Source organism: bacterium (genome assembly GCA_036382775.1).
Classification (GTDB): domain Bacteria; phylum Hydrothermota; class Tepidihabitantia; order SM23-42; family JAOAFX01; genus DASVHD01.
On the sequence record DASVHD010000026.1, the window covers coordinates 1 to 57,557 of the forward strand.

Below are 57,557 nucleotides of genomic sequence, written 5' to 3' on the forward strand. Positions count from 1 at the left end.
CCATCCCAGCCAGTGCTGAAAGTTTAGAAATAGGTTATAATTACTTTTTCAGCCTATCTTATGGCACTGAATTTTATGACGTAAATATGCGTAAATGTTATGGGGGTAGTTGGGGCGCTCGGATTAATCTGAGAAATTATATGTCAGATACAAGCGGCCGCGACCTTGTTGATTTAAGTTCATTCTTGCCTGCCGATTCAATGCAATTCGACTGGACATATAGGAATATTTGGGGATCCTATCAGTCATTATGCATCGTTGATAGCGTTATTGTAGGGTATTTTGACTTAAATAAGTTGAATGAAGATAATGACAATGATGAGCAGAGTAAACAACAAGCTTTTTTCATAACCCCAAGTTTATTAAAATCCGGTGCAGTGATCACATATACTATTTCACAACCAATTACCGGATCACTTGATCTATTTGATGCCTTGGGAAGAAAGATCATGAGAATCCATAAAGGTAAATTCAGTGTGGGCAGGCATTTGTGTGAAATCAGAAAAGATCTGAAGCCTGGGGTTTATTTCATGATTTTAGATACGCCTGGAATAAAAATGCATCAGAAACTAGTTCTTGAATAAAGAACGAAAACCGACCCTCATATATTTTAAACATTATCTTGACATAAGCGAACGCCTCATTATACTGTCATATATTTAGAAAGGAGTCCATCATGAAATACCTGTTGATTTTAGTTTTTGGTCTGATATCTATCGCCTTTGCGGTCCCTCCCTCGCCCGAAATGCTGGGCCAGCTCAAGGCAAACGGGAATTACGAAGCCGTGATCAACGCTTTGCGCCAGGCGCGGCTCGCCGGCGTGGACCAGCCGAATCCAATGCCGCTGCGGACCAAACCCGGCGACCGGCTCGAGGTCAAAGCCATCGCCATTCTCGTGGATTTCAGCGATAACGTCGGTGTTACGCCGGCGGCTCACTTCGATACCATTCTTTCGTCGCAGGCTGCCTACTCGACCGGCTCAATGCGTGACTTTTACCTGGAGAACAGCTACAGCGCCGTGGATCTGGTCACCACGGTCGTGGGCTGGCTGCGCATGCCCCAGACTTACGCGTACTATGTCGATGGCAATTACGGCTGGAGCAGTTACCCGCACAACTGCCAGCGACTGACCGAGGACGCGGTATGGGCGGCCGATCCGTCGGTCGATTTTTCCCAGTTCGATAACGACAACGACGGTTACATCGACGCCCTGTTCATCATTCACGCGGGTCCGGGCGCCGAAGAGACCGGCGATCCCAATGACATCTGGTCGCATGCCTGGTGCACCGTGAACGTCCCTTATGTCGACGGGGTATACGCTTACAGTTATTCGACCGAACCCGAGAACGGCAGGATCGGCGTGTTCTGCCACGAAGCCGGTCACGCGGTCTTCGGCCTGCCCGACCTGTACGATTACGGTTATGACTCGTACGGCGTGGGCTACTGGTCGGTTATGGCATACGGTTCCTGGGGCAATAACGGACGCAGACCGACCCACCTCGATGCCTGGTCAAAGTGCGACTGCGGTTTTGCCGTACCCCACATCGTGACGGCCAACACGGATAGTGTCATGTTCCCGCGCGTGGAATATACCCCGGTGATCGAAAAACTCTGGTCTTACGGCGCCCCGACCAATGAATTCGTCATGGTCGAAAACCGCCAAAAGGTCGGGTTCGATAATTACCTGCCGTCAAGCGGCATGCTCGTGTGGCACGTGGACGAAAACCAGAGCGGCAACGATAACCAGTGGTACCCGGGTCATACGGACTACGGCCATTACAAAGTAGCCCTGGAGCAGGCGGACGGACTATGGCAGATGGAACAGAATATCAACGCCGGTAACACTGGTGATCCGTATCCGGGCAGCACGGGCAGCCGTTTCTATAACGACAGTACGACGCCGGATTCCAAGGATTACAACTTTAACGTCACCTATGTCGCCGTGGAGAACGTCACGAATTCGGATGACACCATGTGGGCGGACCTCAAGGTTTGGCCGGTCGGAGTTTCCGAATCCAGACAGTTTGTATCCATACCCCTTGCCCTGGAGTTCTTGCCGGGTAACCCGGTCCGCAACGGTTCAAGCATCGTTTTCAAGCTCCCCGGACAAGGACCGTCCGTACTCTCCGTTTATGATCGTTCCGGAGCCGTTGTTTACCGGCACGAAAACAATGCCGGCGGTCCGGTAACCTGGGACCTTAAGGTTCAACGCGTCCGCGCCGGTATCTATTTCGCCCGGCTCGAACAGGTATCCGGTGTGGGTACGGCCAAGATCGTGATCATCCAATAGGCGATCTTGCCCGCGACGTCAACAGAACAAGACCGGCAACCGCATTGAGCGCGGTATAAACCGCGAGCGTAAAAAAGATCCCTTGTCCAGGGATCAAGATCACGGTCGTTACGATCGCGGCAACGCTTGCGCCAACAAGATCAAAGCCGTAAACGAACCCCGCCCTGCCCTCGCCCGCGATATCGATTGCCAGAGGGAAAAAAATACCTGCGGCGATCCCGGTCAAAACCAACAACAATGGAAGCATGATCCAGGTTCCATCACTGAATCGAGCCGTCATAAGGATGGCGGTTAAACCAAGGAGTACGAATACGGCATGACCGGCGGCCAGACCGCGGGGAATTGCCCTGCCGTGCAAGAACCGCTCACTTACGCGGCACAAGTACGTCCCTGCTCCCAGACCGGCCATGAAAGCAGCCGTCATCGCGCCGATCCAGCCGTATAGATAACCCTGCATCGACTGGAAGATCATGATCAGTACGATCTCCATGGAGATCGCGGTGGCCCCGGCGCAGGCAACCGAGCAGTAAACGACGCGGCGGCGCGACCGGATGAAAAAAAGAATCAGCAGCAGGGGCAGCAAAAAGAATCCGCGATGGAGCTTCGCGCTGGATTCAAGGACATTCCTGAGCAGGGTCGAAGCCCGGCCGCTCCACAGGACCAGCGAATAATAATAGCATGACGGGTTCGAGTCGGTATTGGTGCGGGCGGTCGCCCGTTCGAGCGTTTGCCGGACACAGCTGATCCGCTCGTCGGTAAGGTTGAATTTTAAAAAATGATCATTGACATACCGTAGATCCAAACCGCGTTGAATAATGCGTTCGCTGAGCAATCGGCTGATGCTGACCGGAGCTGCTGCCGTTCCATTTTCAGACAGACTGATATGATCGCCCGCGAGAAAAGTCAGTTTACCGTCCGGCAATACTGCGATCTCGCCGAACGAACACGCCAGCGCTTTATCGACGGACTTAAGATACTGTGCGTGCAATGGGCTAATGATATCCGGGGCCGCTGATAGCCGCACCGCGAGCACGCCTTTTTCTTTAAGGATCTTTTTGGCCTCGGCAAAAAATTCTTTAGTATAATAGCGATTGATAAGACCATTTACCGGGTCGGGAAGGTTGACGATGACCACATCAAATGAATCGACCGCATGTTTCACGTAGTAACGGCCGTCGCCGAGCACGACCCTGATCTTGTTGTTCTTTATAACATTACCGTCCGCGAACTGCCCGCCCAGCCGGAAAAGCACCGGGTCGAGCTCGGCATACACTATCTCTCCCACGCCCGGATGCTTCAGGATCTGGTCCAGGCCACCGCCGGCCCCGCCGCCGATGAGCAATATTTTCTCAGGACGCGGATGGTAAAGCATCGCATATTGCACGGCTTCTTCAGCAGAATAATCGTCCGGGAAAGAGAAATCGTATACACCGGTCGTGTAGAAATTCACCTGAGTACCGGTCCTGGTCACATTGATGACGCCGTATTTTGACTCGCTAAAAGCGACCAACGCCTGACCCGGCATCTGGATCCTGCGCAGCGCTGTATCCGCTTCCCAGGCTTTGAACAGACCGAGCAGGAAAATGAGCGCAATCGGGCTCATTTTGGGTGACCGGATAAAGAGACCGCATCCGGCCAGTAATGACGAAGCGATGAGCACAGTAACCAAAGCGGGAACAGTTCCAATAAGCACGAACGATATCAAAAGGCCGCCCAGGCACGCACCCGCCGCTTCGAGAATATAAACCTTTTTAGCGTCGTACACGCGGCACGCGGTCGTGAACAACCCGCCGAAAGACACGCCCATTCCGCAGAGCAGGATCAGCGATATCAATAAGAAATTGCCGAAACCGATCGTCTCCCCCCAGGGTATGGAAAAAATCCTTGGGACCAGCCGGAACGCGACGACCGTTGCCGGGCACAAAAGGCTCAGGACGACAAGGATAAATGCAAACTCGAACGCCGGAGTCCGGCTGATCCTCGCTCGCGCGAACAATATGCTGCCCAGACCGCTCCAGATCAGCCAGATCGCAAGCATAATACCGGCAGTAAGCTCATTGCCTGCGAACACGACCATGCCCTCACGGATAACAAGGGTTTGGGCAATGATGGATACGGCTCCGGAAACAAAAACCGCAAATGCGGTTTTTTTGGTCATGATTTGATTTTAGATATTCATAAAAGAAAATCAAGAGGCAGTTACTTGACTTAAATGCTTATTTTGCTATAATCACCGGAGGCAGCCTAAAAGCAATGATATTGCATTGAAATGTCATCTTTGATCATATGCAAAATATCACTGTCATCATTCCGGTCGCGGCCTCAGGGCTGCGGCCGGAGGGGATTTTTTAAAAACCAGCTAGCGGGAGGAACTGATGAAAAAATTCAAGGAATTAAAGCCGTCAGAATTAAGATGGCAGTGCGAACCTAAATTACTTAAATTCAAGACGACCAAGGACCTTGCGGTCCGTGAAGGGATCATCGGGCAACCCCGTGCCATACAGGCAATAAAACTGGGGCTTAACGTCAAGTATCCTGGATATAACATTTTTATCACCGGACCCGTTGGCACTGGTCGTTCGACCGCCGTGACCAAGCTATTGGACGAACTCAAAGTAAGGAAGGGTGTTTTAAAAGATATTATTTACGTCAATAATTTCAAAAATCCCGACATGCCCAGGCTGATCGAACTGGCGGCCGGCAATGGCCGGGAGTTCCGGGATAGCATTGTCAGCCTGGTCGAACAACTGAAGACCAATATCCCCCAGGTTTTCAGCAGCGAGCAGTATCAGAAACAAAGACAGAAGATCATCAATAAATACGAGGAAAAACACAAATCCCTACTCGGCGAATTCGAGCGGGTCGTCGAATCGCAGGGGTTCAAGATGGTCCAGGTCCAGATGGGACCGTTTTTCCGGCCCGCCATCCTGCCCGTGATCAACCAAAAACCAACGAACCTCGAAGATGTAGATGACCTCGTAAAACAGGGCAAGATGAACGCGGATGACTACCGGCTGATGAAGGAGAACATCCAAAAACTTGAAGAACAAATGACCGTGCTATACACGAAGGCGCGGGAATACCAGGACGCAGCGAACGAAGAGATCGCGGAGCTCAACAGCAGCACGGTCAAGCCCATTGTCATCAACATGATCAACGAGATCAGACAAAAATTCAACAACGACAAGGTGAACGAATACCTCGATGAGATCATCCACGCGATGCTGGCAGACCTGGAGCGGTTCATTAGAAAAGAAGTGAAAGAAGATCCGTTCCGTGAATTCCAGGTCAATCTGCTCGTTGATAACGCCGAGACCAAGACCGTCCCCATCATCTTTGAAACAACGCCGTCTTTTAAGAACCTGTTCGGCACAATCGAGCGCTTTTCGCCCGCGCCCGGTGTCATGATCAGCGATTTTCTCAATATCAAAGCCGGCTCACTGCTGCAGGCTAACGGCGGGTACCTGGTCATCAACGCCTTCGACTCGCTGGTCGAAGCGGGCGTATGGCAGACGCTGAAACGCGCGCTGCGCAACAACCTGGTCGACATCCAGGTCTTTGATCCCTTTTACATATTCTCGGTGTCGGCGCTCAAACCCGAACCGATATCCATCGACGTCAAGATCGTGATGATCGGGAACGAAGAACTGTACTACCTGCTGTTCTACCAGGACGAAGATTTCAAGAAGATCTTCAAGGTTAAAGCGGAATTCGATACGGTCATGGAAAAGAACGTTTCCAATGTCAATGAGTACGCATCCTTCATCAAGTCTGTCTGTCACATGGAAGGCCTGCTCCCGTTCAGCAAGGAAGCGGTCGCCGACATCATTGAGTACGGCGTCCGGATCGCCGGCCGGAAAGACAAGATCTCCACGCGCTTCCATATCGTCGCCGACACGATCCGGGAAGCCGATTACTGGGCAAAACAGGCGCACAAGACCGACGTCGGTGCCGGGGAGGTTGAACAGGCGATCCAGGGCTGGCGCAAACGCGTGAACATGTACGAAGACAAGATCCAGGAAATGATCCAGAAAGACATCCTGATGATCGAGACGAAGAAAAAAGCCGTCGGCCAGATCAACGGCCTGTCGGTCTACCAGCTGGGCGACTACGCTTTTGGCCGGCCGGCCAAGATCACGGCAAAAACATCGATCGGCAGGACCGGTATCATAAACATCGAGCGCGAGGCGAACCTTGCCGGCCGCACGTTCAACAAGGGAGTCCTCATTATCACCGGTTTCCTCCGGAGCCGCTACGCGCAGCAGCAGCCGCTTTCGGTCGATGCGACGCTGGGTTTTGAACAATCCTACAGCGAGATCGACGGTGACTCGGCTTCATGCGCCGAAATTTACGCCATCCTCTCGGCCCTGTCCGGCGTGCCCCTTGCCCAGGAGATCGCGGTAACCGGTTCGGTGAACCAGAATGGCATAGTCCAGCCGATCGGCGGCGTCAACGAAAAGATCGAAGGATTCTACGAGGTGTGCAAGGCAAAAGGCTTTACCGGCAAACAGGGCGTCTGCATACCCCATTCCAATGTCGGCGACCTCATGCTCAAACAGGAGGTCGTGGATGCGGTCAAGTCGCGGAAATTCCACGTTTATGCGGTAAAGACCATTGACGAGGGGATCGAATTGCTGACGGGTATGAAAGCCGGTAAAAAAAGAAAGACCAGCTTTGAGAAGAACAGCGTGAACTACCTGGTCGCCAAACGGTTGGATGAATACGCTATCCGGCTCAAGGGATTCTCAAAAGAAAAAGATACGGATACAAAAGAAAAAGATAAAAATAAAAAAATAGTAAGTAAACGCCGGGTTTAAACGACGATATTCAGGATCTTCAGCGGCACGTAAATGATCTTTTTCACCGGCTTGTCGCCGATGTGACGCCGTACTTTTTCGTCGGCCAGTACGCGTTCCTTAATGTCTTCCTCAGACAGACCCGGATCCACTTCCAGGTGACCCCGCACTTTCCCGTTTATCTGGATCACGATCGTAGCCGTGTCCCCCTTGGTGAACCGCTCATCGAACGAGGGCCAGGGGTCATTCATCAGGCAATCATTGCTGCCGGTAAGAGACCACAACTCCTCGGCCAGGTGCGGCGCGAATGGCGACAACAGGCGGATAAACACCTGCAAGCCATAACCGAAAACCGGTCCCCGGTCTTTTTCTGAAACCGTATACAGTTCGTTCAGGAGCTCCCATAAGGCCGCGATCGCAGTATTGAACTTGAACTGCTCCACATCGGCCGTGACCTTGGCGACGGTCTGGTTGACCTTGATATACAATTTCTTCCCCGGCGCATCGAGCGCGGCCGCCTCAGGTTTTAGCGCGGTGATAAACTTCAGGTTCTCGGTGACGATCCGGTAGACGCGGTCCAGGAAACGCTCCGCGCCAACGACGCCCTCATCGCTCCATTCCACGTCACGCTCGGGTGGTGCCGCGAACAAGATGGTAAGCCGGGCGACATCCGCGCCGTGCTGCTGGACAAAGGGGCCGACCGGAATGGTGTTGCCTTTGGATTTTGACATGACCTCGCCGTTCCGGAGCACCATGCCCTGGGTAAAGAGGTTCTGGGCAGGTTCATCGACCGCGATATAGCCGGCGTCGAACAGAATCTTGGTAAACAACCGGAAATAGATCAGATGCCCGGTCGCGTGCTCGATGCCGCCCGTGTACTGGTCGATCGGCAGCCATTGCCGCGCCCGGTCCTGGCTGCAAAATTCCTGGTCATTATGCGGATCCAGATACCGCAGGAAATACCAGGACGAACAGACAAACGTATCCATGGTGTCGGGATCACGCTGTGCCGGACCGCCGCAGGTCGGGCACGAGGTGTTTATAAATTCACTCACGCCGGCCAGGGGCGATTTGCCGCGGGGCACAAAATCCAGGATGATTTCCGGCAAAAGGACCGGCAGGTCTTTCTCCGGGACCGGCAAGATACCGCATACAGGACAGTAAATGATCGGGATCGGAGCTCCCCAATAGCGCTGCCGCGAGATCAACCAGTCCTTGATGTGGTAATTGACCGCAGTCCCGCCACCGCCCTTTTTAGCGATAGCATCGGTCACCGCCTTGATCCCGGCCTCTGATGCCATGCCGTTGTAAGGACCGGAATTCACCATCGTGCCGTGATCCACGTAGGCATCCGTCATCTGACCGGCATCAAGCACCTGGCCCGGCGGATTGATAACGATTTTGATGTCCAGATCATATTTCTTAGCGAACTGGAAATCCCTCGTGTCATGGGCCGGTACGCCCATGACCACGCCGCTGCCGTACTCGGCAAGCACATAGTCGGCCACGAATATCGGGATATTATCGCCGCTCAAAGGGTTGACCGCCATGACACCCGTATTAACGCCGTCCTTCTCGCGCTCCACCCTTTCGATCACGGTCCGCTTGGTGGCGTCCTTGATGTATTCGCGGACCTGCTTTTCGTTGGGGCATCCTTTGACCACGGACTCGATCAGCGGGCTCTCCGGAGCGATGCTGATGAAGGTCACACCGAAGATCGTGTCCGGCCTCGTGGTGAATACCTCCAGCTTGACATCCCTGTTCTTCACCCCAAAGACGATATTCGTCCCCTCGCTCCGGCCGATCCAGTTCCGCTGCATGGCTTTTACTTTTTCGGGCCATCCGGGCAACGTATCGAGACCCTGCAGCAACCGCTCGGCATACTGGGTGATCTTAAAGAACCACTGGTTCAAGCGGCGTTTTTCGATCGGTGAACGGCAGTTCGATCGATAACAGTATCCGTTATCCACCTGTTCGTTCGCCAGCACGGTCTGGCAGCCGGGGCACCAGTTCACAAAGGCCTCTTTTTTATAAGCCAGGCCCCGCCGGTGCAGCAACAGGAACATCCACTGGGTCCAACGGTAGTAATCCGGCATGCAGGTAATCACTTCGCGCTGCCAGTCAAAACTGATACCCAGCATTTTCAACGATTCGTCCGAAACCTTGATATTATCAAGCGACCATTTTTTCGGCGGTACGCCGATCTCGATGGCGCGGTTCTCCGCCGGCAGGCCGAACGCGTCCCACCCGAAAGGATGCAAGACATCGAATCCCTGCCGCCGCTTGAACCTGCTGATAACATCGCCGATCACGTAGTTCTTGCAGTGACCCATATGGATGTCGCCGGATGGATATGCGAACATCACAAGGTCGTAGAATTTTTTACTTGGGATTTCGGCCGTGCGGAAAAACCCGTTCGCTTCCCAGTACTGCTGCCACTTTTTCTCAATTTCAAAATGATCGTAGACCATGGACTGATAATGTTGTTTTACTGTGGTGTTACTGCAGCGGTGACTCGAGTATCTCTGCCCCGCATTTTTCACAATACCAGGAATCCGGGGTATTCACATACCCGCACTTTGGACAAGGAACGCCCTTCTCGCCCTTTTTCAGCTTGGCGGATTCATTGGCCTTGGGGGGTTCTGGTTTTGCCGCTTCTTTCACCGGTTCCGGCTCGCCTTCGACCAGCAGTTCATCCAGCTTCTTTACCTGCTCCGGGATCGCCGTTTCAAGAATATGCTCGTCGATCTCCAGCCCGGAATTATCAACGTTCTTTTTGACGGGCTCTTTATCAACGGCTTTCAGCTCCTCGATGATCTCCTTCATTTCAATGATCGGCTCCTCGATCTGCACCTCGGCCGGTTCCTCGGTTTTTACCTCGACCGGCGCTTTTGGCATTTCCAATTCTGGCGGCTCGGCCGGTTTCACCACCTCTTCCATGGCTGCACCAGTGCCGATACTATCAACCCATTTCAAACGGTCGGCGATCATCGCCAGCTCTTTATCGAGCTCCTGCAACCGGCTCTTGTTATCGCCGGTAACCTTATTGTAATCACCGTCATTATATTCGCCGATGGAATAACGCAGGTCGGCCTCTTCGATCAGCAATTCAATGTCCTTACGCTGCTGCTGCAGATCTCCCTTTTCATTCATCAGCCGGCCTGATTCTGCCTTGACCAGCTCGACATTGGAAGTAAGCTTCTTCTCGATCTCTTTTAGTTTTCTTTCGTATTCCCGCTTCACCTTCTCGTACACCTCGAAACTGACAGTTGATCTCTTCTCGTCGATCTTTGCCAGTTTGGCAATCAGATCGTTCCGCTCCGCATCAATCTGTTCTAAAGTCTTCATTTTATCTTCCATATACGCCCCCTTTCCGAGTCAGGGTTATGTTCTGTACAAAAAAAAGCTCCATGTGCAGGTCCTCGAAGTAGGTATTGGTTTTCATTTTCCGGTCGATGTTCTGGATCTGTCCCAGTATTGTCCGCAGGGTCCCAGGTTCAGTACTCTTTAGATCTTCGTGGGCATACAGCGTACCACGGACCAGCGCATCCACGATCTCGGCATAATGTTTGACATAAGGTTTCAATTCCTCGAATAAACTCAGGGCCTCGGGCTTTCCCTGTAAAAACGCTCTAACCAGATGGTATTTGTCATAGTCGCATAACCCGACCGCGAGATCCCTGATCTCGCTGACGCCCAGCTGTTTGGCTTCACTAAGATAATTTTTTATCTTTTCGAACTCGTTTTTCAAACCGGTGATGTCATGCTTGAATTCGCTTTCCAGATACTCGATCACGACGGGCGAAATATCCAGCTTTTCGCGTTTGATCTTGGTCATTATCCAACGCCGGACCTGTCCTTTTTCTTCCTTGTACGTGACCAGCCGCGCTTGTTTAAAATATGCCGATACTTTCTTGTATAGTGCTTCGTACCTTGACGGTTTGAGATCTTTCCTGATCGTGTAGATCATGACCAGACAGTTCATTGCCCGTGCGCCGTTCACGGCATCGGCGAATTCTTTCAGTTCACCGTTTTTTTCTAACTTTTCAATGTCTTTGACGACGATCAACCGCCGTGCCGAGGCGAAAGGCGAAAGACAGAAACGCTCCGTGATCGCCTCGATCTCCGTGTCATCGGCATAGAAGCTGTCAAGATCGAACGACGGGTCGACCTTCAGCGCATCCCGGATCGCTGCGATCGAATTCTCGGTCAAGAGGGGTTCATTGCCCATCAATAGATACTGGTTGTGGATCGTGCCCTTCTTTAGCAGGTCGCGCATTTCCTCGTCGATCATGGCACTATTGTATATAAATATTTTAAACTGTCAAGGCATACAGAAAGACTAAGGAGGGTTAGTAACGGGTCGTCCGGATCTATTGCCAGCGGCCGGCGATGTCATTTTTACAGTATATGCACTTTCCCTGCCTGATATGGTCGCTCAGCACCTGATAACCCGCTCTTTCAATGATGAGCTTCCGGCATTTTGGGCAGTATGTATTCACCTCGGGCACACCCGGAACATTGCCTATGTAAACATAGTGCAGTCCCGCGGCCCGGGCGATGTCACAGGTGTGGCTCATAGTTTCCAGCGGCGTTGGTGAAATATTATCAAGCTTATACTGGGGATAGAACCGCGAAAAGTGCAGCGGTGTATCGGCCCCGAGTTCGCTGACGACCCATTCGCACAGACCGGTAAGCATCTCGTCTGAGTCGTTCTTCGCCGGAATGACCAGGTTTGTGATCTCCAACCAGACGCCGTTTTCTTTCAGCTGTTTGAGCGTATCCAGTACGGGCGGCAATGTGCCGCCGGTGATATCGCGATAGAAATCGTCGCTGAAACCCTTCAGGTCGACGTTAGCACCGTCGAGATACTTGCAAAGTTCATCGAGCGGCTCTTTTTTTATGTATCCGTTGGAGTGGTAGACGTTCAGGATCCCTTGCTCGCGCGCGCTCTTTGCGGTCGCCAGCATGTATTCAAAGAACACCGTGGGTTCGGTATAGGTATAAGCGATGGCCGGGGTACGGTACTCCAGCGCGAGCTTCACAATATCTTCCGGCGCGAGCTTCAGATTATCGGTGTCATCGGTCCGGGCCTGCGATATGTTCCAGTTCTGGCAGTTCTTGCAGGTAAAATTGCACCCTGCCGTCGCCAGCGACAGGACCGCCGAACCGGGCAGAAAATGGAACAAAGGTTTTTTCTCCATGGGATCGATATGCACGGCGCAGGGATTGGCATAAGCCAGGGTGTAATACGAACCGGACCGGTTTTCCCGCACGCGGCAGAAACCGCGCTTGCCGTCTCCGACGACGCATTCCCTTGGGCACAGCTGGCACTTGACCTTTCGTTTCCCCAATTTCGCATAATGTTGCGCTTCTTTCAGCTCGTAGTAGCCCCGCTGCACGTCAAGCGCCTGCGCCTGGCAGACCTTGAGCAGCTCATGACCCAGCGCACCCGTAGCACACGCGGCGATGCATGTTTTCAGAAACCCGCGGCGGCTGACCAGCCGTTCAAAAAGTAACATAGGATTTAGTATACCGCAGTAGATGCGCGCTGTCAATATTGACCGGACCGCCACGCTCGCTATAATATGCTTAGGATATCCAAGACATGCTGTTCACAATTCCTTCATCGATCCAGTATGCCCTTCTGGCGTTGATACTTATTGGTATCGGCGATGCCATCAATAAAAAAGCAAGGCTCGATGGCATCCCGATCAGCTCTTATCTACTGGTCCAGACGCCCTGTTTCGGCCTGACGATCCTCGTCATCACGCTCGCCCGGGGCGGGATCAGGATCGCTCCATCCGAGATCATGCTCGCTATCATCGGCACCGCTTTATCATTTGCCGCTTTCACGCTGATGCTGCACAGCCTGAGCCGGGGCCAGGCCAGTATAAACTACGCCATTTTCAGACTGAGTTTCGTTTTCTCGTCCATCGCCGCAATCGTCCTCCTCAACGAAGCATGCCACGCGACCAAGGTGATCGGTGTCGCATGCGCCTTCGCAGCCATCGTGCTCTTCTCCCTGAAATCCGGCGCGCAGTCACCCGTCATCACTGCGGTCGCCGCGATGTTCCTGAACTCCGGTTATCAGGTCGTTCTCAAGATCGCGACCCGGACAATGATACTCCTGCCCGCGTTCCTGCTGGCAATGTCTTTGATGTTCTTCGTGGCGGTCATCGCCTATTACCTGTGGTCAGGGCATCCGCCGGTGCCAAAAAGAACGTTCCTTTATGCTCCGGCTAATGGCCTGATCATGTCCCTGGGCACCCTGAGCACACTTTTCAGCCTTTCCCGGGGCGACCTGAGCACGGTCACGCCCCTGACACAGCTCAGTTTTATTGTCACTGCCGCGGTATCGGTCCTGTTCCTGAAAGAACGGCTGACCTTACTGAACTGGATCGGCATCGCCATCGCGGTAATCGCCATTGCTATCCTGGGTCTTGCCTGAAATCCAACGAAGCCGGGCGGGTTATGATTGACTTCGTGGCCGTTTGGGCTATACTTACCTGACCAACCATGGACGCCATCATTCACAAGATCGGACGTGAACAGCTGGAAATGCTTTTCCAGATGGTCAGTTCCTTATCGTCAACTCTTGAATTCCCGAGGATCATGGAGATCATAATGGACAGCGCGCGCGCGCTGTTGGGTGCCGAAGCGAGCTCGCTGTTACTGCTTGATGAAACGACCAATGAACTCTATTTTGCCAGCGCCACGGGCGCGGTCTCCGAGCGTTTAAAGAACCTGACCGTGCCATTGGATAAAGGCATCGCCGGCGCCTGCGTCCGAGATGGTCGGCTCAAGGTCGTAAACGACACCGCGGCGGCCCCTGAGTTCTACCCGCAGATCGATATGAAAACCGGATTTGTCACGCGCTCGATCATCGCGGCGCCGCTCGTGCTCACGGGCAAGACCATCGGCGTCATCGAGGTGCTCAACAAGAAGGATGGGACGCCTTGGGCCGATGAAGACAAGGAGCTCTTGATCATCATCGCCTTCCAGGCCGCGCACGTGATCCAGAACGCCCAGCTGCACATGGAAGTATCCGAGTATAAGGACCTGCTCCGCAACGAGCTTGACGCCCGCTACGCGATCGTCGCCAACGACGAACTGTTCATGGAAGTATTGCAGCTTTCTGAAAAGGTGGCGGCGAGCGCCACAACCGTGCTCCTGCTGGGGGAACACGGCACCGGAAAGGAATTGATCGCCCGGTACATTCACCGTATAAGCCCGCGCAAGGACCAGCCTTTTATCGCGGTCAGCTGTGCGGCCCTGCCCACGACCCTGCTGGAAAGCGAGCTGTTCGGTTACGAAAAAGGGGCATTTACCGGCGCTTCGGCACAGCACCGGGGACGGTTCGAGCTGGCGAACCACGGGACCATTTTCTTAGACGAGATCGGCGACCTGCCGATCGAGACCCAGGTCAAATTGCTCAGGGTCCTGCAGGAACGTGAATTCGAACGGCTGGGCGGCGTCAAAACGGTGAAAGTCGACGTCCGCGTGATCGCGGCGACGAACCAGGACCTTGAAGAAAAAATAAAGCAGAAGCTTTTCCGCGAGGACCTTTTTTACCGGCTCAACGTGTTCCCGGTCCACATCCCGCCCCTGCGCGATCGCAGGAACGATATCCCGGCGCTGGCCATGCATTTTCTTTCCGTCTTCGCGAAACAGATGAACAAACCGGTCAAAAAACTCAGCGATGACGCCCAGGCGGCGCTCGTCAATTATCCGTGGCCCGGTAACGTCAGGGAACTTCAGAACGTGATCGAACGGGCGGTCGTGCTGGCCAACTCCGAAATTATCGGCATCGATTCCCTCATCCTTCCGCTCAGACCCGTCCTGGCGATACCCCAATCCGGCAATAGCCTGAGGCGCGCCGTCGAAGAATTCAAAATGGATTACATCCTGGCGGTGCTAAAACAGTGCGGCGGTAACCAGCGTAAAGCCAGCGAGATCCTCAAGATCCAGCCCACTTACCTGTCAAGATTACTGCATAGAAACAAAAAAAATACCTGATTTGGATCAGATCCCCTTGACATTCCCTTTATAATCAGGATAATAGTTAAGGCTTAATAATTAAGCCATTAACTAATAGGAGAAAGCAACTGAAAAGACCGCGAAAGGCGAGTCGGTGCCGGGATAACCAAGAAGACTGCAACCGGATCGATTCATTGATTGTCCATCTGAGTCGAATCATCTACTCACAATGGACCGCAGTTACTGCTGACTGGGATCTGACCCCGCCACAGAATAAAATCTTAAGAATCCTAGGAGAAAAAAACAGCCAGCCGATCACTGATCTAGGCAATGCCATGTCCTGCACTAAAAGCAACTTGACCGGCGTGATTGACAGCATGGCTCGTCGGGGATTGGTCCGGAGGGTAAGAAATCCCAAAGACCGGCGAATACTGCAGATAAACCTTACTGAAAAATCCAAAAGAATATTATCTTCAATCCCCGGGTGGGCAGAAATATATCGTGACTCGTTGACCCATACATTAAAAGAAAAAGAAGTGAGTGTTTTAAAGGCGATCCTTTCGAAATTATATGCCTTATATTCAAAATCGCAAAAACGAACAAGGAGGAAAAATGTTTAGGATACCGGTAACAATAATTTCATGGGTTTTTTTTATATATGCCAGTGATTGGCCGATGCTATACCATGACCCGGCGCACACATCTTTTACCCAGGACTCGGGGCCATTAACCAAAACACTTGCCTGGAGCTACCAGACCGGAGGTGCAATCGCCAGCTACTATCTGCATATTTCTTCACCCGCCGTAGTTGGCACGAGGCTTTATGTGGGCTCCAACAGCCGTTATGTATACTGCTTTGACGCGGTCAACGGGGGCGCGCCGATTTGGTCCAGGCAATTGTCCGACACGGTCTATTCCTCGCCCGCCGTAGTCAATGGTCGTGTCTATGTCGGAACCTGGGATGGCTACATGTACTGTCTCAATGCCAATAACGGTGATTCCCTGTGGCGGTATTACAGTGGTGGTTTGATTGAGATGGGCGCGGTCGTTACTGACGATCGTGTCTTCTTCGGTTCCTGGTATCAGAATTATCTCTGGTGTCTGGATGCAGTGACCGGCAGTCTTATCTGGCGAGGTCAGCCCGAGACCAATTTCATGTTCAGCCACAGCATGCCGGCCGTTGATGACAGTCTTGTCCTAATGGGGTCATCGCGATTCATGGCTTCACCCACAAAATTCTACGCCTTCAAGGAATATCCTGCCAGCCCGCCTAACGGTGAAATCGCCTGGCGTTGTTCCTTGGGAACGGGCGTGCAGCACCAACCTCTTTCGGTGGGTAATGGTCGGGTGTATGGTTCGGTGGATGACGGCTACCTTTACTGCATGAATGAGTATCCGCCAACCAACCAAGGTCAAGTTTTCTGGAGCATCATATCTTCGCCGGGCGGCGGCGGCGATCCGTCATGCGTGTCAATAAAAGGCGACACGATATACTATGGGCATGAACGAGGGTTTGTATATGCGCGGAGGGCAAGCGATGGCGGACTTATCTGGGAGCGGTCTTCGCTGGGCGGCCACAGTGGGGTCGGCGCAGTTACGATTACGCCGTCGCGGCTTTATGTCGGCACGGGCGTCGAAACCGCGAGCAAAAAAGTCATATGCTATGACCGCGCCTCCGGTGACACCATCTGGACATACCTGACGGGCGGCTATGTCACTTCTACCCCGGCGGTTGTCAATGGCATGCTATTTATAACTTCACAGGATGGCTACCTCTACGCATTTGGTAACTGGATAGATATCAAAGAGGAATCAAAACAGAACGACCCGGTTTATCTCTTAATAAATCCTAATATCTCGCGAACGAGCACTAAAATAAAATATCAAATAGACAATCCAGGGTATGTGTCGGTCAAAATATTCAATACACTCGGTAATGAGATAAGGACTCTGGTAGATGAATACGTTAATGCTGGAAGGCACATAATTCATTGGGACCTTAAAGATAATCAGAAAAGACGCGTTGGTTCGGGCATCTACTTATGCAGATTCCACAATAAAAGCAGGAATATTCAATCGAAAATAGTCGTTTTAGACTAAGGACGGCTGCGTTTTTTAGTGCCAATGCAAATAAAAAAAATAACCGACGAGTCGCTGTTCAGTATTATCGATTAGTGATTCTACAGGACTTTTGAAAGCGAGTCAACAAACTGGTTTAATTCCTGCTTGCTTCTTTTTTCGGTGACCGCGATCAGAAGATGGTTCTCGTGATGGCTATCGCCGAATACCGAAAGGGGTACGCCGCCGAAAATTTTATGTTCCAGCAGCCGGTCAACGATCGCACGGGCCGGTTTATTGGTTTCCAGCGTGAATTCTTTGAAAAATTCCCGGCCTTCAAAAGCCGGTTTGATACCCTTTAGTTCGCGCAACCGCGAGAACAAGTAATGGCTCTTGGAAAAACAAAGGTTGCCCACGTCGACGATGCCCTGCCTGCCAAGCGCGCACAGGTAAACCAGTGCGCTCAGCGCGCACAGCGCTTCGTTGGTGCAAATATTGGAGGTCGCCTTTTCGCGCCGGATATGCTGTTCGCGGGTTTGCAGGGTCAGCACAAAACCCCGCTTGCCGTCCAAGTCCGTCGTCTGCCCTACGACCCGGCCGGGCATGGTGCGCACATGCTCCATCCTGGTCGCGAAAACGCCGAGCAAAGGACCGCCAAAACCCTGCGCGATCCCCATTGCCTGTCCTTCACCGACCGCGATGTCTGCCTGATACTCTGCCGGCGGTGCGACCACCCCGAGAGACAGCGGGTCGATCACCGAAATGAACAATGCTCCATGCCGGTGAACGATCTTCTCGATCTCGCGCATGTTCTCAAAATTACCGAAGAAATTGGGATGCTGAACAGCCACGCAGTTCGCTTCATCCTTCAGGAGCCCTTCCAGCGCCTCAAGATCAAGGGTGCCGTTCTGCGCCGGACACGTGACAGACTCAATACAGCATTCCTTGGTGTACGTGCGTACGGTTCGCCGGTAAAAGGGATGGATCGAATCAGCCATGACAATACGGCCCTTACCCCGTATCGAATTTGCCATGTGACAGGCTTCGGCCAGCGCTGAACCGCCGTCATACATGGAAGCATTTGCAGCGTCCATGCCGGTAAGCTCGCAGATCATGCTCTGGTACTCAAATATCGTCTGCAGCGTGCCCTGCGAAACCTCGGCCTGGTACGGCGTATACGCCGTATAAAATTCGCTGCGCGACGTAATGGCATTGATGATCGCTGGTATATAATGGTCATAGACACCGGCGCCCAGGAACGAAACGAAATCGTCCGTGTCGCGGTTTTCCCCGGCCAAATTCTTAAGCACTGAACGGATCTCGATCTCGGACAACGCCGGGGGTAGGCCGACCTTACCTTTGAACTGCATGGGGGCCGGGATTAGCGAGTCAAGAAGTTCCTGATACGATGATACGCCGATCCTCTTTAGGATCTCCTTCTCGTCCTGAGGTGTCAGGGGTAAATAGTGCATACGGATCAGTGGCTGGCTATCAGCTCCTTATATTCCTTCGCGTCGAGCAACGCCTCGTATTCTTTTTTGTTGTCGATCTTTATCTTTATGATCCAGCCGTCATTATATGGATCCTTGTTTATGATCGCCGGGTCCTTTACGACTTTTTCGTTCACCGCGATCACTTCGCCGCTGACGCAGGCATAGAGATCGCTTACCGCTTTCACGGCTTCGATCGTACCGATCGAATCGCCGGCTTTCACCTTTGTTCCGACCTTGGGCGGTTCGATCATGACGATGTCGGACAGTTCTGATTGCGCGTAATCGGAGATACCCTCAACCGCAATATCACCATCAAGTTTTATCCACTCATGTTCTTTCGAGTATTTAATTCCGTCAATTATGTTCGCCATTAAACCTCCTTGAACAGACGGTCATTGGTCAATGGGTTTAGAAGCCCGATTTTAACAATATTTGTTTTTTCCAGCTTCACAACCTCAACCCAATAACTATTTCATTTTCACTTACGCGTGCCATGTTTGTAAAATGGTCCTTTAATGATCTCGACCTCGATCGGATCCTTTCCGGGGACAATAACCTGCAGTTTCTTTCCAATATCGCCAAACCCGATCTCGACATATCCCATACCGATGCCTTTTTTCAACGACGGAGAGAACGTTCCGGACGTGACATGTCCAATGACCTGGCCCTCGGCGGCGATATCAAGATGGGGACGTGGTATACCCCGGCCCGTCACTTCAAATCCAACGAGTTTGCGCTTGAGGCCGGCTTCCTTGATCTTTAGCAGGGCTTCACGGCCGATAAACTCGCCCTTGTCCATTTTCACGATCCAGCCCAAGCCCGCATCCAACGGATTCGTGGTCTTATCGATATCATTGCCATACAGGCAGTAACGCACTTCGAAACGAAGCGTATCGCGAGCGCCCAGACCAATGGGTCTGATGTTGAATTCCCGTCCCGCTTCGAATATCAGGTCCCAGACCTTTGAGGCATACTTGTTCTCCATATAGACCTCGAACCCATCTTCGCCCGTATATCCGGTGCGTGACAAGAGGACAGGCATGCCGGCCATTTTGGTCTCGATCGCCCAATAGAATTTAATTGCCGCGAGGTCAAGATCGAACAATTTCTGCGTCACCGGTTCGGATTTCGGTCCCTGGATCGCAAGCTGGGCGATAGAATCGCTGATGTTGGTGATCGACACGTCGAATTTTCTGGCGTCAATGATCCACTTGTAATCTTTGTCCGTATTCGCCGCATTGATAACGAGGAACGCCCGGTCGGCCAGATTGTATACCAGCAGGTCGTCGACAATGCCGGCATCCGGATACAGCATCGCCGAATACTGGACCTGGTTTGGTGCAAGTTTCACGGCATCGTTCGTTGTGATATAATTGACGAACCGCAGGCGGTCCTTGCCGCGTACCTCCACTTCGCCCATATGGGAAACGTCAAAAACGCCGACGCCGGTCCGCACGGCTTCGTGTTCCGGAATGATCCCTTCGTACTGGACCGGCATGAGAAATCCGGCGAATTCGACTATCTTCGCCTTGTATTTTAAGTGCATTTCATAAAATGGAGTCTTTTTTACCTCTTTTTGCATGCGCAATTATATGCAAAATATAGCGCAAGTCAACAAGTCGCTATCTCGCCAATACGGTTGTCGTCTTCGCTCGATTGATCTTGTTGTGGCAGACGTACTCAAGGTACACGACATACATCCCGGTCGGCATGCCGCCGCCGTTCCAGTACAGCGTCCCCCGGGTAGTACTGGCAACCGCCTTGCGGCACAAGTCGCACACCCGCTTGCCGCGGCTGTCGAAAATGGTCACGGTCAGATCGCCGTACGGCTCGGGCAAACGGTAATCGATCTGCGCGCGGTCGTTGATCCCGTCGTTATTGGGCGTAAAAACAGCCGGCGTTACGGCCAGCTCGCCGACATCGCCGACAACGATCATGGTCTTGAACACAAGGTTGTTCTCGCACTTTGTATCGCCGACTGCTTCGAGTTCAAAACCGAGCAGGTGCTCGCCCTGAACCGGCCGTTCATACGTGCAGAACACCGAGACGCTGTCGAAAGCTCCGGCCGGTTCACCAGGAAGGTTTGCCACGATCTCATTCGACTGCTTTGTGCTATCGCGGTTGATATCATCATAGACTATTAGCGTATAATCGTTAGTGGCGTGCAGGCCGTTGTTGATCACTACCACCTCGATCATCGCGTCTTCACCGCTTTTGATCGTCGCAGGCGCGATAAATATGCATGCTTCGTCCAGTGCGAGATCGCAAGCCGTGACCGTGCTGTTCGCGCGGCCCGGCGTGCAGCCGGCTGCGTCTATGCATGGATACCAGTTGCTTGATGAATCAGGTTTTGCCAAGTCGATCCTCTCCCACGAAATGCCGTCGCCAGGGTCATAAGGAAAACCGTCGGTGTCGTCCAAAGGCGTACCGAATGTCGTGGTGCACGCCACCGCGTCCGACGTGTAGATAAGCAAAGGATCGGTCGTGGTCAGACCGTCGCAGATCGAGTGGTCATCGGTCGTGATGATCAGTACCGAATCCGGGAGATCGTAAGGCTGGACATTACCGCCTGATGTGTCAGTGCCGGAATAGTCCCGGTCGAGGATGAGCGCGTAGGACAGCGGATACAGCAGTGTCGACCTAATCCGGACTTTTGGATATTTGACGAGTATTGTGCTGTCGTCCCAGCTGAACAGTTCATCGGGGATGGCATCCGGTCCAATACTCTTGTTATCGAAGTCAAAGATCTTGTACGCGGCGAGATCTATTGTATCGCTTGACTGGTTATATACTTCAACGAATTCATTGCGCTTGCCGCAGGTGCTTTCAGAGCCTTTGACATTGGACATCACTTCGGTGATGACAAGCGCGGAATCGGTCAGGGTAAAGATCGAACATAAATACAGGGTAAACATGGTACGCATTATATTGATTTTTCATATCCGGTCAAGGGTTATTTCGCACGATTTTTCGATACTTAAGGCTATATTCTCTCCCTGTCATTGCGAGTCCCACGCTGCTTATGCGGGACGAAGCAATCTCAGACGTACCTTCTCGTTTTCTCGAGAAATAGAAAAAAATTTAATACCTATTAACTTTTTGTAATCAGCTGCGCTTTCTTTGACCGCGGCAGGCATTTGATCTGGATCTCCCGTTTCATCGCGGATTTGATATTTTTTGCCGGTTCATAATAAACCAGTTTTACCGGCAGGCGGCCTTTCAGATATTTCGCGCCGCGGCCCGAGTTATGCAGTTCCAGGCGTTTCTTTAGATCTTTTGTGAGACCGGTGTAATATGTATGGTCAGCAGCTTCAAGGATGTAGACCGAGTACGTTTGATTTTTCTTTTTTGGCATTTGATTAACTACCCCCTCACCTTTTTCCTCTCCCCCAGGTTGGGGGCGAGGGATAGAAGATAAAGGGACTCTCAATTTTGCTGCGACCATAAATGATATTTTGGAGCCCCGCAACTATATTGCGGGACTCTCAATTTTGCTGCGCATCACATAAGATGCACGCAAAATTGGAGGCGGCGGGAATCGAACCCGCGTCCGAAATGTTTCGATGGTGAGGACTACATACTTATTCCCTTTTTGGTTCTCCTCAATTGGTAACCAAGGGACAGGTCCAAAAGAGCGAGCCTGTTAGGATCAAATGCCGGCCCTGCAGGCACAAGCCGGCAAGTTCCAGCCCTTATTACGCCTGACCCCAGGCCGGGCTGAGCTTCCCGGGCAGACGTAGCTGCTCAATTAGGCAGCTAGAGCGTATCCGTTTTCAGGATGTTTTTTTAATTCCAGTCGGATTTACGAGGTGGCTAGAACCCTCGGCATGCCCTCAGTCATGTCATCCACTCCGTCAAGACCGATCGCCCCCGTTTTAAGAATTTGGAAATGGTAATTGGAAATTGGTTAAATAGAAAGAATAATCTCTTTATACCATCTCCGAATTCCAGTAGCAATTACTGCTATATTATAGGAAATAAAAATGGATTGTCAAGGGATGGGTAAAGATCAACCCTGTTTCAAATGCTCAAAGCCGCTGGGTCTGATAGGCCGGAGACCGCGGTTGGTCTGGATAAAAAGCCCTCTTCCCTTTTCGATCCTGCCGACCCGGTTAACGGAGAAACCGATATTCACCGGTACTTTATCCGCTGTGAATAGCAGTTCAAAATCTTCGCCCGCGGATAAAATGAACTTCACCGGGTCGATCTTTCTCCATCGGCAGTATAGCGCGACTTCCGGATGTACCGGCAACATGCAAGGTTCGATCACGACCTTAACCTTACTTTCTTCGCTGATGTGAAAGGCGTCGGTCGATAGCCCGTCGGATGTGTCGATGCAGGCGGTCGCGAATCTTTTTAATTTGAGGCTTTCACTGATCCTGGGCCGCGGATACAGATGTTTTTCAACGGCTTTTGGGAATTCCCTTTTGTTCAAGTGGTTTAACAACGCGAGGCGTCCAACCTCTGCCAGTCCCAGAAAGTTTGTGGCAGACAGCACCTGTCCCGGTTTTGCCCCGCTGCGGAGCAAAGGCTTTTTTGTTATTCCAATGACCGTGATCGTCACGCCCCAGAAAGGGCTTTCGATAATATCACCGCCTGAGATCTCAAGCCGGAAATTTCTTCCTGCTGCGTAAAAACCTTTATACAATTCTGCGATCTCGCCCCGCGTAGTATTTTTGGGAAGATAAAGCGACACCAGGGCGCACACCGGTTTAGCTGCCATGGCCGCGAGATCAGACAGGCTCCCGGCCATTGTTCTGTACCCCAGGTCATATTTTGTGAAGTACCGAAGATCGAAGTGCACGCCCTCGGCAAACGAATCGGTCGACACGACCGTGCCGTTTTTCATCACCATCGCGTCATCACCGATACTGATCCTGACTTCGTGCCTTTTATGAGGAAATCTTTTTCTGATATAATCGATCAGCTGCAGTTCGCTGGCGCGTTGCTTAGGAATCATAAGTAACTAGTAATTGGTTGTTAGCTATTTGGGATTTTGGATTTCGAATTTGTTTATGTCTCATGCTGAGTATTCGACACGAAGCGGGATTTAGATATTCGGATTTAGGATTTGATGAATTAGACATGAAATTCTATTATGTCTCCATCATGCAGAATATAGTTCTTCTCGACCCGCTGCCCCGTGTATCCCGCATCGTTCCACAGCCGCGTGTACTGAAGGTTCTGCTTGAAGTCCTTGTGGATATACTCCGCGGCATCGATTACTGTTGTCCCGGACCTTAGCACGACCGGATCTTTCCGGGCCGGTGCCTGGCCTGCTTTCTTCGTGTATACACGGATGATCCCCAGTCTTTTGAAAATCTCATGTTTCAACACCGCAAGGCTGTCATGGTTCACAGCTGAAACAGGGATGAACGGTACCGCGTATTTTTTGCTCTGGCTAAAAGCTTTTAAGTTCTCTTCAACCGCTTTCGCGTCGGTCTTGTTGACGCAGAGTACTGCTTTGATCACGTTCCCTCCTGCTGCCGCAGCATCGCTGCCAAGATCACACGCGATGTTATGACCGGCAAGCATCTCCTGGATCAATTCGTACTGGGTCTCGAGGTCTTCGGTAGCGTCGAGCACGATCAGCACAAAAGCTGCCGAGCGGTATATCGAATACATCCACGGCTGCGTATCATCGGACAGCGGCGGCGTGTCAATGATCTGAATGAGGACGTCCTCGTAGGGCATCATGCCGACCTGCGGCGAGGTCGTCGTGTAGGGGTATTCGGCGACCGGCACGTTCGCATTGGTCAGGGCGTTCAAAAGCGCCGATTTCCCGGCGTTCGGAAGACCCAGCATCGCGACCTGACCCGCACCCTGCTTGTCGACCTGATACCACGCGGTAGACGGTCCGCCGCCGCTCTTGCGGCCGTGTTCCAACGCCTCCTTGATCTTGCTGATCTTGCTCTTCAGGTCACCCTGGATCTTCTCGGTCCCCTTGTGTTTCGGCATGATCGCCAGCATTTCCTGCAAATACGCGAGTTTTTCCTGAGGCGTTTTTGCCTCCCGGTATTTTTTCTCCGCTTCGTAATATTGGGGTGTCAGGTTAGCCGGCATCGCTATCGATCCATCGCTGTCTTCATTTTAATGAAATTATCATGTAAGTCAATATTTATCCTGCTCATTGACCGGTTTGAAAGCGCTGCAGCAGGCTGGTCACGCGAATCACCCATCCTGCCGCTTCGATCCGTTTGAATATGGCAAGAGCTTCCAGCAAATCGCCCTGAGCTTTTTCACTTTTACCTTCATCGGCCTCGACCCGCCCCAGGTAATAAAGAACGCGGCCCTGGTTATATACGTCCTTCAGTTTTTTGAATAATTCCAGCGCGCTTACCAGCACTTCACTGGCCTCAGCATATCTTTTTTTCTGTAAATAGGATCTTCCCAGGATCACCTTGAGCGATCCGACACGAACCTGAAGATTGTTTTTCTCAGCCAGCGAGATCTCACAGGAAATGCACCGCTGAAAATCAGCGTCAACCGGCAACCCCTGCTCCAGTCGAAACATCATTTTTGTTTCGTTGACCCGCGCAGTGATCTCGGGATTTTGAAGTTTTTCATTGATCCGTTCCACCTCAGCCAATACCTGCTCGCCTTCCTCGAATTTACCAGCTTCAATTGCGGCAAGCACAAAATGGGCATCGGTGATCGCCAGCGAATAATCATCACCCATTCGTTTTTTAAGGATCCGGGCCTCGTTGTACAACTGGCTGGCTTTCGAGTTGTTACCGAGCTTTGAATGCGCGTTCGCCAGATTACTGGTGATAATGCCGATCTCCATTATTTCACCGGTTGCTTCGCGGATGCGCAATGCTTCCGCAAACCGTGCAAGCGCCTGCCGGAAATTACCCAGCAGCATATCGTTCATCCCGAGATTGTTCATGCAGGTCGCAATACCCCGCTTATCACCCGCGGCGCGCCTGATGTGCAGAGCTTTATTGAGATACCGGGCGGCTTGCTCGTACTCACCGGTCCTCTGGAATACGGTGCCGATGTTGTTCAGTGCCAGCGCCATCTGAAGCTTCATACCCAGTTTTTCAAAAATCTCAAGGGCTTTTTCATAGTGTTCTTGTGCGCTGACAACATCCCCGCCACGCCAGTATTTGATCGCCAGATTATTGTAGGTATAGGCAAGACCCTCCAGGTTATTGCTCTTTTCAAATAATTTCCCTGCTTGCTTGTGCTTTTCACCGGCGAGCCCGAGATCACCCAGATAGCCGTACGCCCGGGCTAGTTGGTTCAGGGACCATGCCTGTCCATTGACATCACCGATGTTCTGGAACAAGCCAAGCGCTTGCATCGAAGCCCGCTTTACCGCATCGAAATCGCCGACATCGGAATTTATCTCGGCTACCGAAAGAAAGGAATCGGCCATCAACTTCTTTATGCCCGATCGTTCAGCCATGCGCAGACATTGGTTAGCAATGGTCGTGGCGATGTCAAAATTGCCGATCATGCCGAGTATGCCTGTCTTTCGTAACAGAATGCTCCATCTGACCGCGGTCGCGAACTGACCGGCAGAATCGAATACCGCCGGATCATCGATCTTATCAAAATTGCCTTGCAGGATATCGGTCAGGTGTTTGCGCTTCATAAGCTTTGCCGCCGTAACCAGTATATATGAAAGGGCTACAATAGCAAGCTGAAAGTGATGAAAAACTAACGAAATATCAATGTCATCTATCTGTTGTCGCGGTAATCATCGCAGCGACGGGTTTTTCTGTCGCTCGCTAAAAATCTTGACTTTCTTACGAATATCGATACAATATTGGAGTGATCGCTAAAATTGAAGAAGGGATCCGCGAGATCAGAAAAGGGAAGCCTGTGATCGTGGTCGACGATGAAGCCCGCGAGAATGAAGGTGACTTTATTGCGGCCGCCGAAAAAGTTAGCCCGCGTCTAATCAACTTCATGGCCGAGCACGGCCGGGGATTGATCTGCGTTCCGCTTACCCAGGACCGGCTGGAACAGCTTGACATACCGGTCATGGTCCAGGATAACACGGCGCTCCACGGAACGACCTTTACGGTCAGCGTGGACGCCATCAAGGGAACCACGACCGGGATCTCTGCATATGACCGCGCGAAAACGGTCAAGGCGCTGATCGACAAAAAAACAAAACCGTCAGACCTGGCCCGGCCCGGGCATATCTTCCCTCTGCGCGCAGCCCAGGGTGGTGTCCTGCGCAGGGCGGGTCATACCGAGGCCAGTATCGACCTTGCAAGGCTTGCCGGTTTTTACCCGGCGGGCGTGCTCTGTGAAATAATGGATGCCAGCGGCCACATGGCGCGGCTGCCACAGCTGGCACGGATCGCAAAGAAGCTGCGCCTGAAGATCATTACCGTGAAAAATCTCATTGAATACCGCCGCCGGAATGAAAAACTCGTCACGCGCGTACTTGCGACGCGTTTGCCAACAAAGTACGGCGATTTCTCCCTGATCCTTTATGAGGATACCCTGAACCACGACCACCATGTCGCCCTGGTATGCGGCGAGGTCGCGGGCAAGAAAGACGTGCTCGTACGCGTGCATTCCCAATGTCTGACCGGTGATGTCTTCCATTCGCTGAGGTGCGACTGCGGAGACCAGCTGGATATGGCGCTGAAGCTCATAGCAAAGAACAAAAACGGCGTTTTCTTGTATATGAGGCAGGAAGGACGGGGCATCGGTCTGGCCAATAAGCTTAAAGCATACCAGCTGCAGGACCAGGGAATGGACACGGTCGAGGCGAATATCGCATTGGGCTTTGCGCCGGACCTGCGCGACTACGGGATCGGCGCCCAGATCCTGGCCGATCTGGGTCTTTCGACCGTACGATTGTTGACGAATAACCCCAAAAAGATCATCGGTCTCGAGGGTTACGGGCTGAAAGTGACGGAACAGGTCCTGATCTTTGCTCCTCATAAGCAAAATCTGAGATACCTGAGAACTAAAAAGGAAAAACTGGGTCATCTCATACCGGAGGCCGTTTTCGACAATAAGGATTATTAGGAAACAGTTAGTAGCGAACTTTGTGCATAAACACGGGAGGCAACGAATGAAGGAAATTAAAGGAAGTCTGATCGGCAAAGGCAAACATTTCGCGGTCATCGTCTCCAGGTTCAACGAATTCATATCCAGGAAGCTGCTGGAAGGCGCCATTGATTGCCTGTTGCGGCACGGTGTCAAGGACAGCGAAATCGAGGTGTTCTGGACGCCGGGCGGATTTGAAATACCCGGACTCGCTAAAAGGCTCAAGAGTACGAAATTCGATGGCCTTATATGCCTGGGAGCGGTTGTCCGGGGCGATACGCCCCATTTTGACTACATCGCCAACGAGGTCACCAAGGGCATCGCCACACTGAACCTGGAACCCGGGCCTCCGGTCATATACGGCATAATAACGGCAGACACGACTGAACAGGCCATCGAGCGGGCCGGCACCAAGAAAGGCAACAAGGGATGGGACGCGGCAATGACCGCACTGGAAATGGCCGACCTCTATACCAAGATAAACGTAAAACCAAAAACCAAACGATGAACGCGGTCACGACAGGGGATCATCAGCAGCGTGATCTGGCGGACATGGCGCAATGAGCAGGCGGCGGGCGAGGGAACTGGCGCTCAGGATCCTGTACTGGCATGAACAGGGAAACGGGAAAATCGAGGACATCATGGAGCAGGTGCTGAGCAGCCGGAAATATTCGGCGGATAATAAAATCTTCACCACCACCCTGGTCAAGACGACCATTGATAACCTGGCCAGCATTGACCTTGCGATCGTCAAGGTATTAAAGAACTGGCAGCTTGACCGGGTATCGCTTATTGACAAGCTGATCCTCCGTATCGGCGTATGCGAGATCCAATACATTCCCGAAATCCCGTACGAGGTCGCGATCAATGAAGCCATCGAGATCAGCAAAAAATACGGTGACGAGGATTCGCCGAAGTTCGTGAACGGCATCCTGGACGCGATCGCCAGCGCAGCAAAGGGTGACCGCAAGGCAAAGGACCATTGAAAGCAGCGATCATAAGCGATATCCACTCCAATCTGGAAGCCCTGCAGGCAGTGTTGAAGGACATCAAGAAAAGGCGCATAAAGAGCATTTATTGCCTGGGTGATCTCGTCGGTTACGGCGCGAATCCCAACGAATGCATCGCGATCGTCAGTCAGGAATCCGACGCCACGATCGCGGGCAACCACGACTACGCGGCAGTCAATAAAACCGATATTTCCACCTTCAACCCGGTGGCGGCTGAGGCTATCAGATGGACGCAAAAAAAACTGACCGAAGATTCAAAAAAGATATTAAGCAAATTGCCACTCACTCACTCCACCGGCGATCTGCTGCTGGTGCATGGTTCACCCAACAAACCGGAGCAGTGGCACTACCTTTTTGCCCTGGATGATTTCCATCATCAGTTCAGTGCGTTTATGGAACAACTCTGCTTTGTCGGTCATTCTCACATCCCGAGCGCGGTTTTTCAGGATACGAACAGTTACACGGATTTCCTGAGGGAAAATCCTTTCCCGCTCCTGAAAAAAAGACGATATATCATCAATGTCGGGAGCGTTGGGCAACCCAGGGACCTTGATCCAAGAGCCTCCTACGCGATCTATGATGGCAATAATGATTCACTTGAGATCATCAGGGTGGAATATAACATTCCCCTGGCCGAGCAGAAGATCGTCAAGGCCGGCCTGCCCGAAGTGCTGGCTGAAAGGCTATCGGCCGGGAAATGAAAAGCTATCGGGTAAACCTTATTCTTCAGAAGTTGTCTAAAGTAATGGAAAATAATGTGTTTTTGCTGTTTTTACTGTTTTTACCATTTTTACCATTTTTACCATTTTTGCCATTTTTGCAGGAGTGGGCATGAAACATAAGGGTCCAGTATCAAAAATGAAAGAGGATCTATTGGAAAAAACAACGGAACTCAAGCAGACAAAGGATAAATACCTGCGGTCGGTCGCGGACATGGACAACTACCGCAAGCGCATGGACAAGGAAATGGATGAACATAAAAAATATTCGAAGGTCGATTTTTTTCTGAAAATCATTCCCGTGCTCGAGAATTTCGACCGGGCGCTCTGCGGTGCGGAGATGAACGAGGATTTCGAAAGTTTCCGAAAGGGTTTGGAGATCATAGATCGACAATTCAAGGAAACACTTAAAAGTCTGGGCTTGAAAGAATTCTCCGGCCTCGGTGAGACCTTTGATCCGGCAAAACATGAGGCAATCGCGGTCGTTACCGTAAACGACAAACCGGAAAATACCATCGTTGAGGAAATCAGCAAGGGGTATGTAGTCGGCGACCGCGTGATCAAACCTGCAAAAGTAATGGTTTCCAAACAAGTTGAAGGAGGACAAGAAAATGCCGAAAATAATAGGGATTGATTTAGGAACAACAAATTCGTGCGTTGCGGTCATGGAAGGCGGGCAGCCGGTCGTTATACCGAACCCCGAAGGAGGAAGAACCACGCCATCGGTCGTCGGTTTTACAAAATCGGGTGAACGCCTGGTCGGTCCGCTCGCGAAAAGGCAAGCGATCACCAACCCGACCAACACGGTGTACTCGATCAAACGGTTCATGGGCCGGAAGTTCAATGAAGTGCCGAAGGAAGCGAACCGCGTGCCTTTCAAGGTCGTCGAGCATCAAAACGGCGACGCCTGGGTCGAGGTCATGGACAAGAGCTATTCACCGCCCGAAGTTTCGGCCATGATACTTCAGTATCTTAAACAATCGGCCGAATCCTACCTGGGTGAGAAAATAACAAAGGCCGTCATCACAGTGCCGGCTTATTTCAACGACTCGCAGCGGCAGGCGACCAAGGACGCGGGTAAAATCGCCGGGCTTGAAGTTTTGAGGATCATAAACGAACCGACGGCTTCATCCCTGGCCTACGGGCTGGACAAGAAAAAAGCCCAGAAGATAGCGGTCTACGATTTCGGCGGCGGGACCTTTGATATATCCATCCTGGAAATCGGAGAAGGGGTTTTCGAGGTCAAGTCGACGAACGGAGACACACATCTCGGCGGTGACGACCTTGATGAACGCATCATGAACATCCTGGCCGATGAATTCATGAAAGAGCACAATAATATTGATCTGCGCAAGGATCTGACCGCTCTGCAGCGGTTAAAAGAAGCCTCGGAAAAAGCCAAATGCGAGCTTTCGACCGTCATGGAAACCACGATCAGCTTGCCGTTCATCGGTTCGGACGTCGACCGCACGCCCCTGCACCTTGAGATGAAAATAACCAGGGCCAAGCTCGAAGCGATCGTCGATGACCTGGTCCAGCGGTCCCTGCCGCCGTGCAAACAGGCGCTTCTGGACGCTAAGCTGACGCCGCAGGAGATCGATGAGGTCATCATGGTGGGCGGGCAAACGCGCATGCCCAAGATCCAGTCAATAGTCCGCGAGTACTTCGGCCGCGAACCTCACAAGGGCATCAACCCTGATGAGGTCGTTGCCGTCGGCGCCGCGATCCAGGCGGCAGTGCTGGGCGGCGATGTGAAAGATATTCTCCTGCTCGACGTCACGCCGCTAACGCTGGGCATTGAGACCCTTGGTGGGGTAATGACATCGATCATCCCGCGTAACACCACGATCCCGACAAAGAAATCGCAGATCTTCACGACCGCCGACGACAATCAGACCGCGGTCACGGTCACCGTACTTCAGGGCGAACGCACCCTGTCGCATCAGAACCGGGTATTGGGGCGGTTCGACCTGTACGGGATCCCGCCGGCGCCCCGTGGCATCCCCCAGATCGAGGTCTCTTTCGACATCGACGCGGACGGCATCTTGCATGTCTCGGCGAAAGACCTCGGTACCGGGAAAGAGCAGAAGATCCGGATCACGGCTTCGAGTGGCCTGTCCAAAGACGAAGTGGATAATATGGTCCATGAAGCCGAGGAGCATGCCTCCGAAGACCGCAAGCAAAAAGAACTGATCGATGCGAGGAACCAGGCGGATAGCATCATCTATTCCGTGGAAAAAACCCTGCGTGAGTACGGCGAAAAGATCTCGGTCGACGAACGCGGTGAGATCAGTAAAAAACTGGAGGTCCTGAAGAATAAGAAGGATTCGGCGGATATCAACGGCATCAAGCAGGCGATGGACGACCTCCAGCAGTCAGTGTACAAACTTTCGGAAGCCGTCTACAAAGGCTCAGCACAGGCCACGCCGGAGGCACCTACGGAACCTCCAAAAACCGAACCCAAACCGGAACCGCCGGGAGCGGGTGCGGACGGAGCAGATTATCGCATCGTCGACGAAGAGGGCAAAAATGATAAATCCTAAGCACAAAATGCTAATCTCCGCTTCGTGTCGAATACTCAGCATGAGACATAAACAAATTCAAAATACAAAATCATGCCGTTGTTTTGGATTTGGGTGATTGGGGTTTCGGTATTGTTTAGGATTTAGATATTCGAGTTTAGAATTTCATCTTCGCATAACGAAGATATGAAGAAGGATTATTACCAGACCCTGGGCATCAGCCGTAGCGCCTCGCCTGAGGAGATCAAGAAATCATACCGGGATCTGGCAAAAAAATGGCATCCCGATATGAACCCCGACAATAAAAAAGAGTCGGAAGAAAGATTCAAGGAAATATCCGAAGCCTACGAAGTGCTTATGGACTCCAAGAAAAAGGAACTATATGACCAGTACGGGCATGAAGGCGTCTCTCAAACGTTCGGTGGCGGCGGGTTCAAATGGGAAGACTTCACGCACTTCGATGACCTGCAAGGTATTTTCGGCAACTTGGGCGATATCCTCGGCGGATCGATGTTCGAAGATCTTCTTAGCGGCGGCTCACGGGCCTCTCAAACCCGCAGGAAACGGGGCGGCGACCTCCACGTGATACTGAGCGTCACGCTGGAAGAGATCTTTGCCTCCGCGCACAAGGAATTCAAATTCAACCGGTTTGAAGCCTGTCAGCCGTGCCATGGCAAAGGCGGGTTCGATTTTATGACTTGTCCCCGGTGCAAGGGAACGGGGCAGGTAAAGACCCAGGGCCGCAGCGTCTTCGGCATGATTTCCATGATGGTCTCGACCTGCCCACAGTGCCAGGGTAAAGGTGAGACTATCAAGAACCCATGCGTCAAATGCGGCGGGCAGGGCCGCATCCGGGCGTCCCGCACCATCGAGATCAAGGTACCGCTGGGTATCGCCACCGGTCAATACATCGTTCTGAAAGGTGAAGGTCATTATGCAACCGGCGGCAAAGGCGACATCATCGTCGAGTTTGAGGAAAAACCGCATGATTATTTTGAACGGCGCGGCGATCACCTTTATATCAGGATTCTGACGCCGTATTCGAAACTCATCGCGGGCGGCACCATCGATGTCCCCGGGCTCAACGGCGGCAAGGACACGATCAAGATCCCCAAAGGCACGAGCGCACCCGAGATCATCAGGGTCCGGGGCAAGGGCATGCCGCGCATACGCGGAGGTTTTGGCGACCTGTACGTGGAAATCGACCTGAAACCGCTGGAAACCACCGACAAAAACTTGAACAGCGTAATTGAGCAGTTAAAAAAATACGAAGGAGAACCAGCACCCAAAAGAAGGGCGTCGGAATAGACGATCCGATCGTTCATGATCCACCCCCACAATCTTCTTTACGCTCCGCCATCATGCATCACCAGCACTTCGATACTTTTCAGCGGCACGTACTGCCACTACATCACCGATGTGCTGCGGCTGCAGCCCGGCGACAGCATCCAGGTCACCGACGGCCGCGGTAAAGTCTTTGCCGCGTGCATTTCCTCAACGACGAGATCAAAGGTCCTGGCGAGCATAACCGCGCAGTCGGTCATTGGACCACCAGCATCGGTCCGCGTCGACATTGCCTTCGCGCCGATCAAAGGCAGCCGCAACGACCTTATCATCGAAAAAGGCACCGAGCTTGGGGTACGGAGATTTATGCTTTTCCCCACCCGGTTCTCCGTCGTTAAAAACCCGGGGGCTGCAAAAGTCAAACATCTGGAGCGGATCGCGGTCTCGGCCATGATCCAATCCCAACGGTTTTACCTGCCATCCGTGGAATTAATAAAAAAAACAAAATCCCTGGTACAGGAATTTTCGCAGTATGACCTCGCGCTCCTCGGCGACCCCTCCGGATCCCGGGAGATCCCCGGCGGCAAAAGGTCGCTTTTATGGATCGTCGGGCCCGAAGGCGGGCTGGCGCCTGAGGAAATAAACCTGTTCCAGGATCACGGCGCCGTACCTGTTTCCCTGGGGTCTGCCCGATTGCGCAGCGAGACCGCGGCACTGAGCGGCCTGGTTAAGATCCTGGTCGCATACCAGAGCCTATAACTATATCGGGTGAGGGACCGGCACGCTCCCGGAGTTATGCTACCCGGGCACAACACATTATTGACTTTTCACCGAATATCAATATCATATATTTAAACAGGAGGACGTTCAGTGGCATTTACAATTGGATCATTTTTTCGATCGATAAAGGGTTATTTTATGAGTGATATCGCCATCGATCTGGGTACCTGCACGACTTTGATCTATATCAACGACCGCGGCATCGTGCTCAATGAACCGACCGTGGTCGCGATCGACACACGGAGCAAAAAGTATCTAGCCGTCGGCGATGAAGCAAAAAAGATGCTGGGCAAAACGCCCGAGAACATCAAGGCGATCAGGCCCATGAAGGACGGGGTAATCGCCGATTTCGAAATGGTGGAACTGCTCTTGCGCGTATTCATAGAGAAGGTCCAGAAAAAAAGACTGCTCACGAGGCCACGGATCATCATCTGCGTTCCCTCAGGCATTACCGAAGTGGAAAAACGCGCTGTTCGCGATTCTGCCGAAGCCGCCGGCGCCCGGGAAGTATACCTGGTCTCGGAACCAATTGCTGCGGCCATCGGCATTAACCTGCCGGTCCACCTCCCCACCGGCAACATGGTAATCGACATCGGCGGCGGAACCACGGAGATCGCTGTTATAGCGCTCTCCGGCATCGTCACCAACAACTCGATCCGGGTGGCCGGCGATGAAATGGACGATGCCATCGTTCAATTCATAAAAAAGAATTATAACCTCATCATCGGCGAACAAACCGCGGAAGAGATCAAGATCGCGATCGGCAACGCGTTCCCGACCGAGGAAGATAAGACCATCGAGGTCCGGGGCCGCGATCTCGTAGTGGGGATCCCCAAGACCATAAAATTCACCAGCCATGAAGTCCGGGAAGCCATCCAGGAACCGCTTTCCATGATCATTGAAGCGATCCGCTTGACCCTGGAACGGACCCCGCCGGAACTGGCGGCCGATATCGTGAACGCGGGCATTTATATGACCGGCGGCAGTTCCATGCTCCGCGGGTTTGACGCGCTGATCAGAGAAGAAACCAACCTGCCGGTCACCGTGGCGGAAGAACCGAACAAGGCGGTCGTGCTGGGCGCGGGCCGGATTCTGGAGGACATGCCTAAATTTGAAAAGGTGATCCTGAGTTTGAAACGAGAGTAGTTATTTGTTACGCAATCAACTCGTACTTTCCATCTGCCTTGCCTTCATAGCGATCATTCTCATGCTGGTCAATGATCAGGCGAGCCTGAATATCTCGGCCGAGCTGTCGCCGTTCCTGCTTTTTCCGCTAAGAACTGCGGGCAGCTATATCCAATTCCTGTCCGTATCCCGCAGTCGCATCAATGACCTCGAGATCCAGATCAGCGAACTGGGCCTGGAAAACACCCGGCTTAGGAAAAAGCTGCAGACCGACAGCGTTGAGCTGGTCCCATCGGCGTACCGTTTCATTACGGCGCACATCATAGGTCGGGATCCGTCGGATTTCAACGGTTTTTTGTATATCGACAAAGGCAAAAAAGACAGCCTTTACGCCAATCAACCGGTGGTCATCGCGGGCCGGCTGGTCGGCAAGATCAAACAAGTCGGCGGCAACTACAGCATCATCGAGACGATCGAAAATAGGAATATTGCGATCAGCGCATTTGACGGACGGTCCGGTATCAACGGCATCGTCAGATACCACGACGGGCTGAGCCTTGATTACGTGAAGATCAGCGATGACATAACTGCGGGAGACTCGATATACACGTCGGGGATGAGCGAGACCTTTCCCCCCGGGATACTGATTGGGAGCGTGGCGAGCACATATGAAACCGGCAACCTTCTTTTCAAAAGTGTGGAATTGACGCCCGGCATCCAGATCAACCGGCTATACTACGTCCACATCCTGGTCCAGTCAGAAAGTACAAGCATGCCGGATCAGGTCATCATTGATATCAGACCAACCAGAGCTCCCGAGCCGAACTCGAACCCATGAGATATATCGCTTATATCGCGCTACTGTACCTGTTCTTGCCGTTAAACCACCTGCTTGACCTGGTAACGGTCATGCTTTTTTTCATCATCTTCAACGAAAATGATTGGTTCGCCATTCTATTTTCATTCTTTGCCGGCCTGCTCATCGACCTTTACAATCCGACATTCCTCGGTCTCAATGCGCTCACCTATACCATTCTGGCGCAGGTCCTCCTGTATGTCAAACGATTCGTGGCCCGGGATCTGATCACGGTCCTCCTTGCTTTTGCCGTATTTTTCCTGCTGAAGGTGATCCTGGTCACGGTCGTTACCGGAAGTAAGATCACGCCGGCTCCGCTGATCCTCACGGTTGCAGCCTGCGTGCCTTTGTATCTTACGGCGAATAAACTCGTGTTTCGCACATGGCTGAGGCACTGAAAAGGTTCCGGCTGGTCAGATTTGCGCTTTTCTTTTTTTTTGGACTGATCCTCGTTTTCAGCATCCGCCTTCAGGTCATCGATGGTAGAAAATATTACCGGCTGTCAGAAGAAAACCGCATAAAGAAAAAGTTCGTGCCGGCGCCGCGCGGTATTATCTATGACCGCGAGGGCCGCGTGATCGCCAATTCACGACCGGGTTTTTATGTATCGGTCATACCGGCGCTGGTGGATGACCAATCGCTGAGCGCACTCGCTCGGATCCTGAAAATCGAGCTGACGGCGATTAAGGACAAGATGGCAATGGAAAAAAATCCCTATATTTCGGTCAAGATCGCACATGACATCGAGTTTGGACAGCTTTCGATCATTGAAGAGTTACACGAAAACCTGACTGGCGTAGAGGTCGGGGTTGAACCAGTGCGCAACTACCCGTATAAGGCCGCGCTCGCGCATCTGATCGGGTATGTCGGCGAAGCCACTTCAAAAGAATTGAGATCGACGGACGATTACATCATCGGTGATTACATCGGCCGCATGGGCATTGAAGCGCAGTATGAAAGTAAACTTAAAGGCACCAATGGCATTGAATATATTGAGGTCGACGCCCGAGGCCGGGAGGTCGGCGATGTGCTTGACAAACGGCCAGTCCCGGTCATTCCCGGGAACGATCTTTATACCACGATCGACCTGGCGCTTACCGAGTCCACCGCCACTTACCTGAGCGATTATGAGCGCGCGGCCGCAGTAGTCATCGTCCCATCGACGGGCGAAGTGCTGGTATTGTATTCCAAACCGGGATTCGATCCAAACGGCTTCATCCATGGCTTGCGATACGATGAATGGCAGTTGTTGTATAACTCCCCGGACGCGTGCATGTACAACCGCGCGATCATGAGCTGCTACCCGCCCGGTTCCACGTTCAAGCCTTTTGTCGCCCTGTCGGCGCTCGATGCCGGCATGGTGACAGAAAACCGGTACTTCGAATCTTGTGCCGGTTCATACCGGCTGGGGAACCGAAGGTTCGGCTGCTGGAAAAAACATGGCCGCCTGCCCCTGGTAGACGCCATCATCCAGTCGTGCGATGTTTATTTTTACCAGCTGGGCAGGTTCACGGGCGTGGACACGATCGCTTCCCGGTCGGCAGCCGCCGGTTTCGGAAAAAAGACCGGCATCGATCTGCCCCAGGAGAAAGCCGGGATCATGCCGGACCGCGCGTGGTTTGTTTCGCGCTATACGAAATACTGGACCGAAGGTCACGTGCTGAATCTGAGTATCGGGCAGGGTGACCTCCTTGTCACACCCTTACAATTGGCCTGTTCTTATCTGGTCTTTGCCAATGACGGCACGATACCGATACCGCATCTTGTTCTGGGGGCAAAATCGATGTTTCGCAAGACCGGTTTATCCCGCGAGGCCATAGAGGTGGTGAAAAAAGGATTGTTCGGCGTCGTAGCCGCAGGCACCGGTGTCCTGGCCCGCGTCGAAAATATCGAGGTGGGAGGGAAAACCGGAACCGCCGAGAATCCACACGGGGACGACCATTCACTGTTTGTCGGTTATGCTCCGGTCGAGCATCCCGATATTCTGGTCTGCATAGTCGTCGAGAATGCCGGACACGGCGGCAGCGTCGCAGCGCCGATCGCCGGACGGATCATGAAAGTATATTTCGCTAACAAGGACAGCGTTCATGGGTCGAACTGACACGCGGATCATATTCGCCGCCGTCATCCTGTCGATCATTGGACTGGTCATGATCTTCTCGACCGGCGGTCTCAACGCGCTGCTCAAGCAGAGTATCTGGCTGGGCATATCGCTGGCAGTCTGCATTGCCTTCGCGCGGATCTCGCCCCGCTTCTGGATCGCCCTGTCACCGTACGTCTATTTCGTGGTTGTGGTTCTGCTGCTGCTAATATTCTTTGCTTCCAGTGGTTATCCCCGGCGCTGGTTCCATTTGGGAGAAATATCGATACAGCCGTCGGAGTTCGCGAAGCTGGGCACTATTATCTTCCTCGCGGCATATCTGGCAAGGCAGAAAAAATTCGAAAAGTTCACTCATATGCTCATACCACTGGTCATCATCAGCCTGCCGGCGGCACTGGTTTTCGTCGAACCGGATCTGGGCGCAGCCCAGATATTCTTCCCCATTTTAGTGGTCATGTTTTTCTGGGCGGGGATGCCTGGCGCCAAGATCTTCATTTTCTTCTCGCCCTTGCTGTCGGCCATCGCCAGCTTTTCCATCTACCTATGGGTCGTCTACATCGCCGGCTTCGTAGTGTTTTTAGCGCTGAGGAAAAAACTGAGTGACCTGGTGTACGGCCTGATCACCAATCCTCTTGCCGGCCTCATGATGCCCGTCATATGGAACTCTCTGAAGGTATACCAGCAGAAAAGGATCATCTCTTTTCTCGCGCCCTGGCTCGATCCGCGCGGCATGTCATGGCAGGTGATCCAGTCCAAGATCGCGATCGGTTCAGGACGCATCCTGGGCAAAGGATTCCTGGCGGGCACGCAGAAAAAATTCGAATTCCTGCCGGAACGGCACACGGATTTCATATTCAGCTGCATCGGCGAGGAATTCGGCCTGATCGGCATCATCGTGGTACTCGCGCTATACACTTTCATGCTGTACCGGATCCTGGATCTCGCCCAGGAGGCGAGAAACAGATTCGCGAGCATATTCACCATCGGCGTTTTCACGTGGTTCGCTTACCAGACCGTCATCAATACCGGCATGACCATGGGGCTCCTGCCCATCACCGGCGTACCCCTGCCGTTCATCAGTTACGGAGGGTCCTCGCTCCTGGCGTGTTTCCTGGCGGTCGGCATGCTGCTCTCCATATCTCGCACCAGACTGGAGTATTAGGATTCGGTTCCGCTGCCCACCCATTGACGAACCACCATTTACGGATATAATGCTTCCACGTCTATACCATTCGTTTTATTCGTATTCTTTCATTCGGTTAATTCGTAATGAAAAGGAGTTTAAATGAAAATTAAGGTCGTCAATAAATCCATTCTTGATTTTGACGGGGATCTAGTGATCGTGAATCTTTTTGAAGGCGTGAAAAAACCGGGCGGTGCCACCGGCGCCGTCGACCGGGCAATGGGCGGTGCCATTTCCAGGGCAATAAACAATGGCGAGATCACCGGGAAACGGGGCGAAACGCTCATCATCCACACGCTGGACAAGATCAAGGCGCGACGGGTCATGGTCGTCGGTCTGGGTAAACCGAACGCCTTTGGGCTCGAAAGCATCAGGAAAGCGGCCGGCGCTGCTGCGCTTGCGGCGAAAAAGGCACACCTGAAAACGATCGCCATGATCGTTCACGGTGCCGGCATCGGCGGTATCGATCCGGAGCAAGGCGCACGCGCCGCGGTCGAAGGCACGATCCTTGCTCTGTATGAATTCACCGAATACAAAAAACCGGAAATGACCGGTATCGGATCGATATCCATCTTCGAAAGCGACCGGGGAAAGTATCCAGCGATAAAGCACGGCGTCGAGACCGGCCGGATCATCGCGGAAGCTCAGAACACAAGCCGTGACCTGAGCAACGAACCGGCGAATAACCTGACGCCCGTCCTCCTGGGGCGACGGATCAAAGCCTTTTTAAAAGAGCAGCGCCTGGATAAAAAGATCGCCTGCACGATCCTCGGACCCAGGGAACTGGCGCTCAAACGTTTGGGCGCGCTGCTTTCGGTCAGCCAGGGCAGCGATCATGAACCCCAATTCATCACTCTGCGATACAAAAAATCCGACCGCCCCTTGATCTGCCTGATCGGTAAGACCGTAACGTTCGATTCCGGCGGGATCTCGCTTAAGGATCCGGAAGGCATGCAGCGCATGAAGGGCGACATGTCAGGCGGTGGCGTGGTCTTCGCGGTCATGGCGGCACTGGCCAGGACCGGTTCAAAGGTCAATGTTATGGCGTTGATCCCGGCGGTCGAGAATATGCCTTCCGGAAGCGCGTCGCGGCCCGGTGACGTGGTGCGGGCGATGAACGGCAAGACCATCGAGATCATCTCGACCGACGCCGAAGGCAGGATGACGCTGGCCGACGCGATCTGCTATGCAGAATCCCGGGGGGCAAAGGTCATCGTTGATATCGCCACCCTGACCGGCGGTTCAATGATCGCTTTTGGCGATATCACCGCTGCGGTCATGGGCAATGACGCGCGGCTAATTGAGAAACTGCTTACGATCACCCATGAGACCGGCGAAAGGATGTGGGAACTGCCGCTCTTCGAGGAATACGAAGAAAAAATAAAAAGCGACGTCGCCGACCTGAAGAACTCAGGCGGTCGTGGCGGAGCGCCGATCACCGCTGGCATCTTTCTCAAGGCATTTGTCAAGGACGCACGCTGGGTGCACATCGATATCGCCGGCAAGGAATTCGCCGATTCCGAAAGATTTTATCAGCCAAAGACCGCGACCGGCTTTGGTGTCAGGACCCTCTTCGAGTTCTGCCGCCAGATTTAACGAACGGTTATTTGGTCTTTTCCCCGCTTTTTGCCTGTTTGTATTTCTGCAGCTGTTTCTTCAAATACTCGCTCGTTGGTTCAAGCTTAAGCGCCTGCTGTTCCCATTTTACAGCGTTCGAATAATCACCGGCTGAGTAGTACGCTTCAGCGACCGTGTCCATGATGTTCGTGTCTTCGGGTGCCAGCGCGTTGGCATCAAGCGCCAGACTGATGGCCTTCTCGGGCATGACCTTGCGAGTGGCCAGTGCCCAGGCCAGCGAATTATAGACTTCCGCGTTGTCGACTTTTTCCTGCGTCATGCGGTCGATGATCATAAGCGCGTATTCGGTCTCCGCGGCACCGCCGTTGTCGAGGTAACTTTCAACCACGAAATTACTTTCCCACAGGTTATACAGCCGGTCCAGTTCACTGACCGCGGCGGTATCGTCGTCCACGTGAAGATCGACCAGCCGGTCGTATTTTCCTTGATACCCGCCTTTTTCCTTGACCACCAGGATCGCGGCCGACTGCCGGCCCCGCTTATCCCCGCCGGCATTATCGCCCGCTTTCAAAGCGCTCATTATCCGGCGCGCCAGCGGACCCGGCGTTTCCAGGAAAGCTTTTTCCATGGACAAAACCACATCCTCGGAAACAAGGATATTTCCCTGGACCGAATAGTACTCGCCGGTCCGGTGACCGGCCCAGGCATTGGCGCCCTTTCCTGTATAAGCCGCGACCTGACCGTCTTTATCGATGATCGCCACCTGCCGGTCATCCCTGCCCGAATCTGCTTTTAACAGCGAATCAAGAGCGGCCTGCGCCGTAAAACCACTGGCCAGCAATTCTAAGCCATTAACTCCGTAATCGATATTCGCCAGCGCCTGGGTGGCGATCGCGCCGACGTTGATTTTTGCCCACGGCACGATGTACCCGACCGCGAAAACCCGGGAAGCGACACCCACCCCCGATTCCTTCGTATCCGGGTCATACGCGACTATCGAGAATGTGGCAAAAGCGAAATTTGCAACGAACAAAACAGCCGTCAGTGCTGCTGTCGTCCTGCGATCCATGGATCCTCCTTTGCTATGTTTTTAGCGGTTTCAATATTTTTTCAAGTTCATCCACGTCTGCGCATGCCAGCTTTTGGGCATCAGGATATTTCGCGAAAAGCACTGGCGTCACAGAATTGACCTTCTTGTCCGTGGTCTGTGCCGAGAGGATTACGGCGATCAAGAGTTCGAAATTGCTTGTATGGTCAAGTTCGATCTTCGGTTGGGGAAAATGTTTTACCAAACCGGAAAGCATGAAAGTGGCAGTCAAGTTTATTTTTTTGATCATACCCTGTGGAGCGTAATAGAAGGTTATCTTAGAATCTGCTGGGTTATGTTAGCGATCATGTCGACCGGGTAGCGGAGCAATCCGACGGTCAAAAGCGAGAGGATTCCGAGGATGACCACCACCAGCGACATCAGGTCAAATTTTCTGCCTGCCTTAAGATCAATGGGCACCCCCATAAAAACGATTGTCCAGAGACGCATCATGTACAAAATACTTAAGACAGCGGCAAGCCCAATGCCCAGCGCGACAAAAAGATTATGCTGCTGGAGGGCGCCAAGGATGATCAATACTTTGGCAAAAAATCCGCCAAAGGGCGGAATGCCCATTATGGATAGCGCACAAAGCAGAAAACCAAAACCATCAGCGGGGAAGAGTCTTGCCATTCCGCGTAATTTCCTGATATCGCGTTCCTTCGCATAATGATCAATAACGCCGACGCCAAGGAACAATCCTGCCTTGGCGATACCATGTGCTAAAATGTAAAAAAGAGCGCCCGCGACCGCGGCCGGATTGCCTAATGTAAAACCGATCAGGATCAATCCGATCTGGCTGATGGTGGAATAAGCGAGGATGCGCTTCATATCGTTTTCCACGAGCGCAGCGCAGGCCGTCACTATCACGCCGATCAGAAGCAGCACCAGGAAAAACCCGTTGAACCCTGGCGGCAAGACCAGGGCGGTGAGAAAGATCCGGGCGAACGCGAACGCCCCGATCTTGACAAGGACTGCGGCATGCAGCAGGGCGGTGACCGGTGTCGGTGCGACGCCGGCGTCCGGCAGCCAGGTTTGTAAAGGCACCTGAGCGGATTTAGCGATTATGCCGATGACTATCAGTAAAGCCACGCCGAATGTCGGGACCACGCCCTGCAATTGGGTAAGGTTTAAAGTATGTGTCTTTTGAAAGAGAAGTTCGAAACCGATGAGCATGCATGCGGAACCAGCGATCGTGATGATAAAAGCCTTATCAGCGTTCACTAAATGCTGCGGTTCGTTGCGATGATGCCCGATCAAACGCCAGGAGCAGATGGCGGTCATTTCCCAGAATATGTACATGAGTATCAGGTTGCATGAGTAGACCAGCCCCATCATGGAACCGATAAAGAGCAAAACAAAGTAGTAGTACTCGCTTTGATGCTCATCGTCCCTCATATACCCGATCGAATAGATCACGATCAGCGCTCCGACCAAAGAAGAAACAAAAGCCATGAAAGACGACAGCGCGTCGGCCCTGAGGAAGAGGTCGAATCCGGGGATAAAAGGCACATGCCATGTATAGACATTGCCAAGCAGGTTTTGGGCAAGACGCAAAACCGAAAGAAGACACGTAAAGGCAGTGATCGCCACCGCCAGCGCCCTTTGGACACTACGCCAGCGGCCGAAGCAAAGGACAATGAAAGCGCCCAGGATCGGAATAAGTATCGTCGCGATCATCAACCCGGACCTCCGATCGATCCGAAATACCCGATCACATTACCGGCCTGAAAAGCCAGCAGCACGCTGACGATGATAAGGACAACGACCAAGAACTCTTCTATACCATACCGTTTCCGCGACTGGAGCACCGCGGGGCCCAAGAAGACCTTCCGGATCACGCGCAAGAACGCGACAAGGTTCAATAGGCTGCTTAAACCGATCATGCAGACAATGGACCCGTTGCCTTCGAAGAGCGACGTGGTCATATATTTGCCGAGGAAATTGGAACTGGGAGGAAGCGACGATAACATCAAACCACCGACAATGAACCCAACCGACATCACACCCGCGTTGTTAACCAGTCCGGTTATCTCCTGGACCTTGCTTTTGCCTGTCAATCTGAACGCCGTCTTGATGCCCATGGCGACCAGTAAAATCGCGACGACTGAATTGCACGTTTGCAGAAGACCGACCGCCAGGCTATGGCTGTAACCCAGCATGACAAAGCCGCATTGTCCGGCCGCGATCGCGAACAGGAACTTGTTAAGATTGTTTTCAGTGACCGCGATAAGCGGCCCGCCGACCAGAAGCAGCAGGGCGAAGACCTGCAGATCGAATATAGAACCCGTGGTTATGTAACCCAGCAAGGGCACAACCAAAACGATCAAACCCCATAAGACCAGCGACTTCAAAGTCGAGCTCAGGAGCCTGACCGTTTCCGCGATAACATAATTGAGCTGGTCGACAACGCGGTCGACGTACTTGAATACTATCGCCGCGGTTCCTTCGGCAAATTTCAAGAGCAAATTAAAGAGATCGTATACGCCGGCGGCGCCCTTTTCGTAAAGCATAGGCAGGTACTTTATATGCTTTATCGAAGAATAAAATTCGGTACCCGGAATCCGGGCTTCTTCACCTTCCATGATCTCGCCGCCGACAAAGATCCGGCTTTGCCTTGGTTTCAGGGCAGTGCCGGACAGGAAGATGATAAAACCGATAACGAGGGCTATAATTATGAGCATAACGGCGATCACCGGCGACCAATACCCGGAGCTCTGTATCGCGAAGGGCAGTGACGGCGCGATCAGGAACTTCATGGGGATCTGTGCCGCGAATATGCCAAAGACGATGCAGAAAAAAGCCAGAATCAGAGATGGTGCGACCAATTCGAAGCGGTTTTCTTTCACGCCATCGAATTCCTTGGGACGGCTACCCAGGAAAACCGAATGGATCATCTTCAGAAAAGAAGCGAGGGTCAAGACGCTGCCGAACATCGCGGCGATCAAGAATATCGGCCAGATAACAGTTTCCCGCGATAACTGGACTACGCCCTGATAAACCATCCATTTTGAATAGAAACCATTCAAGGGCGGGACACCGGAAATAGCCAGCGCGGCCACTATGAACGACAAAAAAGTCAGCGGCATTTTATTTCCCAGTCCGCCAAGTCGCTCCAGATCCGTGGTCTTTGTTCGATATTCAACACTCCCAGTTGATAGAAACAAGCAGGCTTTGTAAATCGTGTGATTGATCATATGGAATAATCCGCCGGCGATCCCGATGGGGATGCCCGTGCCGATCCCCAGGACCATATAACCAACCTGGGAAACCGCGTGGAACGACAATAATCGTATTGCTTCCTTCTGGATCATCGCCATCATCACGGCGGCGACGATCGTCACCGAACCGATGATCATCAATAGCAGCCTTAAAGGCATTGAACCGTGCAGGTCAAAAACAAAATAGGAAACCCTGATCAACATGTAGATGCCGAGCAGTTTATCAAGGCTCGCGGGGATGAAAGCCATCGTTGGCGCAGGGGCGACCTTGGCAGCTTCAGGAATCCAGCTGTGCAAAGGCATAGCGCCCGCCTTAGCAAGGATGCCGATAAGTATCAGGATATAGGCAAAGACCGCGAGGGGCTGATCAAGGCGCAAGGGATGATTTAAGGTCATCGTGGCAACGCCAAATTTTACGAATATCAAAATAAACCCAAGGATCAAGAAAACATCAGAGATGCCGATGATAAGAAACGCCTTTTGAGCGGCTCCTGAAGGGTCCTTGCGGGCAACCATCATCATCGCATAAAGCACCACTACCAGGAAACCCCAGAAAAAAACCAGCATGAATGGACTGTGGGAAAGCGCCGCGCCGTTGGCCGCCGCCAGCGTCAAAAGAATGTAAAAAACGTAGAAACGGCTCCCCGGATATCCGTGAAGGAATGATGGCGAATAAAGCGCCAGCAAGGCGGCAAAGGCTGAACAGCCCATGATGATGAAACTGCTCAAGGCATCCGCGTAGAGAGCCAGCGATAAACCGTAGAGGTTCATGATTTCGAACGAGAAGGGCGCCAGCCGAGCGGCGAGAAAGATCCTTATGGTCAGATAAAATACAAAAAGCGCAGCGCCAAGTCCCACCGCTCTCCTGATCGGCTTGATCAGAGCGAAGAAAGAGCATATTGCCGGAACGAGGATGGTCAGGATAAGGAGGGAACCGTTCGGGTCATTCATGCATCCACCTCGATCTTTGGAAACAGAGGCGTTCAGTCTTCATGAACGAATCGATTATATTCATATGCCGTGAGCTGTCAAACATATTCAGTATCCCCAGATCTCGTGAAGGTAGACGCTGCGCCGGCATGCCGGGCAAAGGAATCTGAGATGCTCGCTTCGGTACGGCGCAGCATCCTTGTTTCTGGGCAGATTCTCCTCGCCGTATTCCTGCGATAAAACCAGGAACAAGGTCGGGTTCGCGTAAGCAAGCTCGCCAACCCGGTGCGCGATCCACAGCAACTGCGCGCGCGTTGTGATCACGGTCCCGCAGCGCTCGCAGAGGATCAGCTCTTTCTCGATCGAGTTGGTGTAGCCATCCTTTGTTATCTGTACCAGGTCATATTCCTGGGTGTGCCGTATCCCATCTTTGGTCGTGCAGTACGCGACGCACTGGCCGCAGTACACGCACCGCTCCTGGTAATGGATCTCGCGTCTTATTTTTTTCGTTCTATTGTCTTCCTGAGCCCGGGCATTGGCCGGGCAAACTTCAACGCAGGCACCGCAGAGAATGCATTTATCAAGATCGAATTCTATCTTTCCCCTGAACCTTTTCTGCGCGGGCGATGGCTTTCCGGGGAATTGGCTCGTATAAGGTCCTTTGAATATCGCTTTGATCGCCTCGATCAGTTCTCTTATCTTAGGCTTGCGCATTTTTCCCCCAGATCATTTCTCTTGTTTTTTTCATAAGATATCCGTGTTCATCTAAGCCAATCCGGACTGTCGTTTGATCGTTTTGCCGAAAATCAGAATGACCAGGCCAACGATAAAACCGGCCATGACCAGTACCGTCGCCAGGACCGATGACCCGAAGCTAAATGCCGGGATCTTGAACGGCAGAGATGGATATACCAGTTTGCTGAGCGGGATCTGATGCACCAAAACGCCGAACACGATGCATGCAAGCGCAAAAACAAGGGTCGTCGCCATCATTTCGAACCGGATCTCGCACACTCTGTCCGATCCCTCCGGTCTCTTGCTTAGAAAAAATATGTAGACCATCTTCATCAGGGACATTACCGCCAGAACACTGCCCGATATCATTACCAGCAGGAATACCGGCCACAGGATCGTCTGCCCTGACAATTCCATTATGCCCTGATAGAGCATCCACTTCGAATAAAACCCGTTCAAAGGCGGCACGTCCGAAATCGCCAATGCCGTGATAATAAAAGCGATCGCTGTGAAAGGCATCCTTGGGATTATTCCGCGAAAATCGCTTAGCCGCGTTGTTTTTGTTCGGAATTCCACCGAGCCCGCCGACAGGATCAAACCGGCTTTAGAGATCACGCTGTTTATCATATGGAACAACCCGCCCGCAACGCCGACCGGACTGCCCGTCCCTATCCCCAGCACCACGAAGCCGACCTGGGCGACAGTGTGAAACGAAAGTATCCTCATGGCGTCATCCTGCGCGATCGTTTTTATCAAAGCTACCAATACGGTCATTGAGCCGATCGCCATAATGACCAGCCTGAGCAACAGTGAATTTGAAAGGTTAAAAATGTAATAGCATGACCTGATGAGCAAATATATCCCCAACAGATTGTTCAGACTCGCGGGTATGAATGCCATCGTGGACGCGGGTACAACCGTTGCGGCTTCTGCGGACCAGATCTCCGAAGGGATCGCCCCAGCCAGAACAAGCGCGCCGATCGACATCAGAATAAATGAGATTACCGGAAGGGGGCCGTCAAATCCTATCCTGGGTTCAACTGGAAAGCTCAGCCCATCGCTGTGTTTCATTAACAACATACCAATACCCACGATGATCAAGAAAACCGCGAGGCCATTTATCACTGCCGCCCTTCGGGCGGCAAGCGTACTGTCTTTTTTACCGATAAGCAGGAATTTGTAGATCAAAAACACCATGACTGCCAACGCCAGGCTCAGCATGAACGGACTGCCGCTGACAACAATGATATTTGCCACTGACAGAGCAACGGCAACGTACAGGTAGTAAATTCGCTCCCTGGGTGTTTTCAGCATCGCTCTCAGCGCATAAAACCAGATCAGAAATGCGATCGCTGAGATGAAGAGAAGTACCAGTCCCGAGAGGCTGTCAAGATAAAACCGGAAACCGACACCGGGGATCACGCTTATGGTATAGGCTATCGTGCTGGTCCTGGTGATGATGAACAATTGTATCGAGAAGAACAAGGTGAGAAAAAACCCCATAAAATTGAGTTCGTTCCTCAATAATTTGACAAAATACGCAAGGAGACCGGCCAGCACGGGAAAGAAAATGATATATAATATCTGGTTCATGTTCCCGACAAAGTCCTGTACAGCTGGTTTCCGTATCGCTTTTTGATCTTCTCGGTTTTCTGCCAGGAAAGTTTCAGCAGGTCAAGGCCGGAAAATTTCTTTTTGCCATCCACATATACCGCAGTTCTTTCAGTACAGCAGTAGCAGGGATCGACCGCCGCCAGGACCAACGCTGCGTCAGCGATGGAATAACCTTTGACCGCCACGACATTGGAGGGAATATTCATATAGCTGGGCGCGCGTATCTTATGCCGGACCGGCATATTAGAACCATCGCTACGGACATAGTGGAATACTTCGCCCCTCGGCGCTTCGTGCCGGCCGATCCCTTCGCCGACCGGTATTTCCGCTATTCTTTCCTCGATCGGGCCATCCGGCATCTGCTTGAGACACTGACGGATGATCTTGATGGATTCGAAGCATTCCAGCAGCCTTACTTTGGCCTTGGCCAGCACGTCACCCTCGTTGAAAACGATCGTGTTCCAGTCGATCTTGTCATAAGCGTCATAGGGATCGTCTTTACGCACGTCGATCGCACAACCGGACGCCCGGGCCGTGGGACCGAGCACGCCGTAAGCGATGGCATCGGCCTTCGGCAGAATACCAACCCCCTCTAACCGCGCCCTGATCACCGGGTCGTCGAGCACGGCTTTAGTGAACAGTTCTGCTTTCTTTTCCACTTCGTTCAGTACTTTTTCGATCCGGGGAAAATCTTCGGGCAGGATATCACGCCGTGCGCCTGCCACCTTGTTCACTGCGTAGTGGTTGCGGTTGCCCATGATCAGCTCGAAGAGATCAAGGATCGGTTCCCGGTACCGCCACACCCACATCCAGACCGTATTGTAACCGATAAAATGCCCGGCAAGACCGACCCAGAGAAAATGCGAGTGGAGCCGCTCCAGCTCGGCGACGATGGTCCGGATGTATTGCGCTCGAGGAGGCGCTTTGATCTTCCAGGCATCTTCCACGGCCATGACATAAGCGTATGGATGAGAATCCGAGCATATGCCGCATATCCTTTCAACGAGAAAAGGAACCTGGTCATAGGTCATCGTGGTTGCCAGGTATTCATGACCGCGGTGATTGTAGCCGAGATTGATCTCCATATCGATGACTTTTTCGCCCTCGACAATCAGCTTGAAGAACTCCGGCTCCTCCTGTAACGGGTGATAGGGCCCGATCGGTATGATCCGCTTCATGATCTACCTTTGCTTATCCTCGTAATCCCGGCGCAGTGGATACGCTGTATCAGGCCAATCATCAGGCGTCAGCAGGGGTGCCAGATTCGGATGCCCGATAAAATCCACGCCCAGAAGCTCATGGATCTCCCGCTCGATCCAGTTCGCCGCGGGCAGGAAATCAGTCAGGCTTTTGATGCTCAGATCATCCTTGGGCGCGACGGTCTTCACGTTATAATACGTGCCTGACGCGTCATGCGAGAAATTGTATATGATCTCGATACCGCGTCTTGTATCGATACCGGTAGCGATCGAAAAACGGCATTTTTTTATTTCGAAAAGGTACTGCGCCAGGTCATGGGCTAAAGCTCGGTCGATCGTGAGGTAGACCCGGCGGGGTGCGTGGACCTTGACCTCCAGACCCGGGTATTTCTTTTCCAGATCAGCGATCAGATCCGGTGAATACTCTTTGCGCATACCGCCGTCCTTTTTTGCTGCGGTCATTGTCTCATAACCTCTTAAGAGCCTTGACCACGCCCATAATTATCGCTTCGGGTTTGGGCGGGCAGCCCGGGATGTACACGTCGACCGGGATATGCTTGTCATAAGTTCCGACCGCAGTGTAAGAGTGTTCGAACATATGGCAATTGCAGGCGCACGTGCCCACGCCGATGACCAGACAGGGTTTGGGCGTCTGCTCGTACACCCGGAGCACCCGGGGCAGGCTCTTTTTGTTCAGAACCCCGGTAACCAGCAACGCATCCGCGTGGCGCGGCGAACCCACCAGAACGATCCCAAACCGCTCAACATCCCAGCGCGGCGTCAGCACGTCGAGTATCTCAATATCACAGTTGTTGCATGATGCCGCCGCTACATGGAACACCCACGGCGATTTTTTCAAACCCCACAACTTGACGTTACCCACCTTTGACTCCCTTAAAAGCCCAAAAAAGCCAGTATCAAACCAATGACCGCTACCGGCCCAAGGACGAACCAGAAAAATTTAAGCGCCTGGTCTATCCTCAAACGCGGGTTCGTGTTTTTGATCAGGACCATAAGAACGATGATCAACAGGAATTTCAGCAGCGCAGTCCAGCTGGTGAGCCCGCCCCAGAGCATAGTGATAATGTACACCGGCAGAACGACCAGCATCATCGCGCGCGTGAGCCGGTACACAGCCAGCGCGACACCCGAATATTCGATATACGGACCGCTCATGATCTCCTGCTCCGCCTCTGGCGTATCGAAAGGAACATAACCAACCTTTGCCTGAGCCGAAAGCAGCATGACGACACATGCGATCACGCCTGAAACCGAATAAAGATGGGGGTGCGCGGCTTGAGACGCCAAGATCTTCGAGACATAGATACTGCCGCCTGATTTAAGGATGACCGTGGCCGTGGCGAGCAGGAACGGCAGTTCATAGGCAAAGTACAGCGTCATCTCCCTCGAAGCGCCGATGCTGGCAAGGGGGTTTTTCGACGCCGAGCCACCGATGATTATCGACAGCGGCAGCAGCGCAAAAAGATATATTATCACAATAAGATCGCCAATAAAAGATGACCCGGGCCGAAAATTCATGATGAAGAGCATCACCGACAGCGTGGTGACCGCTATCAGACCGATCAGCGGCGCGAGGAAGAAAAGAAATTTTGAGGCTCCCTCGGGAACCATCGTTTCTTTCAACAACAGTTTAAGAAAATCAGCGTATGGCTGGTACCATGGCGGGCCTACTCTCCACTGAACGCGCGCGGTCACCTTGCGTTCAACCCACGTGAGAAATAACCCGGCGAACGCGGTGAAGATAAAACCCGGAAAGACCACGTACGCGAAGATGGTCGTCAACACGTTCATTATTTTCTCCTCACGAACGCGTCCTTTGAAACAAAGCGCACGCCGAGCTCCAGTTTGTCGATCTCCTCATCGCTCAGATACTTCAACGCGCCCGATGAACAAGCGGCCACGCAGCGCGGACCCGCTTCGCGGTCGCGGCAGAGGTTGCATTTCTGCGATATGCGGCGCACCAGCGGCATGTCGATGACCCCGAAAGGACAGGCCAGCGCGCAACTGTGGCAGCCCGTGCATATGTAAGCGGACCGCTGCACGATGCCGGTCGCCTCATCGCGGGTAATGGCTGACACGGGGCAGGCTGCGGCGCAGAGAGGCTCGGTGCAGTGCTTGCAGGCCAGAGGCAGATAGGCAGTTACCTCAAGATCGGCATGGCGGATGCGTGCCTCGCCTTTAAAGGCAGCGCGGCAGGCAGCCTCGCAGGACCGGCACCCGCAGCATACGTCAAGATCGAGCACTATTCTTTGCGCCATATCTTAACTGCGGTCGGCATGAAGCGGACCGTTTGTTCATCGATCCAGTAATCAAAAAGACCCCTGGTCAGGCTGGTCTCGGCCGGCACCGCGATCACGCCCGGGTCTGTATCATGAGAGATCTTTGCCGGCAGGCTCTGCCGGGATTGCGCCGATTCGACAACGACCGTTTCGCCATCCTTGACGCGCAGAGCCGCGGCATCCTCGGGATTGATCTTGAGCATCTCCGGTTCGAAAAACGCGCCAAAACAAAAAGCTAGTTTTTCGCCTACCAGCCGGTAACTCTTTTTCTTCCGCTGCCGGGACCGCTCTACGGCCTGTCCGACCCGGGCTTTAAGGTTTGCGGCAAGCCTTGGCGCTGCCGCTGATTTTTTTTCAGCCGGACTGGTATTTCCAGGCAGCGGCAGCAGTTCTAAGATCGTCCGCACACCGCTGGGCGCCAGGACCGCCCCGCTGATCGTCTTTTCACCAAAGATTGTCGTCACGGTCCCCGCCTTTTCGATGTTCAAAGCCAAAGGCATGGCCGTGCAAGATCCCACCCGCCATGGCGTGGCAGCGACCAGGTGGACGCCTTTCAACTCCTTTGCCAGTTGAGGATAATGGTGCGGAAAGAGCTCGCCCAGGCATAACAGGTTCTTTATCCGCTTTTCCCTGATGCGGTCCATGATCATGGCAAAATCAACGCCGCCGGGATAACCGGCAAACTCGTAAAGCGGTACCAATTTCATGCCCGAGTGATCACGCAAAAGCCTGAGTCCTTCGGTCCAGAGCGAGTCATCATACGAGCGTCCAAAAGGCACGGAAGCGAACATGAGCCCGCCCGAGCCCGCGTTCTTAATAAGCTGCGATATGCCGTTGATGGTTGCGGCCGCCACGCCAGTTGTCTCCTCGATCCCCTGGTCCTCGAGATCGACCAAGGCCAGTAATAGCAAGACCAGCGGTTCGGTGCCGGCCTTTGCTTTAAGAAAATCCGTGGCAAAAGCGGCGGTGTGCGTTTTCATCGAATCGATAACGACCAGACGGTTCTTCCGGTCGCGCAAACGCCAGGCGATGATTTCTTTTGAGATCATCGGACTTTGATTGAATACATCCCCTACAAGGCAGATGACCTGCGCTTTATCGATCTGCTCCGGTGAAAAGGATGCCTGCTCATGGATCAAAGACGACAGCGCCGACTCTGATTCCAGGTATGCCGAGGCGTACTGATCAATAGAATTAGCGTGGCAGAACGCAACCAGCCGGCTGTATTCCTCATGCGTGATGTTCCGGTCGAATACAACCGCCAGTTTCTCCGGCTCAGCGACCATCTTCTGCAGATCCTTGCTGATCCTGTCCCAGGTAACGGGACGGTCGTTCTTGAGGGGCTGTGTCAGCCGGCGCGGATGGTCCAGGTAAATGGCCGACGCGCTGCCGCGCGGGCACAGGCGTCCGCTATTCGGCGAGCCTTTTGGGTATTCGACACCCCTGACTCCAAGATCGTCAAAGACAACCTCCAGTTCGCAACCATATCCGCAGAGCGGACACAGCGTTCGTTTGTTTGCTGCCATGGTCATAGGAACGGCTCCCGGATGTCCTTGACATCACGCCAGGTCAGAACCGGACCGTCCTTGCACACGTAGAAATGACCCAGGCGGCAGTGGTTGCATTTGCCAATACCGCAGGACATGTTCTTTTCCATCGACAGGAAGATATTTTCATCCTTAAAGCCGGCCTCAAGTAAACGCTGGGTCGAGAACTTCATCATGAGTGGCGGGCCGCAGACGATCGTCGGGGCGGCTTTTACGTCCACGGGGATCTTGTCCAGGATGGTTGTCACAACACCGACGCGACCGGTCCAGGTCTGATCGCCAACATCGACCGTGGTCAGGAGATCGACGTTCTTCAATTCCTGCCATTGAGGGATCAAATATTTATAGACAATATCCGCCGGCGTGCGGGCACCATACCGGATGTATATCTTTTTGAAATCGCGAGCCTGGCTGAGCAATGCCAGAAACAGGGCGCGCAATGGGGCAAAACCGACCCCGCCGCCGACGATGAATATGTCCTTGCCCTTGAACGCGTCCAGGGGGTAAGGCTTGCCGAAAGGCCCGCGCACGCCGACCGTATCGCCCTCGCTCAGTTTAAAAAGCTCGCGCGTCACCTTACCGACCCGCATTATGGTAAACTCCATGTCATCGGCATGCGGTGATGAAGAAGGTGTGAACGGCGCTTCGCCGACGCCCGGTATAGTCAGCTCGGCAAACTGACCGGCGAGGAAATCGATCGGCCGCTGGTCAAGGATAAAGGTCGTGATCGCGGGGGTTTCCGATATGATCTTCTTGATCTTGACCGCGATCGGATAATATGGGTTCATAGCGATTGCATGACCTCCCTGATGTCGATCTTTGCTGAACAGCCGCTGAAACAACGGCCGCATCCGGAGCAGGCCCGTTTCTTTTCGTATTGCGGGAAGTAATTGAACTTGCACTGGAAGCGGTTCCAGAACCGCTCATCGATCGCGCTTCGCGGGTTGGCGCCGCCGCCTACCCGCGCGTATGCCGCATAGTAACACGCATCCCAGCTCCGCACGCGCTCCATGTCCGTCCCTTTCTGATAATCGCTGAGGAGGAAACAATAACAGGTCGGACATGCATGCAGGCAGGCAAAGCACTCCACACACGCGTCACGGGCCTTGCGGATCGCCGCTTTAGGCGCCTTTTCGATCAGCCAAGCCAGGTTCTCTTTCAAACCCTTGGGATTGATCTCCTCCAGCCGCTGCATAGCATGGCGCCGCACCGCGTCGCGCTCTTCCTCATGCTCGCGCTGTGCATCACTGAACAATCTTTGATTGTCGCTGACGATAGCCTCGCCTCGGTCGGTCCTGGCATCAAAAAACAATCCGTTCTTTAATCGGGTGACGTTTATATCGCACATTTCTTCGCCATAGGGTTTCCCGCCGACGAGGTTGCAGAAACAGGTCGGTTCGGGTTCGGGGCAGTCCGCCGAGATAATCACGGTGTTGGACCGCTTGTCCTTGTAAAAGGGATCTGCTGGTTCCCATTTCTCGAATACCCGGTCATGCACATCAAGACCGTGGAGGTCGCAGCCCTTCAGACCGATAAGGTATAAGGTCTCACGCTTGCGTCGATCGATATCGACCGGGAACCGCGCGACCGTATCGCGCGACGGCAAAAAGAAATGCTTCATGTTCTCAGCCGTCCGGATCCCCGAGAAATCAGGTACGAGCAGCGGTTCCTGACCATAACGTACAAAATGTCTTTTTTTGTCTATTACCGCCGAATAGTAAACGGTCCCTTGGTGTGAAAGGGCTTCGATGAACTCTAAAATATTTTTTTCCGGGAGTAAGCGATGGCTCATGTTAATAGATAAAAATATGATAATTCATCATAAAATCGGAATAATTCAATATCATGAACCGTATTATAATAAAAAAAAGGGCGTTGTCAAGAATGCACAAGTGCGGATGAACCGGTCTGTCCTTGACTTGTCTATTTTTTGGTGTAGAATTGACCAATGACGTCACTTTTGATCAAAAAAGCCTCCGAGATCCTCACCATGACCGACGGCATCGGACTGATCAAGGACAGCTCGATCATGATCGATGACGGGGTCGTCAAACATGTCGGGAAGATCGACGGGCACGTCAAAGGAGAAACGATCGATGCCCGGGGATGCCTTGTCATACCCGGTTTTGTCGACGCGCATACCCATCTTGTCTTTGCCGGATCGCGCGAGCACGAGTTCGAGCTGAGGAATTCAGGCATTAAATACGAAAAGATCGCGAAACAGGGCGGCGGTATTTTCAGCACGGTTCTGGAAACCCGCAAGGCCAGCGAAGACGACCTGTTCAGTCTGGGGATGAAAAGGATCGAAAAGATCATGCAAAGCGGGACCACGACCGTGGAAATAAAGAGCGGTTACGGGCTTTCAAAAAGCGAAGAGATCAAGATGCTACGGGTGATAAAGCGCCTTAAGGAGCACGCGCCGATCGATGTTGTACCAACTTACCTGGTTCATGCGATACCGCCGCAGATGAAGGCGCGCGATTACATCGACATGGTCAACGAAGAGATCATCCCCGAGGTGGCAAGGGATAAGCTCGCTGCGTTCTGCGATATTTTCTGCGACAAGACCGCCTTTACCCGGAAGCAAAGCGAACTGGTGCTCATCCGCGCCCGGGAATTCAACTTGAAATTGAAGATCCATGCCGACGAACTAACCAATTCAGGGGGCGCCACTCTCGCCGCCAAACTGGGTTGCACGTCGGCCGATCATCTGATTTTTACGACCAGGTCCGGTATCAAGGACATGAAGAAATCGGGCGTGATACCCGTCCTCCTGCCGGGGACATCCCTGTTCCTGAAATCAAAGGTAAAACCCAAAATCCATCTGTTCATGAAGTACCGAACACCGGTAGCGATCAGTTCGGATTACAACCCCGGCACCTGTATGATCTACTCGATGCCGGTGATCATGTCGCTGGCCTGCATGCTTTACGGATTGACCGCAGAAAAGGCGTTCGAGGCAGCGACCATAAACAGCGCCCGCGCCCTGGACATTGCGGACCGGGTTGGATCGCTGAGGCCGGGCGGACAGGCCGATGTGGTGATCCTCAACACCGATCATTTCGGCAAAGTTCCGTACCAATGCGCAGAACCGATGGTAAGAATGGTCATAAAAAAGGGGAAGATAGTCTATGGAAAGAATAGTTGAGTGCGTTCCGAATTTTAGCGAAGGCCGTAACAAAGAGACGATCGACGCCATCGTGCAGGAGATCAAATCCGCCGGGGTCCAGCTCCTGGACGTTCAGATGAACGCGGACCATAACCGGGCGGTCATCAGTTTCATCGGCGGTCCGGAGCAAGCGTTGGAAGCGGCGTTTAACGCCACAAAAAAGGCGGCGCAACTTATCGATCTGACTAAACACCAGGGTGAACATCCCCGCGTCGGCGCGACCGATGTCATACCGTTCGTACCCATCACCAATATTTCAGTGGAGGAATGCGTTGAACTCGCGCGCCGCCTGGGCAAACGGATCGCTACGGAGTTAAGCATCCCGGTTTACCTCTACGAAGCGGCCGCTACCAAGCCGGACCGCGAGAACCTGGCGAACATCCGGAAGGGTGAATTCGAAGGATTAAGCAAGGATATTGAGACCGATCCTGACCGCGCGCCGGATTTTGGCCCGGCCAAGGTTCATCCGACCGCCGGGGCCACGGTCGTGGGAGCGCGGTTCCCGCTGATTGCCTATAACATTAACCTTAACACCGCCGACGTTTCGGTCGCCAAGAACATTGCCAAGGCGATCCGTTTTCGCGACGGCGGGTTCCGGCACGCCAAAGCCCTGGGTTTTGAACTGAAGGAAGAGAACCTGGCCCAGGTCTCGATCAATATGACCAATTATCTCCAGACCTCCCTTTTCCACGTATTTGAAGCGGTGCGACGCGAAGCCCAGCGCTACGGCGTAACGGTCAAGGAATCCGAGATCGTCGGTTTGGTCCCGGAAAAGGCCCTGATCGAGACCGCGATCTATTATCTCCAGCTTAACCGGTTCAATGAGAACCAGATCATGGAGTATCATCTCAGCGGTAAAGCCCATGAAGGGTCATTATTCGATTTTCTCACCGCCTTGTCCGATGCCACACCGACGCCGGGCGGCGGCAGCGTGGCGGCGCTGCAGGGAGCGCTGGGGACCG

At 52.8% G+C, this 57,557-nt stretch carries 49 protein-coding genes, 1 other RNA gene and 1 pseudogene; 23 read left to right on the plus strand and 28 right to left on the minus strand.

Annotation, left to right across the window (positions count from 1 at the left end; genetic code table 11):
- Both VF399_04335 and VF399_04340 read left to right on the plus strand, forming a co-directional pair.
- Positions 1-584, plus strand: a 584-nt coding sequence (locus VF399_04335; protein ID HEX7319569.1) for a T9SS type A sorting domain-containing protein, incomplete at its 5' end; no start/stop codon positions are given.
- A gap of 92 nt (positions 585-676) precedes the next feature.
- Positions 677-2,290 carry a M6 family metalloprotease domain-containing protein gene (locus VF399_04340; GenBank protein ID HEX7319570.1) on the plus strand — a complete coding sequence of 538 codons (1,614 nt, stop codon included), beginning with the start codon at positions 677-679 and terminating at the stop codon, positions 2,288-2,290.
- Here VF399_04340 and VF399_04345 read toward each other — a convergent pair.
- A complete protein-coding gene (locus tag VF399_04345) occupies positions 2,280-4,448 on the minus strand; it encodes a hypothetical protein (GenBank protein HEX7319571.1) in 2,169 nt (722 codons plus the stop codon). The two genes, VF399_04340 and VF399_04345, sit on opposite strands and share 11 nt — an antisense overlap.
- A gap of 217 nt (positions 4,449-4,665) precedes the next feature.
- On the opposite strand from VF399_04345, the gene VF399_04350 reads away from it, so the two are divergent.
- Positions 4,666-7,107 (plus strand): ATP-binding protein, encoded by a 2,442-nt coding sequence (locus VF399_04350; protein HEX7319572.1) that lies wholly within the window; start codon positions 4,666-4,668, stop codon positions 7,105-7,107.
- Here the strand turns inward: VF399_04350 and leuS are convergent.
- From leuS to amrS, 4 genes are all read right to left on the minus strand, one after another.
- Entirely contained in the window at positions 7,104-9,557 is a 2,454-nt protein-coding gene (gene leuS, locus VF399_04355; protein ID HEX7319573.1) for a leucine--tRNA ligase, read from the minus strand. The genes VF399_04350 and leuS overlap by 4 nt on opposite strands.
- Positions 9,558-9,585: 28 nt before the next feature.
- Complete coding sequence (locus VF399_04360) at positions 9,586-10,434, minus strand: zinc finger Ran-binding domain-containing protein (GenBank protein ID HEX7319574.1); 849 nt, start codon at positions 10,432-10,434, stop codon at positions 9,586-9,588.
- Between the two features lies 1 nt (position 10,435).
- Complete coding sequence (locus tag VF399_04365) at positions 10,436-11,380, minus strand: hypothetical protein (protein HEX7319575.1); 945 nt, start codon at positions 11,378-11,380, stop codon at positions 10,436-10,438.
- A gap of 79 nt (positions 11,381-11,459) precedes the next feature.
- A complete protein-coding gene (gene amrS / locus VF399_04370) occupies positions 11,460-12,608 on the minus strand; it encodes an AmmeMemoRadiSam system radical SAM enzyme (protein HEX7319576.1) in 1,149 nt (382 codons plus the stop codon).
- An 86-nt stretch (positions 12,609-12,694) separates the two neighbouring features.
- On the opposite strand from amrS, the gene VF399_04375 reads away from it, so the two are divergent.
- The 3 genes from VF399_04375 to VF399_04385 all read left to right on the plus strand — a co-directional run bounded on the left by VF399_04375 (position 12,695) and on the right by VF399_04385 (position 17,166).
- Positions 12,695-13,537 carry a DMT family transporter gene (locus tag VF399_04375; protein HEX7319577.1) on the plus strand — a complete coding sequence of 281 codons (843 nt, stop codon included), beginning with the start codon at positions 12,695-12,697 and terminating at the stop codon, positions 13,535-13,537.
- A 68-nt stretch (positions 13,538-13,605) separates the two neighbouring features.
- Positions 13,606-15,105 (plus strand): sigma 54-interacting transcriptional regulator, encoded by a 1,500-nt coding sequence (locus VF399_04380; GenBank protein HEX7319578.1) that lies wholly within the window; start codon positions 13,606-13,608, stop codon positions 15,103-15,105.
- Positions 15,106-15,678: 573 nt separating this feature from the next.
- Positions 15,679-17,166, plus strand: a complete 1,488-nt coding sequence (locus VF399_04385; protein ID HEX7319579.1) for a PQQ-binding-like beta-propeller repeat protein — start codon at positions 15,679-15,681, stop codon at positions 17,164-17,166.
- A gap of 80 nt (positions 17,167-17,246) precedes the next feature.
- Here VF399_04385 and gcvPA read toward each other — a convergent pair whose 3' ends face one another.
- From gcvPA to VF399_04430, 9 genes are all read right to left on the minus strand, one after another.
- Positions 17,247-18,596, minus strand: coding sequence for an aminomethyl-transferring glycine dehydrogenase subunit GcvPA (gene gcvPA, locus VF399_04390; protein HEX7319580.1), 1,350 nt, complete (start codon positions 18,594-18,596; stop codon positions 17,247-17,249).
- Between the two features lie 5 nt (positions 18,597-18,601).
- Positions 18,602-18,988, minus strand: a complete 387-nt coding sequence (gene gcvH / locus VF399_04395) for a glycine cleavage system protein GcvH (protein HEX7319581.1) — start codon at positions 18,986-18,988, stop codon at positions 18,602-18,604.
- Between the two features lie 107 nt (positions 18,989-19,095).
- Positions 19,096-20,199, minus strand: coding sequence for a glycine cleavage system aminomethyltransferase GcvT (gene gcvT, locus VF399_04400; protein HEX7319582.1), 1,104 nt, complete (start codon positions 20,197-20,199; stop codon positions 19,096-19,098).
- A 40-nt stretch (positions 20,200-20,239) separates the two neighbouring features.
- Positions 20,240-21,532, minus strand: coding sequence for a gliding motility-associated C-terminal domain-containing protein (locus tag VF399_04405; protein ID HEX7319583.1), 1,293 nt, complete (start codon positions 21,530-21,532; stop codon positions 20,240-20,242).
- A gap of 176 nt (positions 21,533-21,708) precedes the next feature.
- Positions 21,709-21,972 carry a GIY-YIG nuclease family protein gene (locus tag VF399_04410; GenBank protein HEX7319584.1) on the minus strand — a complete coding sequence of 88 codons (264 nt, stop codon included), beginning with the start codon at positions 21,970-21,972 and terminating at the stop codon, positions 21,709-21,711.
- A 165-nt stretch (positions 21,973-22,137) separates the two neighbouring features.
- Positions 22,138-22,489: a transfer-messenger RNA gene (ssrA, locus tag VF399_04415) on the minus strand.
- A gap of 137 nt (positions 22,490-22,626) precedes the next feature.
- The gene (gene thiL / locus VF399_04420) at positions 22,627-23,577 is read right to left on the minus strand and encodes a thiamine-phosphate kinase (GenBank protein HEX7319585.1); all 951 of its coding nucleotides are present in this window, start codon (positions 23,575-23,577) and stop codon (positions 22,627-22,629) included.
- Positions 23,578-23,696: 119 nt separating this feature from the next.
- Entirely contained in the window at positions 23,697-24,680 is a 984-nt protein-coding gene (locus VF399_04425; GenBank protein ID HEX7319586.1) for a GTPase, read from the minus strand.
- A gap of 64 nt (positions 24,681-24,744) precedes the next feature.
- Complete coding sequence (locus VF399_04430; GenBank protein HEX7319587.1) at positions 24,745-26,217, minus strand: tetratricopeptide repeat protein; 1,473 nt, start codon at positions 26,215-26,217, stop codon at positions 24,745-24,747.
- A gap of 179 nt (positions 26,218-26,396) precedes the next feature.
- Here VF399_04430 and VF399_04435 point away from each other — a divergent pair, with 179 nt between their 5' ends.
- From VF399_04435 to VF399_04500, 14 genes are all read left to right on the plus strand, one after another.
- Positions 26,397-27,614, plus strand: a complete 1,218-nt coding sequence (locus tag VF399_04435; protein HEX7319588.1) for a bifunctional 3,4-dihydroxy-2-butanone-4-phosphate synthase/GTP cyclohydrolase II — start codon at positions 26,397-26,399, stop codon at positions 27,612-27,614.
- Between the two features lie 46 nt (positions 27,615-27,660).
- Complete coding sequence (ribH, locus tag VF399_04440; GenBank protein HEX7319589.1) at positions 27,661-28,143, plus strand: 6,7-dimethyl-8-ribityllumazine synthase; 483 nt, start codon at positions 27,661-27,663, stop codon at positions 28,141-28,143.
- A 52-nt stretch (positions 28,144-28,195) separates the two neighbouring features.
- The gene (nusB, locus tag VF399_04445) at positions 28,196-28,621 is read left to right on the plus strand and encodes a transcription antitermination factor NusB (protein ID HEX7319590.1); all 426 of its coding nucleotides are present in this window, start codon (positions 28,196-28,198) and stop codon (positions 28,619-28,621) included.
- Positions 28,618-29,346, plus strand: a complete 729-nt coding sequence (locus VF399_04450; protein ID HEX7319591.1) for a metallophosphoesterase family protein — start codon at positions 28,618-28,620, stop codon at positions 29,344-29,346. Before nusB ends, VF399_04450 begins: the two co-directional genes overlap by 4 nt.
- 130 nt (positions 29,347-29,476) lie before the next feature.
- Positions 29,477-29,998, plus strand: a complete 522-nt coding sequence (locus VF399_04455; protein ID HEX7319592.1) for a nucleotide exchange factor GrpE — start codon at positions 29,477-29,479, stop codon at positions 29,996-29,998.
- Positions 29,976-31,907: a molecular chaperone DnaK gene (gene dnaK, locus VF399_04460; GenBank protein ID HEX7319593.1), complete on the plus strand. Its 1,932-nt coding sequence runs from the start codon at positions 29,976-29,978 to the stop codon at positions 31,905-31,907. Before VF399_04455 ends, dnaK begins: the two co-directional genes overlap by 23 nt.
- A 165-nt stretch (positions 31,908-32,072) precedes the next feature.
- Positions 32,073-33,194 (plus strand): DnaJ C-terminal domain-containing protein, encoded by a 1,122-nt coding sequence (locus VF399_04465; protein HEX7319594.1) that lies wholly within the window; start codon positions 32,073-32,075, stop codon positions 33,192-33,194.
- Between the two features lie 15 nt (positions 33,195-33,209).
- Positions 33,210-33,929, plus strand: a complete 720-nt coding sequence (locus VF399_04470; protein ID HEX7319595.1) for an RsmE family RNA methyltransferase — start codon at positions 33,210-33,212, stop codon at positions 33,927-33,929.
- Positions 33,930-34,088: 159 nt separating this feature from the next.
- Positions 34,089-35,096, plus strand: coding sequence for a rod shape-determining protein (locus VF399_04475; protein ID HEX7319596.1), 1,008 nt, complete (start codon positions 34,089-34,091; stop codon positions 35,094-35,096).
- A 4-nt stretch (positions 35,097-35,100) separates the two neighbouring features.
- On the plus strand, positions 35,101-35,913 hold the full coding sequence (gene mreC / locus VF399_04480; GenBank protein ID HEX7319597.1) for a rod shape-determining protein MreC: 813 nt from the start codon (positions 35,101-35,103) through the stop codon (positions 35,911-35,913).
- Positions 35,910-36,329, plus strand: coding sequence for a rod shape-determining protein MreD (mreD, locus tag VF399_04485; GenBank protein HEX7319598.1), 420 nt, complete (start codon positions 35,910-35,912; stop codon positions 36,327-36,329). The genes mreC and mreD overlap by 4 nt, the downstream gene beginning before the upstream one ends.
- Positions 36,314-38,032: a penicillin-binding protein 2 gene (gene mrdA, locus VF399_04490; GenBank protein HEX7319599.1), complete on the plus strand. Its 1,719-nt coding sequence runs from the start codon at positions 36,314-36,316 to the stop codon at positions 38,030-38,032. Before mreD ends, mrdA begins: the two co-directional genes overlap by 16 nt.
- Positions 38,019-39,194, plus strand: coding sequence for a rod shape-determining protein RodA (gene rodA / locus VF399_04495; GenBank protein ID HEX7319600.1), 1,176 nt, complete (start codon positions 38,019-38,021; stop codon positions 39,192-39,194). The genes mrdA and rodA overlap by 14 nt, the downstream gene beginning before the upstream one ends.
- A gap of 123 nt (positions 39,195-39,317) precedes the next feature.
- Positions 39,318-40,811 carry a leucyl aminopeptidase gene (locus VF399_04500; protein ID HEX7319601.1) on the plus strand — a complete coding sequence of 498 codons (1,494 nt, stop codon included), beginning with the start codon at positions 39,318-39,320 and terminating at the stop codon, positions 40,809-40,811.
- A 7-nt stretch (positions 40,812-40,818) separates the two neighbouring features.
- Here the strand turns inward: VF399_04500 and VF399_04505 are convergent, their stop codons facing one another.
- The 14 genes from VF399_04505 to VF399_04570 form a co-directional block, all read right to left on the minus strand.
- A complete protein-coding gene (locus VF399_04505) occupies positions 40,819-41,862 on the minus strand; it encodes a DUF1028 domain-containing protein (GenBank protein HEX7319602.1) in 1,044 nt (347 codons plus the stop codon).
- Positions 41,863-41,875: 13 nt separating this feature from the next.
- Positions 41,876-42,130, minus strand: coding sequence for a hypothetical protein (locus VF399_04510; GenBank protein ID HEX7319603.1), 255 nt, complete (start codon positions 42,128-42,130; stop codon positions 41,876-41,878).
- A gap of 23 nt (positions 42,131-42,153) precedes the next feature.
- A complete protein-coding gene (locus VF399_04515; protein ID HEX7319604.1) occupies positions 42,154-43,560 on the minus strand; it encodes an NADH-quinone oxidoreductase subunit L in 1,407 nt (468 codons plus the stop codon).
- Positions 43,560-46,052 carry a proton-conducting transporter membrane subunit gene (locus tag VF399_04520; GenBank protein HEX7319605.1) on the minus strand — a complete coding sequence of 831 codons (2,493 nt, stop codon included), beginning with the start codon at positions 46,050-46,052 and terminating at the stop codon, positions 43,560-43,562. Before VF399_04520 ends, VF399_04515 begins: the two co-directional genes overlap by 1 nt.
- Before the next feature lie 87 nt (positions 46,053-46,139).
- Positions 46,140-46,745, minus strand: coding sequence for a 4Fe-4S dicluster domain-containing protein (locus tag VF399_04525; GenBank protein HEX7319606.1), 606 nt, complete (start codon positions 46,743-46,745; stop codon positions 46,140-46,142).
- A 51-nt stretch (positions 46,746-46,796) separates the two neighbouring features.
- On the minus strand, positions 46,797-48,359 hold the full coding sequence (locus VF399_04530; protein ID HEX7319607.1) for a proton-conducting transporter membrane subunit: 1,563 nt from the start codon (positions 48,357-48,359) through the stop codon (positions 46,797-46,799).
- Entirely contained in the window at positions 48,356-49,558 is a 1,203-nt protein-coding gene (locus VF399_04535; GenBank protein ID HEX7319608.1) for a nickel-dependent hydrogenase large subunit, read from the minus strand. Before VF399_04535 ends, VF399_04530 begins: the two co-directional genes overlap by 4 nt.
- Before the next feature lie 3 nt (positions 49,559-49,561).
- On the minus strand, positions 49,562-50,041 hold the full coding sequence (locus tag VF399_04540; protein ID HEX7319609.1) for an NADH-quinone oxidoreductase subunit C: 480 nt from the start codon (positions 50,039-50,041) through the stop codon (positions 49,562-49,564).
- Between the two features lie 4 nt (positions 50,042-50,045).
- Positions 50,046-50,462: an NADH-quinone oxidoreductase subunit NuoB gene (nuoB, locus tag VF399_04545; protein ID HEX7319610.1), complete on the minus strand. Its 417-nt coding sequence runs from the start codon at positions 50,460-50,462 to the stop codon at positions 50,046-50,048.
- Positions 50,463-50,473: 11 nt separating this feature from the next.
- Positions 50,474-51,391 carry a complex I subunit 1 family protein gene (locus tag VF399_04550; protein HEX7319611.1) on the minus strand — a complete coding sequence of 306 codons (918 nt, stop codon included), beginning with the start codon at positions 51,389-51,391 and terminating at the stop codon, positions 50,474-50,476.
- Positions 51,391-51,858: a 4Fe-4S dicluster domain-containing protein gene (locus tag VF399_04555; GenBank protein ID HEX7319612.1), complete on the minus strand. Its 468-nt coding sequence runs from the start codon at positions 51,856-51,858 to the stop codon at positions 51,391-51,393. The genes VF399_04550 and VF399_04555 overlap by 1 nt, the downstream gene beginning before the upstream one ends.
- On the minus strand, positions 51,843-53,405 hold the full coding sequence (locus VF399_04560) for a molybdopterin dinucleotide binding domain-containing protein (GenBank protein HEX7319613.1): 1,563 nt from the start codon (positions 53,403-53,405) through the stop codon (positions 51,843-51,845). The genes VF399_04555 and VF399_04560 overlap by 16 nt, the downstream gene beginning before the upstream one ends.
- A gap of 2 nt (positions 53,406-53,407) precedes the next feature.
- The gene (locus tag VF399_04565) at positions 53,408-54,214 is read right to left on the minus strand and encodes an FAD/NAD(P)-binding protein (protein ID HEX7319614.1); all 807 of its coding nucleotides are present in this window, start codon (positions 54,212-54,214) and stop codon (positions 53,408-53,410) included.
- A complete protein-coding gene (locus VF399_04570; GenBank protein ID HEX7319615.1) occupies positions 54,211-55,218 on the minus strand; it encodes a 4Fe-4S dicluster domain-containing protein in 1,008 nt (335 codons plus the stop codon). Before VF399_04570 ends, VF399_04565 begins: the two co-directional genes overlap by 4 nt.
- A 156-nt stretch (positions 55,219-55,374) precedes the next feature.
- Here VF399_04570 and hutI point away from each other — a divergent pair, with 156 nt between their 5' ends.
- From hutI to VF399_04585, 3 genes and pseudogenes are all read left to right on the plus strand, one after another.
- Positions 55,375-56,574 (plus strand): imidazolonepropionase, encoded by a 1,200-nt coding sequence (gene hutI, locus VF399_04575; GenBank protein HEX7319616.1) that lies wholly within the window; start codon positions 55,375-55,377, stop codon positions 56,572-56,574.
- A pseudogene (gene ftcD, locus VF399_04580) lies at positions 56,558-57,445 on the plus strand (glutamate formimidoyltransferase). Before hutI ends, ftcD begins: the two are co-directional and overlap by 17 nt.
- The coding region (locus VF399_04585) for a cyclodeaminase/cyclohydrolase family protein (GenBank protein HEX7319617.1) at positions 57,431-57,557 on the plus strand (127 nt) is incomplete at its 3' end. The pseudogene ftcD and the gene VF399_04585, both read left to right, overlap by 15 nt.

Excerpts from the sequence above, each read along its gene's own strand:
- VF399_04340 (HEX7319570.1), top strand. The coding sequence starts at position 677 with ATGAAATACCTGTTGATTTTAGTTTTTGGTCTGATATCTATCGCCTTT.
- VF399_04345 (HEX7319571.1), bottom strand. The coding sequence starts at position 4,448 with ATGACCAAAAAAACCGCATTTGCGGTTTTTGTTTCCGGAGCCGTATCC.
- VF399_04350 (HEX7319572.1), top strand. The coding sequence starts at position 4,666 with ATGAAAAAATTCAAGGAATTAAAGCCGTCAGAATTAAGATGGCAGTGC.
- leuS (HEX7319573.1), bottom strand. The coding sequence starts at position 9,557 with ATGGTCTACGATCATTTTGAAATTGAGAAAAAGTGGCAGCAGTACTGG.
- VF399_04360 (HEX7319574.1), bottom strand. The coding sequence starts at position 10,434 with ATGAAGACTTTAGAACAGATTGATGCGGAGCGGAACGATCTGATTGCC.
- VF399_04365 (HEX7319575.1), bottom strand. The coding sequence starts at position 11,380 with ATGATCGACGAGGAAATGCGCGACCTGCTAAAGAAGGGCACGATCCAC.
- amrS (HEX7319576.1), bottom strand. The coding sequence starts at position 12,608 with ATGTTACTTTTTGAACGGCTGGTCAGCCGCCGCGGGTTTCTGAAAACA.
- VF399_04375 (HEX7319577.1), top strand. The coding sequence starts at position 12,695 with ATGCTGTTCACAATTCCTTCATCGATCCAGTATGCCCTTCTGGCGTTG.
- VF399_04380 (HEX7319578.1), top strand. The coding sequence starts at position 13,606 with ATGGACGCCATCATTCACAAGATCGGACGTGAACAGCTGGAAATGCTT.
- VF399_04385 (HEX7319579.1), top strand. The coding sequence starts at position 15,679 with ATGTTTAGGATACCGGTAACAATAATTTCATGGGTTTTTTTTATATAT.
- gcvPA (HEX7319580.1), bottom strand. The coding sequence starts at position 18,596 with ATGCACTATTTACCCCTGACACCTCAGGACGAGAAGGAGATCCTAAAG.
- gcvH (HEX7319581.1), bottom strand. The coding sequence starts at position 18,988 with ATGGCGAACATAATTGACGGAATTAAATACTCGAAAGAACATGAGTGG.
- gcvT (HEX7319582.1), bottom strand. The coding sequence starts at position 20,199 with ATGCAAAAAGAGGTAAAAAAGACTCCATTTTATGAAATGCACTTAAAA.
- VF399_04405 (HEX7319583.1), bottom strand. The coding sequence starts at position 21,532 with ATGTTTACCCTGTATTTATGTTCGATCTTTACCCTGACCGATTCCGCG.
- VF399_04410 (HEX7319584.1), bottom strand. The coding sequence starts at position 21,972 with ATGCCAAAAAAGAAAAATCAAACGTACTCGGTCTACATCCTTGAAGCT.
- thiL (HEX7319585.1), bottom strand. The coding sequence starts at position 23,577 with ATGATTCCTAAGCAACGCGCCAGCGAACTGCAGCTGATCGATTATATC.
- VF399_04425 (HEX7319586.1), bottom strand. The coding sequence starts at position 24,680 with ATGCCGGCTAACCTGACACCCCAATATTACGAAGCGGAGAAAAAATAC.
- VF399_04430 (HEX7319587.1), bottom strand. The coding sequence starts at position 26,217 with ATGAAGCGCAAACACCTGACCGATATCCTGCAAGGCAATTTTGATAAG.
- ribH (HEX7319589.1), top strand. The coding sequence starts at position 27,661 with ATGAAGGAAATTAAAGGAAGTCTGATCGGCAAAGGCAAACATTTCGCG.
- nusB (HEX7319590.1), top strand. The coding sequence starts at position 28,196 with ATGAGCAGGCGGCGGGCGAGGGAACTGGCGCTCAGGATCCTGTACTGG.
- VF399_04455 (HEX7319592.1), top strand. The coding sequence starts at position 29,477 with ATGAAACATAAGGGTCCAGTATCAAAAATGAAAGAGGATCTATTGGAA.
- dnaK (HEX7319593.1), top strand. The coding sequence starts at position 29,976 with ATGCCGAAAATAATAGGGATTGATTTAGGAACAACAAATTCGTGCGTT.
- VF399_04465 (HEX7319594.1), top strand. The coding sequence starts at position 32,073 with ATGAAGAAGGATTATTACCAGACCCTGGGCATCAGCCGTAGCGCCTCG.
- VF399_04470 (HEX7319595.1), top strand. The coding sequence starts at position 33,210 with ATGATCCACCCCCACAATCTTCTTTACGCTCCGCCATCATGCATCACC.
- VF399_04475 (HEX7319596.1), top strand. The coding sequence starts at position 34,089 with ATGAGTGATATCGCCATCGATCTGGGTACCTGCACGACTTTGATCTAT.
- mreD (HEX7319598.1), top strand. The coding sequence starts at position 35,910 with ATGAGATATATCGCTTATATCGCGCTACTGTACCTGTTCTTGCCGTTA.
- mrdA (HEX7319599.1), top strand. The coding sequence starts at position 36,314 with ATGGCTGAGGCACTGAAAAGGTTCCGGCTGGTCAGATTTGCGCTTTTC.
- rodA (HEX7319600.1), top strand. The coding sequence starts at position 38,019 with ATGGGTCGAACTGACACGCGGATCATATTCGCCGCCGTCATCCTGTCG.
- VF399_04500 (HEX7319601.1), top strand. The coding sequence starts at position 39,318 with ATGAAAATTAAGGTCGTCAATAAATCCATTCTTGATTTTGACGGGGAT.
- VF399_04505 (HEX7319602.1), bottom strand. The coding sequence starts at position 41,862 with ATGGATCGCAGGACGACAGCAGCACTGACGGCTGTTTTGTTCGTTGCA.
- VF399_04510 (HEX7319603.1), bottom strand. The coding sequence starts at position 42,130 with ATGATCAAAAAAATAAACTTGACTGCCACTTTCATGCTTTCCGGTTTG.
- VF399_04515 (HEX7319604.1), bottom strand. The coding sequence starts at position 43,560 with ATGATCGCGACGATACTTATTCCGATCCTGGGCGCTTTCATTGTCCTT.
- VF399_04520 (HEX7319605.1), bottom strand. The coding sequence starts at position 46,052 with ATGAATGACCCGAACGGTTCCCTCCTTATCCTGACCATCCTCGTTCCG.
- VF399_04525 (HEX7319606.1), bottom strand. The coding sequence starts at position 46,745 with ATGCGCAAGCCTAAGATAAGAGAACTGATCGAGGCGATCAAAGCGATA.
- VF399_04530 (HEX7319607.1), bottom strand. The coding sequence starts at position 48,359 with ATGAACCAGATATTATATATCATTTTCTTTCCCGTGCTGGCCGGTCTC.
- VF399_04535 (HEX7319608.1), bottom strand. The coding sequence starts at position 49,558 with ATGAAGCGGATCATACCGATCGGGCCCTATCACCCGTTACAGGAGGAG.
- VF399_04540 (HEX7319609.1), bottom strand. The coding sequence starts at position 50,041 with ATGACCGCAGCAAAAAAGGACGGCGGTATGCGCAAAGAGTATTCACCG.
- VF399_04550 (HEX7319611.1), bottom strand. The coding sequence starts at position 51,391 with ATGAACGTGTTGACGACCATCTTCGCGTACGTGGTCTTTCCGGGTTTT.
- VF399_04555 (HEX7319612.1), bottom strand. The coding sequence starts at position 51,858 with ATGGCGCAAAGAATAGTGCTCGATCTTGACGTATGCTGCGGGTGCCGG.
- VF399_04560 (HEX7319613.1), bottom strand. The coding sequence starts at position 53,405 with ATGGCAGCAAACAAACGAACGCTGTGTCCGCTCTGCGGATATGGTTGC.
- VF399_04565 (HEX7319614.1), bottom strand. The coding sequence starts at position 54,214 with ATGAACCCATATTATCCGATCGCGGTCAAGATCAAGAAGATCATATCG.
- VF399_04570 (HEX7319615.1), bottom strand. The coding sequence starts at position 55,218 with ATGAGCCATCGCTTACTCCCGGAAAAAAATATTTTAGAGTTCATCGAA.
- hutI (HEX7319616.1), top strand. The coding sequence starts at position 55,375 with ATGACGTCACTTTTGATCAAAAAAGCCTCCGAGATCCTCACCATGACC.